The organism is Roseinatronobacter domitianus (genome assembly GCF_023336755.1).
GTDB classification, from domain to species: Bacteria; Pseudomonadota; Alphaproteobacteria; order Rhodobacterales; family Rhodobacteraceae; genus Roseinatronobacter; species Roseinatronobacter domitianus.
This window is the reverse complement of sequence record NZ_JALZWP010000012.1, coordinates 1-54757: the sequence shown is the minus strand read 5'-3', so window position 1 is coordinate 54757 and position 54757 is coordinate 1. Positions and strand designations below refer to the sequence as shown.

The following is a 54757-nucleotide window of genomic DNA, read 5'->3' as shown; positions in this document are numbered from 1 at the left end:
GCTCACACCGGGTAACCTCGTCGCAGGCCAATACCTCGCCTGGTATGCGCAGGACTGGTGGCAGTGGGCCTTCTCCATGCCCACAGATCAGAGCCCGATCCGGGATGATAACGGCCGCCTATGTGGCGTGAATCAGGGCGGACCAGTCTGGTATCTGGCGGGCGGGTTCGGCTCGGCACGGATCCGCCGGGCCTGCGTCGTTCCGGCTGGGCGTTTCATCTTCTTCCCGATCATCAATACCGTCGTCACGACGATGCCAGGGCAGACCCGCACCTGCGAGGAGGTGCGCGCTGAAGCCACACAGAATAATGATCGGTACGTCCATCTCATGGTCGAGGTCGATGGGGTTAGGATCCCCGATCTCAAGCGGACCCGGATCGCGCCAGAGACCTGTTTCGATCTCGCTGGACGGGCGCCGTCGGCCGTGGAGCCGAGGCCGTTCTATCCGAGCGCCACAGATGGATTCTGGGTCATGTTAGCCCCCCTGTCCCCGGGCGATCACCGAATAGAATTTCGGGCATTCTACACCAATCCTGACACTCCCGGAGGGGATGCGGTCCAGAACATTTCTTATGACATTCGTATTCAGGGCGCGCCCTGAACTAAAGCCCCTAGAGCGCATACCCGCGGCGGCGCTTCTCTTTCGCTAAATCCATCAGCGCGTTTACCGCTATGCCCTCATCCGGATAGGTATCGATCATCTGGCGGCCGCGGGTTCCGATCCGGCCCCAGACGCGGATCAATGATGCGCAGCCAAAAAGATCGCGCTGGACGGACATTTTGTAGAAACGGCGGGCATTCCGGACCGGATCAATCCGCCGCAGGTGCAGATCGGTCGGGAAAACCTCAAATTGGCCGCCGCAGTCCGGCATGATGCACCTCATCTCTATTCGTAGATAATATCAGGTGGTTCGCGGTCGATCCAGCACTTCATGAAGGAAGACCTTGCGGTTTCAGACCCCGATGAGCGCGCGCAAGTTGGGCGCACATCCTTCTCACAGGCGAATATCACTGGGCAAAGATCAGGGAGAAGGCCTTATGATACGATCTCGCCCTCCTACCGGTATCCACCTCCATAAGAGCTCTTAGCGAGGCGGATCGTTCGGGTGGGCGCTAATGGACACCGCAGATCGCAAGGTCCGCAACAAACGATCCGCCAACCAATTGGTGGGCTCCTCCCCAAGCCCACCCACTGGTAATCACGAATATGTGATGCAGCCTCTAGAAGTCAAATAAGCCATGTCAGAGCCACGACTGACTTCTGCTTTTTCCATGTGGCAGAAGATCAATCATAGCCCCGCTTCGCCTTCTGCATCTGGATGTTGAACCGCGCAGTCTTCGCGGCGGCTTCGGTGTCGAACCAATCGACCCGAACCTGGCCAGCCTGGCCGCTCCGGCCCCACTCTCGAATGAGCGACCAGTCCCCAAAAAGGCCTGGTACAATTTCCATCCGGTAGAATCGGCGCGCATTGCTGGGTGGGTCGATCCACGTTAGGTCCATCTTTACCCCCACATCCGCGCTGCAATATATTGTTCTTCTTTCCCGACCGCATCCGCATAGATCGCGGTGGTACTGAGCTGTGCATGGCCGAGCCAGCGTTGGAGCATATGCAGCGGGACACCCTGGACAGTGGCGTGAACGCCGAACCCGTGCCTGAGGCCCTTCGGGCTGCGATGCGGCGCATCAGGAAGTCTGGCCTCGATCATAACCCGTTTCACGATCTGCCAAACACGCACGCGGCTCAAGGGCCAGATCGGCAGAGCTGATTTCTTACGAGACGCTTGGGACTCGCGCACGCCATGGGCGGTGTTCAGCGTATCGAGGAACTCGGGCGGGACCGGCACGGACCGGAACACGATCTTGGCGCTGCCAGAGGCATCCTTGCGTTTCTTCAGAGACCTGACCGCAATGGTCCCGCCGGAGAGATCAACCCGGGCTGGTGTGATCTCCAGGAGCTCGGACGGGCGGCACCCGGTCCAGTGAAGCGCTTCACACAGGGTTCGGTCGCGGGCGGGCTGGCGCCGGGCCGCGGCGAGGAAGGCTGCGCGCTCTTCGGCGTTCAGATAGAGCCGGTTTCCGGCGGGGTCATGGAGGCGCATTTCAGACATAGTGAACAGTTTACCCGAATACTGTTAAATAGGGAATCCCGAAACACCCCCCCCTGCCTGTGACCGGCACCGATATTTGGCACGGTTTTGGCAACGTTAGTTGGCCCCGATGACAAGCGTGGATCGAGCGGCGTCGACTACGTCCTCGGTGATGGTGGTCATCTCGTTGACGGTGAGGATGCGTTCAATCTGGCTGAACAGGCGCTGGAGCAGGCGGAAGTTTCCGCCGGTGATGCGGGCGACGACCGCGATGGCGCGATCGTCCGTGAAGTCGTCGGCGTTGAGCGCCAGGCCAAGCCTCTTCCAATGGCGGCGGAGCACGAAGGCCAGTTCCTCGCCCTGAAGAGGCTGGTACTCGTGGGCAAAGCCTACACGGCTATAGAGTTGCGGGTAGCGTGAAAGCCGTTTCTCGATCCCCGGCATCCCGATGATGACAAGCCCTATGGGAGCGCGATCGTAAAAGTCGCGCAGGTATTCGAGCGCGGTAACGTTCAGCCGCTCGGCCTCATCCACGATCAACAGCTCTATGGGGGTAATGCACATAGAATCCACCGACGCGTCTTTCAGCGCAAGGCCGGCACTGATGCAGAAGCCCATGCGGACGGCGAGAAAATTCAGGTCGTCCTTTATCTGCTTGAGACCCCCACCGACAGCAGGCGTGTAGAAGACAGTTCGACTACTCGCCGCCATAGTATGGATACGCGCGCCGGACGCATCCCGCGGGCCCCATTCCAAGAGGAATGGCTCGATCCGATTCCAATGGGAATACCGGCGCGCCGACCATGTCTTTCCTACACCTGCGGGCCCAAAGCACAGACCGATCATGCGTTGACGGCGCACTGCGCCTGCGAACTCGACAAAGCGGCGATGCTCGCGGGTTGCGATGAAGCCGGGCATACGGTCGGGACCGCGCAGCGTGCTTATCCAGTCGAACGCGACGGTGGGCATACTCACTCCTCTCGATAGATCTTGAGACGGGGGTGCCGCTGTTTGCGTGGGGATGGGAGTTCTATATCTGCGCTGCCGCGAGCGTCCGGTTTGGCCGAGACGGCAGCGATGCGTTGGTTAATCCCTGAGATATGCGCAGAAGTTGGTGACGCTTGATCAGGCGGCGGTTTGAAGTTGGCGGAGGCCGTCGCGGAACTCAACCCCTTCAATGATTTCAGGCAGGCGGTTCTGGCCGTCGAGTTTGCGCCATTTCTTCTGCGCCGACATCATCAGCTTGAACGCCATGGCCAGACCGGTCTTTCGGCTGAGGCAGCCCTTGGTGCGTTTCGTTCTATGTCGGACGGTGGCGAAGGTGCTCTCGATCGGATTTGACGTCCGGATGTGTTTCCATTGCTCGGCCGGGAAATCGTAGAAGGTCAGCAGCGCATCCCTGTCCTTGACCAGCTTGGCCACCGCCTTGTCCCATTTCACGCCGTAGGTTTCGACAAAGAAATCGAAGGCGGTGTTGGCTTTGGCCTTTGTCTCGGCCTGCCAGATGTCGTGCAGATGTGCTTTCGCCTTGGCCTGCACGGATTTCGGCAGCGCATTGAGCACGTTCATGGTCTTGTGGAGCCAACACCGTTGTTCCCTGGTCGTGGCGAACACCTCGCGCAGAGCCGTCCAGAACCCGAGCGCGCCGTCGCCGATCGCCAGCTTGGGGTCCTGTTTCAGGCCACGGCGTTTGAGATCGAGCAGCACCTCGCGCCAGCTTTGTGTGCTTTCGCGGAAGCCGTCGGTCATCGCCAGCAACTCCTTGCGGCCGTATTCATCAGCGCCCACTATCACCAGAACACATTGTTTTTCCTCAGCCATCCGCGGCTTGAAGTAGACCCCATCGGCCCAGATGTAGAGAAACCGCCGCGCGCCAAGATCGCGTTTCTGCCAAGCCTCATAATCCGTCCACCAGTCAGCCTTCAGCCGCGTGACGGTCTTGGCGGACAGGCCCTTGGCGTTCGGGCCAAGCAACGCCTCCAAGGCTTCCGTGAAATCGCCGGTCGACACACCCTTGAGATACAGCCACGGCAGCAGCTCCTCGACCGACTTTGCCTTGCGCAGATACCGCGGCAGGATGCTGGGCGTGAACGTGACATTGTTGTCGCCAGCACCCCGATCTCGCACACGCGGCACCGTCACGGCAACAGGGCCGACCCCGGTCAGAATTTCCCGCTCCGGGAGATGACCGTGGCGCACCAGCCGGGCACGGCCGTCTTCCAGCTTATCGTCGGCGAACGCGGTCAGCAGCGTGGCCAGTTCCGCCTCGATCGCCTGCGCGATCAGCTTGCGCGCCCCGTCCCGAATAATCTCGGTCAGCGGATCCGGAGAAAATCCGGATGGATCGGGCAGTGTGGCGATGGTATCGTCTGACATGTGGCATATCCCTTTCTCGGCTGAGAATTGACGGCGCTTCGACACCGCCATGATATGCCGCCCCTCAGGGCATCACCAACTTTCGCGCGTTTCTCTAATCCCTGCCCGCAGAGCTCTCCGATGTGCACGGCGAGCAGCTTGTACATCGCGTAGGGACACGGTCTGATCCGCGTGCTCGGCGTTGATGGCACGACACAGGAAGCGATCGCGGTGGTAGACTTGGATTTCAGCCACGTCGCGCGGATCGTGGCGGATGGTGACGCGTTCTCCCACGAAAGCGGCGAGCGTAGGATCGAGGTAGCGCAGCCCGCCGAAACGGATGCCGTCGCGCCCGACCACGCGGGGGCGCGCGACCAGAACGAGCAGTTCATCAAGATCTTCAAGCCGGTCGGGCATGCGCGGTAGCCAGCCATCCGAAGTCCAGGCGGCGTTTGGGGTCGCGCCGGTCGCAGGGTGGGGCCGTGTGTTGTAGTTCTCAACGATGAACGCGCGAACGGCGGCGTCAAGGTCGCTGAGCGTCAGGCGCGGCGTGGTTACAGGCTTGCCACCCACGAGGCGACCGGGGAGGTCAGTCAGCAGTTCAGTGTTGATGGTTCCGAAGAGGCGCTCGATTTTCCCCCGCCCTTGGGGGCGGGCAACGGTGGAATGTACGAGGCGCATCCGCAGGTCTACAGCCACCTGTACGATATGCGTGCTGGTGAAGTCGGTCCCGTGGTCGACATAGAGCACGTCAGGAATTCCGCAGACCGGCCAGTCCGGATCACCCTTGCGCCAGATGGCTTGCCGCAGCGCAAGCGCGGTGTTTATTGCCGAAGGCGCGTCGGTGAGTAGGCTGTACCCCGCGATGGCGCGGGAATGGTCATCAAGGACCAGTGTCAGCCAAGGGCGCAGTGGTTGCCGACCCGGTGTCACGACAAGAATGTCCAGTTCGGTGTGGTCGCACTGCCAGAGCGCGTTGGGCCGCTTGGCTCGGTGGCGGTGGATCAGCTCGTAGCGGTCCCTGTAGGCGGCCGGTCCATGATGTGCGAGCGTGCGCATCGCCGGATCGAGGGAGGCGATGATCGCACGCACCGTGCGTGGGGCAGGAACTGGCCACCCCCGTTCCGGGGCGATCTCCAACAAGCGCCGGTGGATCGTGGCGGCCGAAGGCGGCGGTCGGGCGAGCGCCATGCCCTCCACCATTCGCACCAGGTCTTCGGGCAATCGGCGCCGGCTTCGGTCGGCTCTCTCCTTCCGGGCAAGGCCCGCCAAGCCGTCTTGCCGGAAGTGTACGAGCCAGCGCCGCGCGGTACGGATAGGTACGCCCGCCGCCTCGGCCGCACGCGCGAGCGGCACGTTGTCCTCCAGATGAGGGCGCAGGACCTCGAAGCGGATTATGGCCTCAGTCCGCCCGTTGGCGGGCAAGGAAACGTCGGTTTGTTTGCCCATGGCGCACCACCTCCCTTCAGATTGAAGAATAACGGATCTGCGAGTAAGAAAACACAGTAAATCAATCTACGTCAGGAAACGATATGAACAAACGAGTTCCTTACCCATCTACTAGGGTCTGTGGACATTCAGGATTCCCAACCTGCCTGATTTCTGATTCAAGCTTCCAAAATGGAGGTTTGAATGAATGAAGAGCGGTTTGTGTTGACAGATGAGGTCTGGGTCCTTCTTGCGCCACACTTGCCTGGCAAGCAGGGCGATGCAGGTGCGACGGGCAAGGATAATCGTCTGTTTCTGGAAGCAGTTCTATGGCGTGTGCGGACTGGGTTACCGTGGCGTGACCTGCCTGCTGATTTCGGCAACTGGAACAGCGTTTTCCGACGGTTTCGCAGATGGGCTGAGAGTGGCGTATTCGAACGAATTTTCAAAGAAATCAGCGGCACTCCCGATTTCGAATACGCAATGATCGACGGCACGATCGTTCAGGCTCACCAAAAGGCGAGCGGCGCAAAAGGGGGACTCAAAATCAAGCCATCGGACGCTCGCGTGGCGGATTGACCACCAAGATTGTTGCTTTGGTCGACGCGCTCGGAAACCTGGCCAACTTCGTTCTTCTGCCCGGTCAGGCTCACGACATGAAGGGCGTGGAACCGCTCATCGATGGCATGGCCTTCGATGCTCTCTTGGCCGACAAAGCGTTCGACACCGATTGGCTCCTCGCAGAACTCGATGCGCGCGGTGCCAGCGCGATTATCCCACCAAAAGCGAACCGCAAGTTCCTACGCGATTATGATAAACATGCCTACAAGTGGCGGCACTTGATCGAAAACTTCTTCGCAAAGATCAAGGAATTCAGAGCCATAGCAACCCGATACGAAAAGACAGCGTCTAGCTATGCTGCCAACTGGCATCTCGCAGCTACCATCATCGCTTCACGATGAATGTCCACAGACCCTAAGTTCCGCCGATGTGAACGGCGCCTCCCATGCTGATCGGATACGCGCGGGTGTCCACACATGACCAGAACCTCGATCTGCAACACGACGCTCTTGAGGCCGCGGGCTGTGAACGGGTAATCGTCGACAGGATGTCCGGTGCGGCCTCCGCCCGTCCGGGCCTCGTGCAACTCAAGGACATCCTCCGTGGAGGCGACACGCTCGTCGTTTGGCGACTTGACCGGCTCGGCCGGTCGCTCAAGGACCTCATTGCCTGGGTCAGCTACCTCGACGAGCACGAGATCGGCCTGCGCTCCCTGCACGAAGCGATCGACACCACGACGCCCACCGGCAAGCTGACCTTCCACATCTTCGGTGCACTAGCAGAGTTTGAGCGCACCCTGATCCGCGATCGGACCCAAGCCGGCCTCGCAGCCGCCCGGGCCCGGGGACGAACGGGTGGACGCCGCCCCGCGCTCAACGCAGACAAGCGCGCCCTCGCCGTACGTCTATACAACGAACGTCAGACGCCCATCAGCCGGATCTGCGCCATGATGGGGATTTCAAAGCCCACCCTCTACAGCTACGTCCGCGCAGCCAACGGTGTCACCGAAGGCCCAACAGCCAAATAGCGGTGCCAATAACGCGTCAGATAGCGATGCCGGTCACACAACATGATCGGGAAACATCAGGTCCCAACGACTCCCAGAGACTTCAGGCACTGCTTTCACGCAGAGAGGCTGCGATGTCGCCGATCGATCGGAATAGGACTATGGGATCGTCTCTAGACACCTCAAACCCGCGCCGCTTCCAAAACGCAGCCGCGTCCCCATCTACGGCGTTAACGATCAGGGCCCTGCCCCCAATCAAGGCGGCCGCCTCAACGCATCGTTGAAGGGCATGCTTCACAAGACCGGTCCCAATCCCCAGCCCCGCCCACCCAGCATCTGTCGCAAGCTGGCCGAGCAGGATGCAGGGAACCGGGTTTGGGGGCTGGCCCGTCCGGATCGCGCGGGGCAGCGCGGCGGGAACTATGGCCATCGGCGCGAGGCCGTAGTAGCCGACCACGCGTTCGGCTTCGTGAACCACGAGAACGGCTGTGAACCCCTTCTGCTGATTGGACAGCGCACGCGCCTTCAGCCAATGATCCAGAACAGGTTTCCCGCAGGAGAATGCCGAAACGTCATGCGCCGCGGTGAGCGGCTCAGGGGCTGACAGGCTCACAGATCATCCCTTGGACGTGTAGCCAGGCTCCCAGGGCGCGGGCCGCTTCAGGTCACGCACCATCTCCGGGACCGGCGCGACAGGGCGCGCCAGCACGTCCATAAACTGAGAGAAGCCTTCCGAGCTCATCCTGATCAACGCCTGCTCCATGACGACCTCCTCGGCCGCTCGCACGGCGGCCTCACGCACGAAGTCGGTCCGGGACCGACCGCGCAGGCCCGCAGCGCGGTCAATCATCGCGACATCCGCCTCGGGCAGACGCATCGAGATCGGGTGGTCCTTACGTTCGGCGGGGCTGATCATGGCGTCTCTCCTTGATAGAGATATGGCCCGCTGTAGCGCAAAACGCAATACAACCTTCTGTGGGCCTCACGCCGCCTTCGGGCTCCGTTTAAAGAACAGAGCCTGCCATCCGGCGACGCTCGCCTCGTCCAGATAGAGAAGACCCGCAACGTCTTCCGTGCTCAGCCCTTCCGCTAGCAGGAGCAGGGCATTCGCCATCCGTGCCTGAATAATCGCTGGATCCTTAGCGGTCAGGGTTTTCAACAGGGTTTCGCGGTCATGTTCAGAGAGGTGCATCTGTGAATCTGGTCGTGGTTGACGGGGCGGCCTATCTGTCACGCCTGTCTATGGGATGCAACGCGCCCGAGGCGGCTGAGCCGGACCGCTGTGGTGAACCGCATCGCCCGAACAGATGCGTTGAGTGAGAGGTTCTCCGGCAGGCGGTTCCGGTTCCGCGTTAGGAACCTTCGCAGCCCTCCGCCCAGATGGGCTGAACCCGGTCCCCGACCGCAATCCCAAGCTCTTCCGCCCGTCCACCGTTGATCTCAAGGGCCGCCCGCGCCGCGATCCCTGTTGGAACCGGAACCTGGGTGAGGTCGTTCGGCTGCGCCTCGTGTTTGATGAACTGGATAACCCCCGCGTCATCGATGAACAGCATGTCGAGCGGGATCAGCGTATTCCTCATCCACAGGGCGATGGCCCGGTTCGGCGGGTAGGCCGGAAAGGATTCGTCGCACATCATCTGCGATCAATGGGTCGATGTCGGAGCGGTCAGGGGACAGACCAAGCGGCTGCTTCACGGCATTGTAGAGCCCCTGCACGTCCTTCTTGGCTGGAAGCGGCTGCCCCAGCTCGATGAGGATCGACCGGCACACGCTCTCGACCGTGCTGCACGCGGCGGTGACGGCATCCTCGGGGTCGGTCTGGCTGCTGGCAAGGGCGCGGTCCAGATCGCGGCTCACCGTGTCGAAGTCGATCACCTCTGACAGCCCGGCCAGCTCCGCCAGGACAAGGACATTCTTGCCCGCCTCGACAAGCCGCATCCGCCCGCCCTGCTGCTGAAGCTCGAAGCCGTCGAAGCGCAGCGAGCGGTTGAGATGGTCGAGCACGGCGGTATGACGTTCGGGCTCTTGGGTGAAGTCGCGGGGGTCTGCGGCTGCCTCGATGATCCTCGGGAGCACCTGCTCGGCCTCGAAGCCGTTGTTGAGATTTATCAGGCACTCCACCAGGGAGGGCACGCGAGAGCCGTTCACCGTGAAAGCGACGTTGCAGGCACGCATGAATTTCTCGATCTTCGGCCCGCTGCGATAGATGCCGATGGGAGGCGTCGTGTCGTTGCCCCCGCCGCCGCTGATGATGTCGGCGATGGCGTCGACGCTCTGGGACGATAGCGGGAAGGGCAAGATTTCTGCCTACCCCTTATACTCAACGAAGCTTGAAGAAAGCTGACTGAATGATTTTGGTTTGTATTTTTCAAAGCTTTCTTCATCAACATAGACGAAATCGAAGTGCACTTCGGATTGCGCAGAGTTGATGTCTTCGCACCATTGCCGCAAGCGCTCCATCTTCAATGGCACATCCAGGTCTTCCTGACCCTTTGTTTCGACGATGAAGACACGGCTATTTTTGAGCTTGACGATGAAATCCGGGTAGTAGTTCGAGATGCTTCCATCAGCGTTCACATAGTCAATCTTGAAGTGAACCGCGAAGTAGTTCTTGGCGTATGCCTGAACCTCGTTACAGCCCTCAAGAAAGCTTGCGAACCGAAGTTCAAGATGACTATCGCCAATCACACGGTTGAAGAGGCTGCGTTTCGGGACGATGTAGCCTTGCTCTTTGACGACAAAGGGACGGGTGTTCCGTAGCTTGATGGTATCGCGGATTTCTGCGTCGCCTCGGTCTTTCACAGTCAGGGCGTTGATGGCCTTCTTGAAGCTCTCCAAGATGGTCTTCGTCGCGGCTAGCTCTGACAAGTTCCGCAGCGTATTGGCACTTTCAAGGTCAATGGTCGTCCCGAACAGATGGTCTTGAACAAAGGACTTCACCTTGCCATAGAGAACGTCATAGCCACTGACCAAGCGCAAATCATCCATAATGGTCTTGGTGAAGTAGCCGATGACACTTCGATAGTCAGCAATGCCCGCGGTATCGAGGACAGTTGTATGCGTCACCACGCCGGTCGTGATGTCCTTGAAGACAATCTCGCGCTGCTCTTCCTCGCTAAAACTTTGGTAGATAACATTCTGATGGCTGAACGAGGACACATCAAGGTCGGCTAGGTTCTTGTATTCTCGGTAAATCCGGGGGGTCAGAACTGGGATTTCGATGTCGAGCGAATCTAGGTCTTTGTCTGGGTCTTCTTTATCCACCTCCACGACAATCGGCGTCTTGGGCTTGGTGCCTGACCCCATGGGTTTGCGTTCAAGCTCGACGCCCTCGGCTTGGATGGACTCGACAAACTCCATAAAGGCGTCGGTGCCGACAACGCTCAAATATTCCTCGACACCGCCGGGGTACATCTTCCGCAGGCCGCGACCCAAGGTCTGCTCGGGCAGGATGTTGCTCTGGGCACTGTATGCGCGCAGCCCGACAATCGTTGTCACATTGCGCACATCCCAGCCCTCTTTGAGCATCAGGACGGATACAACTGCCTTGTAGGGGCTGGTGGGGTCGTCAATTTCATTGGCGTCCTTGCGCAACTCTTCTAGCTCTTCCTTCTTCTTGCCGCTGGCTGCTTTTGAAAGCTCGCCGTTTGCCTTGGTGTGAATGACCAGGACCGAGTCCTTCAAATCAGGGTAGGTGCCTTCGAGATAGGCCGCCACATCGTCGCAGTTCTTGGTATCATCGGTCATCACGAAGAGGATGGCCTTCTTGCCCATCTTCTGGTGCTCTTCGTAAGCTTTGCGCCATTCGATAACGCCAAGGTCAAGATAGTCGGCGTATTTCTCTGTGTATTTCGCGCTCTGGCGCTCGGCCAACTTCGCTCGGCTTGCCGCGTCGGGCAGGACCGGGTGCTTCACCACATTCTGCGAAATCGCCTCGACCAACGGGTAGTCGGCCACGGTCTGGACGAAGATTGCGCCGTTGTTGTGCTTTGGCGTAGCCGTGACATCGACCTGTAGTGAGAGGCCAGAGCCTTTCTGGACCAAGCGATTGTGGATGTCCTCAATCGACTTGAACCAGGCTAGACGTGAATCGTGGATATGGTGCGCCTCATCGTTCAGCACCATCAGCTCGTCGATGTCCCGGACAATCATCCCAAGGTCTACCTTGGAGTCGGTTGTCCCGCCCGTAGGCCGCTTCCCCAGAAAGAAATCCATCGTGTCGTCGTCGTCAGCGGTCGGGGGAATGTCCTCGCCCGCATAGACGCGGTGGATGTTGGTCAGGAAGATGTTGCCGGTCGGCTGGGTGACGCGCACCTCATCTTGAAGGTGAAGCGTCAATTGGAAGTCGTCGTGCCAGTTCCGGCCATCGAACCCATTGTCGGGGATAACCGGGTCTTCGTAGAAGAGTCGTAGTCCCTCAAAATCCTTATAGATGCGGTCGAGCACGATGATATTCGGCGCGATAAGCAGGAAGTTTCGGGCCAGCTCGCTATCCGGCTCGTAAAGCTTGTGGAAATAGCCCCACGCCAGAGCAAGGCTTAACACCTTGGTCTTGCCTGCGCCGGTCGCCATTTTTACGACATAGCGCCGCCAGGTCTCGTCGAACATACTGGCCGATACAGCGCCAGAGCTGTCGAAGCGCATCAGGTCAGACTTGTCCTTCGCGCCCATGACGTCATAGAGATAGATGATGGTTTCCAGCGCCTCACGCTGTGAGAAGAAATACTTGAACTCGGCCATGTTGCCATCGGCCTGCGGCAACAGGTGCGGGGTGTTGAACCACCAATTCAGCAGGCTTTTGCTCGTGTCGGACGCGCCGACATAGCCGCTATCGCGAAACTCCTTCACCTTGACGCGCAGCGCCGCGACCAGCGGCGGCATGAGTTTTTCCATACCGGTGTCGCGCAACGCCTCGTCCGCCGGGAACCAGCGGATGGTCGGGTCAAGAATTTCGTGCGGGGAGTCGGGGAAATCGGGGTGAAGCGCCATCAGTTCGACCCTCCGACATTCACATCCACAATCGTCATCGTGTCGTTCCCGAAGATATCCACGACCTTGACCGCAATCTTGCGCCGTCCTGGCGCGCATTCGTGGAACACGCTTTTCAGTTCAAGCGAACGGTCCTTCTTTGTGCGGAAAGATTGCCACTCGTTTTCAAAGATGTAGTCGCCCGTCCATTGCTCTTCCCATTCCCCGGTATCAGGGTCCTCGACGCGGACGATTTCGCGCTTGCTTTCAAAGTCGAAATCCACGGACCAGTAGTCAATCCAGTCGGTCCAGGTCTCGGTCAGTTGCTCACGGGTCAGGATGCCATCCTTGTCTTTGCTGACCTTGATGATTTGGCCCTTCTCGACGACGATTTTGCTCGCCTTGTTCTTCAAGGTCGCTTCGGCGTGGGCGATGGAGTCCTGCGAGTAGAAGACCGAGAAATCAGTCAGCTCTACCGCTACGGTATTGCCCTTGAAGTGCGGGCGGACCTCGATGAACGACACATCGTGGAAAACCACCTGGTTGCGCTCCACCGCGCGTTTATCGAACACATCGCGAGGGATATACTTCGGCGCGATGTCGATGCCTTTCTCGCGGGCCTCGTCTAGCACATTCGGGAACAACCCCATCTCGAACTCGAAGCCGAGAATATCGACCTTGGTTATACGCTTCTTGCGGCATTCTAGGATTATTTCCTCAACGAACAGCCGCGAGACAGGCATGTTCACCGGGCCAATTGCGACGAGCCGTCCCGCGCGCTTGCCATGAAAGCTGGCAAAACCATCTGTCCTTTCGGCGCGGTAGGCGCGCAAGATAAGGTCTAGAAAAGCCTGCTCTCGCGCTTCAAGTTGCTGCTGGCGCTGCTCTTCGCGCAAATCAGTGTTGACGCCAACATAGTGCTGGCGCTCGTACTTGCCGAGGTTCAGGATTTCGAAAGCGCGATAATCTTTTCCTTCCGCCTTCAAAGCGCGTTGAACAGCGATCATTCGTTTGCGCGTGGTGTGAACGGCGAACTTCCCAAGGTCCGACAGTATCCACTTCCTATCATTCTGCTCGGCTACACTCGCGACTGTCCCTGAGCCTGCGAAGAAATCTGCGACGACATCACCAGGACATGAGGAAGCTAAGATTATTTTTTTGATAAGTGCTTCTGGTTTTTGAGTTGGATATCCTATTCTTTCAGGACTATTGCTCATACTGCCAGTCTCCCAGAGGGAGTTTTCCAAGATTTCTTCCCTTATTTCATAAATTATTTTTCCATTTTCATCCCGCACCATGTCGGCCTTCTTTGTTATGGGATTAAATTTTCGTTTTGCTTGTTTTGCTTGTCCATCTTTTCTCTTTTTAAAGATGTGATTGAACTTGAAGTTTTCACTTTTTGAGAAGCTAAAGATTGTATCGCAAACTTGATGAAATTTTTTTGACCGTGCTTTCAGTCCAGTATTCGCGTAATACCATGTAATTTCATTGCGAAAGTACTGTCCGCCAAAAACTTCATCCAGTAGCAACCTGACATACGCGTTAACGCGCCAGTCGCAGTGAACATATATCGTGCCGTCATCAGCCAGCAGCTCTCTCATTAGAGAAAGTCGCTCATAGAGCATGGCCAAGAATGAATCTGCTCCTTTGCCCCAAGTGTCTCGGTACGCAATTTCTTCAAGAATGTTGGGCCTCTTTGTAAACGTCTCTTCTCCAACCTCGATATCCATTGAAAAATCTGCGCCCACATCAAAGGGCGGGTCAATGTAGATGAGTTTGATACCGCCTTGCCGCTCTATCTCGTCGCGCATCGGGCCACTTTTGAGCGATGATAGGATAAGCTTGTTGTCGCCCCATATCAGTTTGTTGGTCCAGCCTTGAAGCTGGCGACCTCGGTTGTCCATCGCGAATAGGTTGCCTTGCGCCGCCGTGTCCTCGGGCTTCTCGGCGCGTGGCTCATCCACCTGTTCAATCGTTTGGAAAGGCAACACAACATTCGTCACCTCGTTGGTCTTGCCGTTCCAGACAAGCTCGACCTCGCGCTTGTCGTCAAACAGAAGGAAGCGGTACTTGTCAGGCAGGGGCTTTCCTGCCTCGATGAACCGGATGATTTCCTGCTGTTCCTGCTCTGTCAGTCGTGCCATCTATCCCCTGCCCCCTTGTTGTTGTTCGTCGGCGGGCGTGAACGGCTCCACCGTGATCTTGGCCGCCCGTTTCATCACCTGGGCGTAGTCATAATCGAGTTGGCGTTGCATCCAGTCCTTGGCGGGCGTGCCGAAGACCTTCTCAAGCCGCACTGCCATCTCGGGAGACATCCCTGAATGACCGTTGAGGAGATTGCTGAGGGTCTGGCGATCCACATGCAGGATGCGGGCTGCCTTGGTGACTGTCAGCCCGTTCTTTGCAATGCATTCTTTGCGCACCTGAGCGCCCGGATGCCTCATCCTCTTCTGCCCTTCGTTGTTTTGCTGAAAGCATAAGCTGTTCATCGACACTGGTCAATCGAACCGCTGCGCGCGGTGCTGATTAAGGGTTTGAGAAAAAACGCCTCTCCCCCCTGAAAACGAATCACGCTTCCCATAGAGAAGGACAGGATTCGTGATCTCATTCTTCGGAGCCGCCATCGCGATGTCCGACAAGCGACCGGTCTTGGCAGGGGCAACGCCGAAGAGCGCAGCGTGCCTTGCTGCTGGCGAGGCATGGGCGCTAGGACAGCTCTCAGCGAATGGCGCTGTTCGAAGTGCAGAGAGCCGACTCATTCTTTGGTGAGCTTGAGCTCTTGCTTCGGGGCGTTGATAGTGCCGCCGATGGATTTTACCCACCAGGCATCACATGATCGGTAAGTGGCAGGACTTCAGGGCTTTTGGGAAGTTATCCACAGGCTGCGTGTAGTGTTATATATGTGTTAAATATAGTGTTACGGGATTCTGGAAACCTCGCAACGCATTGAAAATAAACGATGAATCGGCTCTATTTTTCGTAATCGGTGGGTAAAACCCCGAATCTTGGTGGGTAAAACCCCGAATCTGGTGGGGCGGTGGGTAAAACCCCGAAACCTGTTGACGGGGGTGTGTGAAACCCCGAATATGATGCCATGGTGTGTGAAACCCCGAACACGAGTCTACCCCTTTTGCCGGATCGGCACCCGCAGCATGACCTGTTCATCTGCGATGTGGCCGATGCGGTGCTCAAGGACGTGATGCAGCACATGGAGCATCCGTTCTACTCGCTGTCGAAGAAGCCCGAGATGGCCGTTCGACGGTATGACCACAACGGCAACTGGGTCGAAATCAAGCCAAGCTACAAGGGCTTGGCGACGATCTACGACAAGGACATCCTGATCTACTGCATCTCTCAGATCATGCACAAACTGAGGGGGGGTGAGGCCGTTTCGCGGCGCGTGCGCATCAACACGCATGACCTTTTGATCTTCACCAACCGAGGAACGGCAGGCAAAGACTATGCGGCGCTTGTCGAAGCGATTGACCGCCTGTCAGGAACTCGGATCAGCACGAACATCCGCACGGGCGATGAAGAGCAATATGACACGTTCGGACTGATCGACGCGGCCTCGATCCGCCGTAAGCATGGGCTGGATGGGCGTCTGCTCTGGTGCGAGGTCGAGCTTTCAAATTGGGTGTTCAACGCGATCCAGGCGCAAGAGGTTCTGACACTTCACAAGGACTATTTTCGTCTGCGCAAGCCGATTGAACGGCGGGTCTATGAGATCGCGCGCAAGCATTGCGGGCGTCAGGCAAGCTGGACGATTGGTCTCGATACGCTGCTGAAGAAGTCTGGCTCGAAGTCGTCTCTCAAGGAGTTCCGCCGTGCCGTGCGACACCTGGTCGATCATGACCACCTGCCCGACTACAACGTCCGCTTCGATGAAGTGTCCGACAACGTAACCTTCACCAATCGGGGCACGCTGCTCGCCTCGGATATTGTCGATGCTGAGCCCCTGCCCCGCGTGCGCCTGAGTGCTGACGTGTATGCCAAGGCGAAGGAAGCCGCGCCAGGCTGGGACGTTTATGTGCTCGAACAAGAATGGCGTGGGTGGATGACCGAAGCCCCGAGAAACCCTGACGCTGCCTTTGTCGGCTTCTGCCGGAAATGGTTTGAGCGGCGCGGCCGCCCCTGATCAGCGGCGCTCGGCTTCGTCCAGAAGGTCTTCCAAACCCTGCCAGAGGGTCAGATTGCGTTCCGCGCAGTAGGCGCGATAGCGGTCGATGATCCGCTTCGGACCAGGAATGGAAACCTTGTCCTGCGGCTCTGTTCTCTTCGGCCCTGGCTTGCGGCGCGTGGATGGCTCGCGGTTCACGAAGCCAAGGTCGTTGCCCGCCTTGAGCGCTTTGCTCAGATCAGGGGCTTCCTGTCTTGGCAGCGATGGTGCCGCTTCTTGTTTGGGAAGCTGAATGCCTCCTCCAAATCCGTATTTGCTGGCCTTTTCGCTCATGCCGCCCTCGCCTTCGTCAGATGGTCGATGACCGTCTGCGCATAGTCTTGGGCGTTCTCGATAGCGGAGATGACCTGCTTGAGCGCCTTGTCAGTGACGGAGGCCGACTTGCCTTCCGTCTCTGCCTCGATGATCGCAGGAAGCTCTGAAAGCAGCACGTTGTCACGAAAGATGCGTGTGTAGGGCGCGCGCTTGGCAATGCGCACGGGCAAGGTGGAGATGTTGTTTTGCTCCATCTCGCTCCGAACATCCCGCTCATCGGTCGTCTGGAAGGCGGCATTCGTTCTGGTGAAGAGAAGTGCGTAGGGAATCCGTGTGCGGATCATGTTGCCAGTCGTCTCGATCAGCCGAACGGCTTGTGCCGCTTGCCGCGCCTCCATCGGAGAGCCGTCCATCGGGATAAGACAGAGATCAGTGCGCGAGAGCGCGTAAGTCACGATCTGATCCTTCGACCCTTCAAGGTCGATGATGAGGTAGTCGGCACTGCCATCGAGGCTGTCGATGAGGGCGACGGTATCCTCAGCTTGCGGACGTGCATGGACGCCGAAAGGCGTAGAGCGCCCTTCAGACTGGCGCGCGTTGAACCAGCCAAGGATGTTGGCATTGGGGTCGAGATCGAGGACGGCGACACGGCCACCTGACAGAGCGATCTGCTCTGCCAGCAACATGGCGGATGTCGTCTTTCCTGACCCGCCCTTCGGATTGGCGAAGGTGATTACGAACATGAGACCAAGCGTGCGCGTATTCGTCTACATTGTCAACTCTAACGTTATCTTTAACTATATCATTAACTCTAACTTTAATGTTATCTTTAACTCTAAAGTTAGAGTTATCGTTCCGGTCCGTCGCGATCCCTATCTCGCTCACGTTCCCTTTTGAGAAACTCCTCAGCCTCTCTTCGCGCCTGGCGTTTCTTGTGCACGCGGATAGCGCGCTCAAGTTTGCGGGCACGTTCAAGCTCCTCTTGGCTTGGTCCTTCGTAATCGGGATCAAGAAAGTGAGGAGACTTTGGTTGCTCAGGCTCGGGGTCATCGGCCCTACGGGCAGTTCTGGCAAACATACCTTTTCCAACGGCGGCATGACACCCGCCCAGAAACTGAAGATGGCCGCGTAAATTCTACGACCGAGCCCCCGTAAAAATGGGGGGATTACCCCGCCGTTTCCGTGCCAACGGTGAATCATGTTCTCGTAACCGCGTCGAGGCAGGACTATTTCAGCGACCTGTTAGAGTTCATCACTCAATATAAAACTCATGTAGTGATCGTAGACACGGGGTAAAGCCCAGTTTGTTGAGGTGCGGCCAAATCCCCAGCCTCTTACGCCACCACCTCTCACAATTTGATGGTGCGGATCGCCCCAAAATGAAGAACGACTTCCTAGCCGTTCAAAAGGAAGATCCTTACAATAGAAGTAGCCATCACTTATAATTAGATCTGGAACAGAGGGATGGGTTGTTCCATTTTTCGAAATAATTCTTTTAATAAGTTGCGGCATGCGTCCAATCGTTCCAGACATTGCATTGAACTTTATCAAGGTCAGCCAAACTATATTTATATCTTGCTTGATGAAGTCATTGTAAAGTTCGAGAGCGTCGCCAACTGTGTAGGTAAAGCAATGGCGTTCGGAAATACCTTGACGGCTAATATATGCCGTGATTAAAAAGTGCGTTCCAGAAAACCGTTTACTTAGATCCAGATTGGGGTGATTTTCGACTATAATATCGCTAATTTTAGTATTGAACTGGTCCCAGAGACTGGCATAGGGCTGCCCCGCTTCAAAGAGGCGGAGCGGATCATCTAAGCCCTCTAAATCAGTGAGCCAGAGGTGAAGGCCTGTTTTTTTATTGGAAGTAAAGTTACTTTCAAGATGCTCGCCGAAACAGTGAGAACTTGGCGCCATTAGCAATATCGGCATTAAGTCATTCCCAGACCCAGGGTACCAATAAATTCGACTGGTGTGTGGAAATGTCATGCTGTTTTTTCCTCTTCTTTTCTTTATTTTATCCGATACGGATTTCAAACATGGCAGTGTGCGACCCCGATATTCTTATCGATTTCTAAGTTTCGATTGATAGCCTTGAGTGATAGTACCCGCATCCGTCAGGTAAGGCGTGATCGCCTCAACCGAGAGGGACAACCCTATTGCGCATCCTCTCGCGGGCCCGAGATCGTCTGATGGCGTGAGTACCAGTCCCTCCCTGCTTGGTCTGACGTCCCAGGTTTCGACGAGGTCCAGCAAATCCTGACAGGACTGACTGGGGTTCGTTGCCGCGAACGCCTCGACCATCAGTTCCCGAAACCCTCTCGCCACCTCTGAATCACCGATTTCTGGTCCCTGTCCGGCATAGGGTCCGAGGTCGTAGAAGGCGTCCTCTCGGATCCATGCGCTCGTGTCGATTTCATCGCCGGTCTCCACATCAAATACACGCCAGTCGACCGCATAACTCGGGCGTGCGCCACCGCAAAAGACATCCTCGACGTCCTCCACCACGATGAACCGGTCTGTTATCCACTCGGGCTGGATCTGGTGCTCCCAGAAGCTTCCCGCCCCAACCTGGAGCGCATCGAGGGTGCAGGCATAATAGGGGGCCTCCTCGGCCGCTTGCGGCAGGGCCTCGGTCAGCCGCGCGTTGATGGCTGCAATCCCGGCCCCGGTGCCGGGAAGACGGAAGGTGGTGACCTCTCCATGCCCGGATGGGTCGATGATACTGACCACCTCATACGGCACCCCATCCATTTCGGCAGGTCTTGTGACAGGATCGGGCAGGAAGATGCGGGGCGCGTTGAAGGCGTCAGAGACGCAAGGCCTGGTGTCAGCCGGCCCGTCTATCGGGGCGAGGGGGACACCTGACCAAAGGTCCGCTGGGGACCTCTCAAGACGGACGGAGCCATCTTCGAGGACGGCTAGGCTGACGATCTGTTCTCGCGCAAGCCTCGGGCTCCATGTCGTGCTGCTCTCTCGGTCCAGAAGTTCGATGTTGTAGTCCTGTGTCGTGTAGATCGCGACGCAGTCGTCGTTGAATGGCTGCCCCGGTTCAGATTGTGCGCACATCCTGATTTCGACGTCACCAACGCGCCCGCCCCAGACACCCCAGACGGCCTCCATGTCCTGCGCCTGGCCCCGTCCAGACCAAGACGTCAAGGCCAGCAGTGTCAGGAGTGCGGTTCCTGCGTGATTTGAATAGCTAAAAATGCTCATGGACGAGGTCTTTCCAAAATGGGCGGTGCGGTCAACGGGGGCTGCGCGGGGGATGTCGCATTGACAGTCGCGGAAGCCGCCGCTCGGGGGAAGGTGTCAAGTCTGGCAGGCGGATCATTTCGCCCCAGGGCGCTGGTTTTTCACCGTCCGTGGTCAGGGCCCACAAAGTCGGGGTTTTGGGCGCGGTGTCAGGCGCGGGACCAAAGCCGTCCGTCAGCACGATCAGGGCCGCCACAGTCTCATCCAACAGGCCGTCAACAAACAGAGGCCGGAAGTCTGTTCCGCCACCGCCCTGACAGTTTTTGAGAATAGCGGGGAGATCATCTGGAGAGGTCAGGTTGGCCCGTGTTCGGATGGCAATATCGAACAGCATCAGGTCTATGCCCGTCACGGAGCTTTGGGACAGGATGCCCATAGCCTCGGCGATGAAGGCGGGCGCGATATCGAACACGCTGCCCGAGACATCGACGGCGATGGCGATGCGCATTTTGTCCCGCCGCCGACTGGGGAGATAAAGACCCGCGTGGACATGGCGGCGCTGCGGTCGTGACCAGTTGAGACGGGTCATCATGGCGTTTTTCACGAAGCGGGACAGGATCGGTCTCCAGTCGGTGCGCGCGCGCTCCAGCTGATCCAACTCGAACGCGACCAGACCGGGCAGGGTGCCATGACGTTTCGTAGCCTCACGTGCGGCCTCGAGGCGCATCCGCGTGGCCTGCGCCTCGCTCGGCGGGGCATCGAAGGGCCGAAAGTCCGTGTCGATCAGCACCGTGTTGTCACCTGATCCCGCGCCGCCCTCTTCTGGCAGCCCCGTAAGGGGCAGGTGAAGGTCAAAGCCTGACGGGAGATCCGCGCCAGAGTTCACGAGGTGATCATAGACTCTTTCCGCATTCACCCCGTCATATTTTTCAAAGTACACGGCATCGTCCGGTCGCGGGAAGCCGTCCTCCTGGAGCAGGCAGTTGACTTCATGATCAACCGCGATGTTCCAGAGGTTGGGAAGACGCCCGGCGGCCCGGGACATGTGCCCAAGAGCGCAGTGCCAGACCTCGTGGGCAAAGACGAACAGACGTTTCTCCTCGGAGCACTCAAAGAAGAACCGGGCATCGAAGTAGATGACGCTCCCATTCGTGGCTGCCGTGCGCAGACGGTCATCGATCACCGCGACCAGATCAAGCCGCATGGCGATCATCGCCAGAAACGGCCGGCGGAGCAGGAACCCGGCGCGGATGCTTTCCAGTGCGTCCTGAGCCTCGCGTTTAAGGCGCTGGAGGGCTTCGATCTCCCCAGCTTCGGGGTCTGTGGCGTCGTGGATCATTGCGCCGCTTTCATAAGGGTATCCAGGTCGAACATGTCCTCCTGCGCTGAGGTGGCGGAAGCCGATCCGGTCGGTCGCGAATAGCCGCCGATGGCAACACCGTGACGTTTTCGCCAGGAGGCCATCTCCGGTGTCGCCATCAGGGCTTCGAGTTCCGGCACGCTCAGAACATCCGTCACGGCATTGACGATCATCGCGGCAAAGTCGGCGCCGAAGGCTTCTGTCACCGCGAGAAGGCGCAAGAGGATGGACGGGTGCCGCTGCCGATGTGTCAGAGCGACATGGATGAGGGCGGAGGCGAGCGCAAAGCGGCGGTCTCCTTGCCGTGGAACCATGGGCTCCTGACCACGCAGCAGGATGTCCTCGGCGGAGGGGCCTTCGAGCGCAATATGACGGAAGGCGAGGAATTCCGTGGCCACCGCTTCGCCAACCAACCCCGCGATCTGGAGTGCGAGGAGGTCCTCCTGTGGCGTGTCGCCTGCCGTGTCGAACAGTTTTACCAGATAGCTGACCCGCTCCCAGGACCGCGGGCTGGCCCATCCGCGCTGGCTGTCACTCTCCATCTTGAACAGCAGATCTGGCCGCCAGGCCAGGAAGCCCAGAACGGTGGGGTGGAGGCCAACCTTGCGTCCCCATCCCAGCCAGGCGCTCGTGTCGGGGGCCATTTCAAGGTGACAGAACCGGTTCGATAGGGCCGAGGACATGGTGGACGCCACGGCCTGGTCTTCGAGGCGGTTGCCGGCTGCCACGATGTACCAGCCATCCGGGACGCGGTAGAGATCACCAAGGCGGCGGTCCAGGATCAATTCATAGGCCGCCGCCTGAAGCGTGCTGTCGGCAGCCGTCAATTCGTCAAAGAAGATGATGCCGCGGCTGTCCGGATCGCGCGGCCATTCCGAGGCCACCAGCCACCGCACGCTGTCCCCGTCCGGGACCGGCAGGCCGCGCATGTCGACCGGTTCCCGCTGTGCGAGGCGGACATCAACCAGCCCCATCTTCCGTTGTTCCGCTAGGCCCCGGACGATGGCGGACTTGCCGATGCCCGGCGGACCCCAGATCATGAGGGGTGGGATCAGACCGGCGTCTTTTGGCTCTGCATGGAGCGCGTCAATCATCGTCTCGAGGATGGTGCTGACCTGGTCCGGTGTCGCGTTAGTCGGCATGTTGGGGGTGTCCTTTCTGAATGGCAGCCAGCAGGTCCGTGCGCGGAGGTTGGAGCGCTGCGGCATGGAACCTCGCGGCCAGATCCGGGTTGTCTTTGAGCAGGTCTCGGGCCTGTGCGAGAAGCTGTGCCCCTGCGCTGCTCAGCCCCATCTGATTGAGGGCCGCCAAAGGAGAGAGGCGGGAGGAAGCCGGTAGGGTTTTTTCGAGGAATGCCGGCAGATCCCAGAATATGGATGCGGCCGTGGGGTGGGTGCGCAGGGGCAGCAATCCCTCGATCAGACGCGCAACCCCGACCAGCGTATGTTGGTGGGGCTCCTGGTGTTTTGCGGGAATGTCCGACCCTGTCGGCATGTTGCTGATCGAGGCCGAGAGACAGGTCAACAAGGCTTGCTGATCTTGTTCTGAGGAGGCGCTGCGTGCGGCGCGCGCCAGAACGGCCATCGGGAGGACCCAGGGAAGGGTGTTCAATGCGGCTTGATAGGCCGTGTCCTCGACGCCCTGTGAGACGCATGCGCGCCACAGGGCGAAGTCCGCCTGTTGGGTCTCGAAGGCGAGGTCCCGGGGGGCTTTCCACAGAGCGCTGCGTCCCGGGCCCAGATGGGAGAGTTTGGCATGCCGCTGGTGCAGGTGACGCCGCATGGCCCAAAGCTCATCAGCATCGCCCTCGGTCTCCAGAAGGGCGTGCAGAATCTTCAGGGCGGGCAGAACAGCCGACGGGGAATGGGTTGTGGTGACCCAACGGTGCAGCGTGGTCCGCCAATAGGGGTCGTGGATTGCGTCTGGGGACGGCAAGGCCGCCAGAGGAGCGGTCGCGTTTGACAGGCTCGCCGTGTCGGAAAAGATGTGGCGACAGTTATGGGCCTGTGTCGACCCGATCAGACCGCTTTTCAAGCGCGCGTTGACGGCCACGAAATGCGCGTGGTCCCAAACCCCCACCAGATCCATCTCGCTCCCACCGCTGCGGTGGATGCGCAGGACCGATCCGCTTGCGGTGAGCGTGCACAATTCCGGACAGCGGTCCATGGACAGGGCTGACATCTCCGGCCCGGCCTTAAGGTGCTTGAGCGATGGCAGGTTGACGATCTGGGCCTGAGTGAGCGCGGGGCCGTTCAGGTCGAGGTCGTCCGTGTTCGTAAGGCCGTGCAGGTGCACGGCCCGGAGGTTGGGCGTGACGATCGGTGCCAGTGTGTGCAGCCCTTCGGGAGGGGCGAGAAGGATGAACAAAGCCGTGTCTTCGATTGGCGTGCGCGGGGCTGCGCCTGGCGGCACGAGCAGAGAGTGGTCATACATCGGCCCGTCCGTCTTGATCTGGCATGTATGCCCATCCGGCTGACAGCTGTCGAATGATGCGAGGCTTCCGCAGATCTGAACTGGGCTGCCCATGTCTCCGAATTCCCAGTGAAGGAACGCCCCCTCCGGGGCCACCGGAAGGAGAACCGTGGCCAGCTTGGGGCAGCCCCGCACCGTCAGGTGCACCGGCGTTGCGCAGGCCGACAGGTCGAGCGTTTCCAGGTGCGGGTTGTCGATCAGATCGACGCAGCGCAGGTGGTGCCCGTCCGCCCGAAGATGGCGGGCGGCATTGTGCATGACAAAAATGCCGTCCCGGTCATCTGGGGCAGTCAGAAGGTGGTACGAAATAGCAGTGTCCTGATACGTCATTCTGTCCCTTGAATATCGTCTTCATCGAGAAGGCGCATATGCAGCGCCAGTTCTTGGATGAGGTCTTCCTGATCCATGTCAAAAGCGGAAAAGTCGGTATCGTCAGAGCGCTCGTAGCGCTCCTCCCAGTCTTCCGCGATAGCAATCACGCTGCGGCGTTTGACGATCCCGTGCTCCGCAAGGGCCTGTTCGACAATTTTCTGGGTTTTGTCAGAGACGCATTTGTTCTTCAGGCCGCGGATATCATCCAGACGGCAGCCAAAGGGGCCATCCGTTGTCAGGCCGACCATGCAGGGCTCATCTCCAGCCAGGAATTCGTAGCACTGCGAGGGGCCACGAATGACATCCTTGATCATGAAAGCCGAGCGCAGGCAGTTGTGGAACTTGAGCCCGGCAGATTTCAGGGCCTTGACTGAGCCGAGGTGACGGAAACGATCATCCCCGGTGATGAAAGGGGGTGGGCAGGGCACTGCATCAACGATCTTAAGCAGTATCTTGAGCGGGCTCTGCCCTGCATAGAGTTGCTCACGGATGTCGTCCCAGATCTCATCCGAGGGAGTACCGCCATGCACCGCCGTCATCGCCGTGACGAAATCGGTCAGGTCGCGCATGTTCTTGAAGCATTTGTAGATGCGCAACCGGCGCAGCGGGGCGGGAAGCTTCATGAGCGCTTCTGTCAGATCCGCACAGATCTCAAGACGCCCTGAAACATACGCGAAGTCCTCCGGAAAATGCGTCAGGTGATCATGCCAGAAGGTGTAGTAGTTGGGATCATGTCCGGTCTCACCGGCACGGCGCAGCAGCCCTTGAAACCCATCCGGGACGCTTCCAAAGGCATCTTCCAGGAGATGCTTGGAGCGCTCCATAAGGAAATTCCGGCGCAAGTAGGCCATATCTCCCTCCGGGTATTCTGCAGCGAGGCAGGCGTTCCAGACCTGGCGGCGCGCGGGATCTGTCAGGATGTAAAGCGGGGCGTGTTCATGGCCGAAGACACGAAGGACCCGCGGTGTGAGCGGCCCGGCAAGATGGCTCAGCAGGGTGTCGTATTTCTTTGACAGTTGGGCGTAGGGGATATCGTTCAACGCGGCAGACTTCACCTGGGAAGGGGAAACCAAGGGGATACGGGACAGGGGGATGACAGATGATGCTTGGGTCATGTGGAGCCTCGGATAAAAACTGTAGCGAGCGGCCGCAGACATTCATGCGCATGACACGTCATGCGGTATGGCAGGCTGCGGTGAGGAGAGGCCGCCCTGATCCCTCAGCCGGGATCAGGGCGGTTGGGTCTGGTGTAACCGTTAACGGTCGTCACGCAGGCGATCACTCCAGCTCGGTTTCATCCCGCGGCGGTCTGTCCGGCTCGACGACACGCGGTTGCTGTGGAGATACATCTCCTTGGTGCTGCGCGACGACATGCGGCGCCCAACACGGCCCGCAAGCATGCGCAGTTCGCGCACCATGTCGTCGGCCCCATCAAGACCCTGCACGTAACGGCGGAAATGATGCACCTGTTCGGCTACGTACTCTTCCGCTTCGCGATAGGCTTCATCACGATTGAACCGCGCGGCCGTCGCGATGATATGTGCGCTCCAGATGCGCGCAACGATTGCCGCGAGGGCGTCATCGCGTGGTTGGGCGTTATTCTCGACTGCGGATGCGGCAGACAGCGTCATGGTTTCGGGTCCGACCGAAACAGCTTCCCCGGTTTCCACGTCTTGACCCAGGGTCATGACGACGAAATCCAGCTGCTGCGAAAAAATATCCGCCATCGGGCAAGTCACCTTGAATACGACCACGCGCTCAACGTCGTTTTGGATGGGACCCAGGGTCACGTCGACGCCGTTCCCATGCGCCACATGCGGCAGGGTGCCCAGAAGATCGACCTGAACGCTGTCAGGGAAGGTCAGGTGCAGTTTTGCGTCCTCGACCACCGTCAACAGAATATCGTCGAGTTCCCCATGCAGAATAGAGGTGATCTCTTCTGTCAGCTCGGCATCATGGAGGCGCCCGCCACCATGTTCGGCCATGCCGCGCAGCAGGTGCTCATCATACCCGTCCCCGATGCCCAGGGTCGACGTCAGGACACCGCGCTGGCGCAACTGGCCGACATGTTCAAACAGTTCGTCCGGATCGGTCAGGCCCTGGTTGGCATGCCCATCGCTTAGCAAAAGCACGCGTGGGATCATTGTCGGATCTTGAGCAGTAATGGATGCCGCACATTCCACGCCCGCAAAGTACCCGCCTGACAGGAAGGTCATACCGCGTGTACGAATGCCTGAAATCTCGGCACGGATTTGCGGGAGCGTCTCAGCTCCAGCCTGCATGCCGTCGATATGCACGACAATATCCTCTGCAAAAGACACCACGCTGATACGGTCGTCAGCAGACAGGCGTTCGACCAGTCCGATCGCCGCCATCTGGGCTGCGGCCAGTTTGCCGCCTCCCATGGAGCCGCTGGCATCAATCACCATGGCGATGTTCAGTGGCTGGCGCGCCGCAACACGCGTGTCATCGGATTTTGCGGCATTGAGTCGTGCCACAAGGTAGCGCACAGAGTCGCCACCCTCCCAAAACAGCTTGCGGTCAACGCCGGCCGTCAGGGTAAAGTTCAGTTCGTTCATCTTGATCCCTTCTTCTTAACAAGGCTCTGAGTTCGCCCGCGAATTGTTCGAAAACGTGCCTCTCACGGGGCGATAGATCGCCGCGTACAGAGAGTTCGAAGCCGAACGTGACGGGTAATCGGATCCATGGTTCCGATCTGACCCGCCTTGGGGGTTTCACTGAGCCTAAAATGCGTTCGAGTTCAGGGATCAGGTCTTCAATTGCGGTGATTTCCTCCTCACGTCGTGCACGGCTGCTCATCCGGGGTTTGTCCGGACGGCCACCCGTCGGCATGTGTTTCCGGCGCAGGTAGTCCTGCTTTTCCGGCGACATCGATGCCGACACATCGGGATCATCCAGATGAACGAAAGATTGCGGCTTGGTGGGCGTGCCGCGCGCCTCCTGTGGAACATTATTCTCTACATAGGAAGCGATCACGTTCGTGTTTGATCGGGGCGCTTGCGCTGCCCAATCCTGGAAGTCCGAAGGGCCGGCCATAATGAACATTTCAGCGATCTCCTTCAGCGACCGCTTCTGCGCCTTCAAGGCCAGAACCGACCATACGCGGTCCACGTTTTCTCGCGGATAGCGGGCGCCACGTCCGGATTTGTCGGGCGGTTCCAGTAGGCCTTCGTCAATCCAGGACCGCAGGGTTCGGATGGAAACGTCGGTCTCTTTGCTGATTTCTTCGAGGGTGAGGTCGTTGTCATGTTCAATCATGATGGCCTTCTGCCATCTGTTTTGTTGAGTGTCAACATAAAATGTGATGTTACGCTAAACTTGACAAATAATAGTTTACATATGGCGCTCGCAGCGCAGTACACAAAAGAAGATGGATCGAGGATAAATATGTTCAATAGCTCGAATGTGATGGTTTCGTGAAGGTTGGTGTTTGCGCTTGGGGGTCTCTGATCTGGGATCCGCGAAACTTGATGGTTCAGAGTGACTTCAGGCTGGCCGGGCCTCACCTTCCTCTCGAGTTTAGCCGCATCTCGGGTCCGGATGGGCGGCGACGGTTGACGCTTGTCATTGATGAGGAGCATGGCGCTCCCTGCCGGACCTTTGTTGCGCAGAGCGCCTTCAGTAATATCGGTGATGCCGTTGATAACCTTGCGGCGCGCGAGGGTCTTTACCACAAAGAAGATGTGGGATGGGCTGTCGCGGTGTCTGGTGCGGCCAGCGGACGTGCCGCGCTTCGGCACCCGTCTGCTGTTCAGGGTATTGAAGAGTTCCTGGGTCAAGCTGACTTTGATGCGGTCATCTGGACCGCACTGCCACCCAACTTCACCGCGCGCCTGTCCGATGGCGCCTCGTTCTCAGTGCGGCGAGCGCTGAGCGTTCTGTCTGATGATTTTTCGCAATCTGAGCGGCAGGCATCCCTTGACTACATGCGGCGCGCACCCGTTGGGGTCGGGACGCCATTAAGGGCGGCTGTAGAGGAATGTGTGTGGAGTTCTGGGAGGTTAACTTAACATGGGGTGTAATGTTAATTCAGGTATTATATTGAAAATTTACACCCAACTTGACAGTAATTGTCGTTCCCCATAAGTGTGTCTCACAGACAGCGAATCGGATGGGGAGCGGGAGGACAGGCCTATGCAGATGCGTCACGGGGAATTTTCGACATCCAAGTCCATGAGAGAGTCTTTCAAGCGAGGACGGGCCCGAGAGGCTTTGACGACAGCATCCAGCCAGCCCCTAGTTCCGGAACGCCTGTTTGATATGATCATGGAAGCACGTCCCAACGCCAAAAGCGTCAAGCGACTTCTGGCGCGGGCAAAACGTCAAACTGGAGTGACCAATGTCTCCGCCTCTTCCTGTGGCAAGCGGTTCTTGCTGGTGGGCCGATACGTTAAAACGATGACGTTTCAGAAGCCGGATGAACTCCTGAAATACAACGATCAGGCGATCACCTACATCGGAGTGCGCTTCCAAGCGCGCCGCGCGGGGATTTCAATCTGGACCGAAGGCGTGAGCTTCGGGAAGCATGCCCTTGAGCGCTTCGTCGAGCGGTCTGAGGTTGATTTCCATGCGCCCATTCTTCCCCACATCGATGCGGAGGCGAAACAGATCTTCCAGTCTTGGGAGAATGAGGAGGTCATCCCTGAGCATGATGGGCAGCATTATCGGGCCATGATGCCTGGGACATGGTCGGGCTGGGTGCAGGACTTCCCTATCGAGTGTGAATGGGGACGATTTGTCTCCGTACTGCCTCGTCTGCCCATGTTCTGCGTTCGTACGTTTCTATCGGATGAAGAAATGCGTCCGACCGTCTGGATGCGCGCTTACGGCGCGCAGAACTGCCAGCTACTTTGAGCGAAATAATGCTTTGAAAATATGAATAAAAGTATCCTAATGCTATGGTTGAAAATTTAAAGAATAGCGCATGTGCCAGTGTCGCACTTCTCAATGAGGGTTTGGGGTCTCTGGATATCCGAATTCCACCGAAACTGTCGGAGCAAAGATTTTGGTCGCCCCAAGCATTCTTCCGAGAGACCTATTTTACTGCGGGGCTGCGCGATCTTATGATTCGTGTTGCTGGTGGGCTCTCGGGTAACTTTCTGCCGAGTATATATGAACTGGACGCGCGCTCGGGCGGCGGGAAAACACACGCTCTCTTGGCGCTATATCATATGGTCGGTGCAGGGGCCTCTTTGAACGTCCCAGAGCTTCGCGGCCTATTTTCCGAGGCTTCGACGGCCCTGCCCGAGAAAATAAATAGGGTTGTGATCACGGGGGGAGTCAGCCATCCGCGCGTGGTGGGTGATGCCTTGGATGATTTTGAAATCAAAACCCTGTGGGGTGAGATCGCCTGGCAGATCGGTGGGCGGGAAGCCTATGAGATCGTTGCGGATCATGATCGTACGGGAACTCCTCCTCCGTCTAATCTCCTCATGAACGTTTTATCCGACCATTCGCCCTGCCTAATCCTTGTGGATGGATGGCTGTCATATCTCAACCATGTTGGTCAGGCCTCGGAACGACCTGATGATGAAGCGCTGTTGGCACACCTGGGTTTTATTTTTTCTTTCAGTGAGGCGGTTCGCCGCGTGCCGGGGGCTGTCCTCGTTGCTTCTGAGCCTGAGGGGGTCGTCTTTTCAGACCGTAGGGCCCGCGAGATCCGAACCGAGCTTCACAAGATTTTCAAGTTCGTAGAGCGCTGGCAGCCGGCCACCCCCGCTGAAAAGCTAGAGATCGCGCGCAAGCGACTGTGCGGCGATGTGGCGAATAATTCTGACCTGGTGAGCCTCAAGCCTGCAGAAGCCGAGGAGTAAAACGTCCCATGCAGTATAACCCGATCACCAAGACACTTTGGGACGATGACGGCAACTTCCTAAAACGGGTTCACTGCCCGAAAGGGGTGAGCCGTGGCCAGTTGGAGGAGGGACGCTGCCGATTGTGTGATTACGCGGTCGTTCAGATTGATCAACTTCCAGAGCAGGATGCGCTGCGCCTGTTTCAGTCGAAACCAGATCTCTGCGTCAGCTTTCGCCTTGAGGCTCCCACCATAAGGATTATCCCACATGACCCCGTTTGAACCGGCCCCTGAGATCCGACGTATCTCTACGGCGCGCAGCCTGAAGGCCATGAATAGGGCTGTGAAGCAGGGGTTTCGCCCGCTTATCAAGAAGATTGAGCCAAACCCTGAAATCCAGACAAAATATCAGGTCGTACAGCACCGAGAGACCGGAGAGGTCCGTTGCGATGGGGATTATCGTGCCACCCAGTTTTTCGGACTTTCGCAAGAGTGGGACGTCATCATTCCATGGACCTTTCGTTATCCATATGCGTGGGATCTGCCTTTCGCCGCTTATCTACTGCCACCTGATCTCGAGGTGGGGGAGGACGTGATCCTAGATGACCTGATTGAAGACCTGCTGGGAACCGTTTGGAACCAGGGTGACACCTATCGGCGTGAGCGGTGTAAGGCCCGTTGGACTGGAACAGATTTCGAACTTTTGCACACGAACGACGAAGATACGCGGATCATCGTCGGGTAGACTGAATAGAGGTTATTTTATGACAGAGTTTTCTGATTTTTCTGAGCTAATCGGTCGAACTGATCCAGTTTTGGTGGGTTTGGGGTTGCTTGGGCTGCTCGTTCTTGTCTTGAGTTTTCGCAGACCAAAAGATGGAAGTGGGCCACTCCGGGACGCTCTGGTTGCGCGAGAGGCTGAACTGCGTGACGCCCTGAATGGCGCGAACCGCGCAGAGGCGCTCGCCGAGGAGCGGAAGACGGAAGTCGACCGTCTTAACGGGGACTTGTCCAAACTCCGTATCAAGCTCGACGAGGACGCGCAGAAAGCGCGCGAGGACGCGTCTCGGATCTCCGCGCTCGATACCGAGCTGCGCGGGGAGCGGGAGGAGGCGGAGGCGGCCCAGGCCCGGTTTGAGATCTCGCTCCGGGACCGGGAGACCCAGGCCGACACGCTCCGGGGCCAGGTCCGGGATCTGACGGCGGCCGGGACGGCGAAATCCGAGGAGATCAGCACGCTGAAATCCCGGATCAGCCAGCTCGAGGCGGACCTTCGCGCGGCCGAGGCGCTGGCGAAGACCACGGCGACCCGGACCTCGGAGACCCTCACGGACCTGCGCGCCCAGATCACGGAGCGGGACGGGCAGGTGCGCGACCTGCGCGGGAAGCTCGACCAGGCCGGCGCGGAGAAGCAGGCCCTCACCGGGCAGGTCAACAAGCTGCAGGCGGAGCTGAAGGCGCAAGGCGAGGCGGCTGCGGAGAAGATCGAGATCCTCTCCCGGGTGCGCGCGGACATGGAGGCGAAGTTCGGCGAGCTGGCGCGCGAGGCGCTCAAGGTGCAGGGGGAGGCCTTCTCCGCAACCAATATCGAACGGCTCAACGCCACCCTGACCCCGCTCAAGGAGCATGTGGGGCATTTTGAGCGGGAGCTGAAGGCGGTCCACCAGGCCACCGTGGACGATCGGGCCGCCCTCAAGGCGGAGATCCGGAACCTCACGCAGCGGTCCGAGGACATCTCGAAGGAGGCGACGGCGCTCACCCGGGCCCTCAAGTCCGACCAGCAGAAACAGGGGGCCTGGGGGGAGATGATCCTCGCCAACATCCTTGAGCGGTCCGGCCTGCGCGAGGGGGAGGAGTACGAGACCCAGGCGCACCGGACCGGGACGGATGGGGAGCGGCTCCGGCCTGACGTGGTCGTCCGGATCCCAGGCGGGAAGTCCCTCGTGGTGGACAGCAAGGTCTCTCTCGTCGCCTACACGGACGCGGTCAACGCGGAGACGGAGGAGGAGGCCGCCGCCGCCCGCAAGCGCCACGTTGCCTCAATCCGGTCCCACATCAACGGGCTCTCAGCGAAAGCGTATCAGGCGGCCGAGGAGTTCACGGTCGACTATGTGATCCTCTTCGTCCCGATCGAGGGGGCGCTTTCCGAAGCGCTGCGGGAGGACGGGGCGCTGACCGAGTACGCGCTAGAACGCCACATCACGATCGCGACCCCGACCACGCTCATGATGGCGCTGCGGACCGTCTCCCACGTCTGGGCGGTGGAGCGGCGCAACCGGAACGCGGAGGAGATCGCGAAACGGGCCGGGTTTCTCTACGACAAAGTGGTTGGCTTCGTCTCCAGTATGGAGGGGGTCGGCACCCGTCTCCGCCAGGCGCAGGACTCCTACGACGTGGCGATTGGGCAGCTCTCGCAGGGGAGCGGGAACCTGCTGCGGCAAACCGAGATGTTGAAGGAGTTGGGCGCCAAAACGACCAAGTCAATCGGGATGGATTTTGATCAGGAAACCGGATCGGAAATGCGCGCTTCGGAAGGAGCGCACGCCCTGGTCGAGGACGTCGTTCAGTAGACCATAATCAATAATCATATCTGTATCGGGGCGAGTTTTATATGTAAGTGACTGCTATGCAGACGCTGATTTACAAAACCGAGCTCGCCGTGGAGCGCGCTCCAGTTTGGCTCGCTCCGAACAGCCCGGTCGAGTTGCATTCGCAAGCTGATGGGACGGTTGCGGCTTTTGCGCAGAGACCGTCGGGCTGGTTAACCCGGTTTGGGCTGTCGCGTCCGGTCCGGATCGGTGTGCTGAACGAAGCCGCGGGAGACCTTCTGCGTCCGATATTGGACGTGCGGACCCCGCTTCGGATCAGGATTGTCGAGTTGCAGCCGGCACATCTGGCTGCCGATCGTCGCGCCCGGATCAGCGTTTCCGTCTGGGGCTCCGTCGTCAAAACAACCCCTCCGAGCGTTTTTTCGAGAGTAGGTCCCGCGTGATGCGGTCTCTGGTTGAGCATCTCCGGGCCGGGTGGCGGAAGCTGATGAGCTGGGTACAGACACGACGTCAGATTGATGACCAGGCAGAGAATGAGTGCCTCGATCAGATCTGGCGGGCGGAATGCAACGAGATGGATGCGATCCTTGAGCGGAAGGATCCGGGGCGGGATCGGAGATGAAGCGCCTGTTGAAAATGAGCCCCTCTAATTCTGTGCGCATTTCAATCTGGAAGGTTGCAGCCCTGCTCGGGGTTCTGGCGTCCCCGGCGCTAGCAGACCGAATCCTGGAGGGCCGCGTCACGGTCGTGCGCGACGTGGACACGATCGTCGTGGCTGGGACCCCCGTCCGGCTCAACGGAGTGGACGGGCCGGAGACCTCAACCCGTGTCGGCCGTGAGGCCCGCACCTTCATGGCGCGCCTTGTTCAGGGCGAAACCGTCGCTTGTGTGTTGGACGGAACCCGGACCTACGACAGGTGGGTCGGGATCTGTTATCTAGATGGGCAGGACATCGCCGCGATCGCCGTCGCGAACGGACACGCGCTCGACTGCCGTCGTTACTCAGGTGGCCGGTATCGTGACCTAGAGACCCCGGCAGCCCGGTCCCGGATCCGGCGCGCCGGGTACTGCTAAAATGGGGGTGATATGAGTTTCCGGTTCTGGCGTCGTGTTCGTCTTGCTCCAGGGGTGACGCTGAACCTGAGCAAGTCGACGGCGTCGTTGTCCTTCGGCCCACCCGGCGCGAAATACACGATCAGCCCGCATGGTAACCGGGCAACAGCCGGAATCCCGGGGACCGGTTTGTTCTATACGGTCCATGACCGGAACAGATCCGGCCGTGGTGCTTCAGCACCCGCCCGAGCGGTGCCCAAAAGGGACCGGCTGAGCCTCGGGTTCTTCCAGCGCCTGATGACGCCCACGGAAGAGCGCCGATTTGTTGATGGGATCTGCGCACTGAATGACGGCGACCAGAATGCGGCTTTGGCTGCCCTGGAGGAGGCGAGCGATCTGCCGGACGCGGCCTGGATGGCGGGGATGATCCGCTTGCGTCGGGAAGAGTTTGATCAGGCTAAGGCGCATTTTCAGGGTGTTCTGGGGCGTCTTTCGGACCTTGGTTCTCTGTTCGCAAAATACGATATCGCAGCACAGGTCAACCTTCCGATCACCGAGGACATCTTCGCCCATGTCTTCCCACGTGAGCGCGGCACACGGCTGGCGCTGATCGAGATCGCGCAGCTTGAGGGGCGATCCGCGGACGCCAGGGCCCATATAGACCGGCTCCTGACGCTTGACCCGACTGACCCAGTCATTCTTTTAGCCTTCGCAGAGCTTGCGCTTGATACGCCGACGGACCGGACGCTGATGGAGCGGGTTGTTGGGCTGACCGCAGGGGTCGCGAACGAAACCCCCGTTGACACAGCGGTGCTGCTTTTCCGGGGGCGGGCCCTGGCCGCGCTTGGGATGCCGGCTGGCGCGATAGACGTCCTGACGTTGGCCAACCGGCGCCGGAAAGATCGACCGGATGAGCTGATGCGCCAGATCCGGTATGACCGGGCGCTCTTATATGAACAGGTGGGCCGGAAGGCGGATTCGCGTCGCGAGATGGAGCGGCTTTATGCAGCAGATCCGGAGTTCGCCGATCTGCGAGAAAGGTTGAATGTATGAACGGGGATATTGGATGATCAGAACAATCGGTGTGGCGGCATTCCTCGCCATGATGGGGATGACGGCGCAGGCGCAGGAAAATCCGCCAGGTAGTGGGACGATGCTTGCGGGCACGGTTCCGTTCTCCCCGGAGGCGGTTAACCGAGCGTTCAGCCAACTTTCGGAGGACGAGCGGTATGTCATTCAACAACGCCTCGAGCGGCGAGGGTATTATGACGGCACAGTTGATGGGCTAATTGGGCCAGGAACTCGTGAGGCGATCCGGCAGCAGGCCGCGGCTGTGCTTGCCGCGGGAGAACAGGTCCGAGTGGACACGGAAGAGGGGGCCAAGGCATTTCTGACGGGCCTGCTGCCGTTGCCGCCTGAGGAACTGCCGGAGTGGGACGCCTTCTTCGGCGTCTGGGATTGCGGTGTCGGGGTATTTTCTTATCGCTACGACGGATACGCGACCAGCCCCGACGCACCCCACCTCCCTTATATGTCGATCGAGGAGTTCACTCCCGGGAATTTTGGGATCACCTACATGGACGGGTATCGGACGGGGCTGATGGATGTCACGTCCACCACCATGATCTGGTCATCACCCGCGTCTGGCGACATTTTTGATTGTCGTAGAGTTTCCGCGCCGCCACCGCGTCCGGGTGCAGGCGCGGCTGAGCAGCCCCCGGTTCGTGAGCCGATCGAGACCGCACGACCCGCTCCAACGGCGGTAGAAACCGCGCAGCCGCCGCAGCCGGAAATCAAGCCCGCCGCTGTTGCGTCGACCCCTGCAGCAACTGTTTGGCCTTTCGAGGGGACGTGGTCGTGTTTCTCCGAGACCTTTGGGAACGGTGCAATGGATTTCAGCTTCGGCTCTGACTCCGTCACAGTCGCGGCACTCGGCAGCACGGTCGGTTATGCTGATGTCGCGATGATCGGCGGGCGTGGGACGGCCTATCTCGTCAATCTGATGGATGGGCAGCAGGCCGGACTGCTGGAGATCGAGCCGGAGCGGATGGTCCTTGTTGCGGCCGGATCCCTTTTCGACTGTTCTCGGGAGACCCAACCATGATCCGCTCGGAACTCATTCAGTGTCTGACAGAACAGTATCCGGACCTCACCCATAAGGATGCGACGCGGGTCGTTGATGTGATTTTTGGTGAAATCACCGCAGCCCTCTCCTGTGGCGGTCGCGTTGAAATTCGGGGCTTTGGGTCCTTCTTTACGGTGGTGCACGACGCCCGTACGGGTCGCAACCCCCGGACCGGCGCATCCGTAGAGATAGCGGAAAAACGCGCCATCCGCTTCAAGACTGGCAAGGGGCTTCGTGACCGGCTTAATCCGGGTGGGGACGACGATGGGCAGGCCTGAAGACCACCTCGAGGTGATGGCGGGACAGCTCGTGGCGCAGAGCATGCTTGTTCAGGTCTTGATGAGCCAGCTGGTTTCTCGGTCAGAAGATCGTGGGGTAGGTGTCCGGCACGCTCTGGAGGAGGGGATCGGGGTCATGCAGCGCAACCCCAACATGAGCAGCCGTGAGAAATTCGGGGCGGTGAAAACTTTGGAGGATGCGCTGGACACCCTTGACCGGGTCCGTGCGACGATGCCGGGTGCATGAGTTCCTCCAGCTTTAGGCCCGCTGTACGTGTGCAACGGGATACCTGAAAGTACCTTTCATTGTTCTTCTTCGTGGCTGCTGAATTATAGAAAAACTATTTCTTATCATGTATTTATTTGGATATCTTTTCGATTCTTCTAGGAGTTTTCACGCGGTCAGGCGACCTTCTCTTTAGAAACAAAAGAGGAGGGACATATGTCCACAGACCCGCCCATCGTCGTCGCTCACCCGATCGACTCTGACATCCGCCTGGTCCAGATCGGGCCCGGCTTTGACCCGGCCGACGAGCCGCTGCTCGCGCACGCGGGTCTCGCCTGCGAGATGAACGGCCCGATCTGGGTCGCCATGACCGGGATGACCGGGGTTTCCGACAAGACCCGGCAGTTCCTGACCACGATCCGGAACGACCTGACCGAGGAGGTGCTCACCCTCCTGGCGGAGGAGATGCGGGACCCGATCCGTCGCGCCTCCACCGTCCCGATCCACCGGCGCCGGATGGACCAGATCAAGTCGGACCTGGACGACATCCCGGTGTTCCCGGAGTCGGTCCGGGACGAGCCCTCCCTTGAGGAGGTCCCGACCCCGGAGCCTGACGACACCCCGGAGCCCTGATCTGATCATCAGAGCCCCCTCATTGGAAATTCGATGGGGGGGCTGGTGCCCGTTCGGTCATGGCGCACGTGACCCGTCCAGTTTGCGAAAATCCATCCTTCCATACTTGAGCGGAGTGAACATGGCACCTTGAAACGGGTGCCCTTTTCTTGCGAAAAACGAAGTGGTTAAGGGGTATCCGGTCGGATCCGGGGCGGTTAACGGCGGATGCGTTCAGATACGGAAAAAGTTAAGAACGGTCAGGGACGAACTCGGTTGACGCGTCTTATACCGTTTTTAACCATTCTTACGAATATGAACAATTACAGGCAGTTGCGGCGGTGAGCGGAAGCGATTCCAACTCATAGGATCAGGTCCACCGGATCGGACCTGCGCGCCGCCACAATCTGCCCGAATTCGCGGCTGACGGCAACGCCGGTGGAGTGGTCATAGAATTGGGTGGCCGTCTGTGCAGAACGATGATTCAACAGGTGCTGCGCCCAGCTCGCTCCATGTTCCAGCTCCTCGATGCACTCAGTCGCCGCGCAGTCCCGGATCCGGTGGATCGGAACCCGGACCCCGATGCGCTCGGCCGTCGTCTCCCCGAAAACTTGCCCAAGGACGTCAGCGACCAAGGCTTCGCCCCGGGCCCGCACGCTCGGCCACAGGGCCGTGCCGCCATCAAAGATGGGGCGGAACCGCTGTCGCCAGACCTGCACAGCGTCCCACACGACCGGACTGGTGAGCTGCGCCTGGTAGCGCCTGTAATTTTTCTCGGCATACCGAAGCTTGAGGTAATGGCCAGATATGTCGATCCGGATAACCGGCCGCTCCTCAAGACGAAAGCTCGTGGCGAGGTCCAGGCTCGCCAGGGCGCGGCGCCGCAAAGGGAGGGCCGCGGCAACCGTCAGCAGAAGCCCGTTCCGGTACAGGGTGGCCGCCCGCATGTCGTGGCTGGAACCGGACTGGGCCTCGGCCATCATCTCCTGACCCGTTCTGTAGAGCAGACTCGCGGGCACGATCTGCGCGGGTGTTTTCCGGCAGGGGCCAGCGGTTTCTGCCCGTCCCTTCAGGTCCCGTAGAACGGCCTGGCAGGCACCAGACCTAAACCCGGGGGTAATGATGTGCGTATAGCACATATAGATTTTCGTGACCGCGGAGCGCACGGCCGACACCCAGACCCCGGATTCTGCCAGATGCGCCGCGTAGTCATTCAGCTCGGCTCCTGTCAGGGGGCGGGAGGTGTCGTCGCGCTGGAAGCGGGCCCAACTTGAGAGCGCCTCCGCCATGCCCTGAAGCGTGAAGGGGCTCAGGGCATCGTCAGGTGGATCGGTTTCACACCGTGTAACGAAATCGTCGAACGGGGCACGCCACGCGGCGGGCAAGTGGGCCACAGCCCCCCGGACGGCGTCCCACTCGGATTTCAGAGTCACTTCGGCTTGGGGCTGGATATCCCGGGCATGACGGGTCACGGTTGCCCCTGCGTCATCCCCCCAGAGGCTCCTCAGCGCATCGCGCAGGTGCATCGCCACAGCGTAGCCCTGGTTCGCGCCTTTTTCCCGGAACAGACGTTTCAGGTACCTCCTTAGGGCTAAATCAGAGACAAGGCAGCTCCCGAATTCCTCACGGTATCCGCGATAGGCGGAGACGATCGCGGCCTTGCGGGATGCCGGATATTCGGGGTGACGTTCGCTCAGCCGATCCCAGAGCCGCGCGGTCTCGGGGTCGAGCTTACGTTTTCTTGCCATCCAGATACTCCAGCCACTTCTTCAGGACCACGCTCTCGTCGATGTCCGCGTAATATTTGATCGTCGTTTCGATGCTCTTGTGCCCAAGAAGCTTCTGCACGGCGGGCAACTTGTCCGGGTCTTCCTTAAGCCAGATCCACCCAAGCAGGTGGCGCCAGAGATGTGGGTGGATGCGCACCCCGACCCGTTCATGGACCTGATCCACAAGTCTATCCGGCAAGCCGACATAGAACCCGCCGAACCGCTGCTTTCCGGCGTGAGGCGGCGAGGGGAAGAGGAACGGGTTCTGGGCATCATCCGGATGGAGCATCTTTGGCCTCAAGCTCTTTAGGTACTGGTCCAGAAGTTTGCTCACCTTGACATCAAGGGGAATGATCAGCGGGGGATCCTGCACCTTGCGTGACTTGACGAACGGTGCCGGGACTTCCAGGGTCGCGCACCCGTCCCGCCACCGGAGCCACTCAAGGCGCAGGCCCGCCAGATTCGAGCGCCGTGGGGCCCGCGTCAGCATGATGTGCGCCGCAAGCGCGAGCATGACCTGCTTGATCAAGGACTGGTCGAACACCGCCACGGGAGGAGGAAGAACCCCATGCTCCTGCCGATACGCTTCGCGACGGCGCACCACCTCCCGGTTCAGATGCGCTGTAATCCTGTCAGGCATATCGATCAGTGCCTGAATACGTGCATCCGTAAACTTTCGTAGTATTTCCTTGTTCTTAAACGCGATACCTTCGTGCTTCTTCCCGTACTTCGTTTTGACCTTTCCGATCTTCTCCAGATCGTCCGGGGGGCGTTGCACGAAATCCTTCGCCAGGGTTGAAATAAACGAGAGGATACCGCTGGTGTAGGACGACTGGGGGTTATCTTTGGGCTTGCGCGCATCCAGCCGTTTCGCGATGGCTTCGACGATTTCGGGGTCCGTCAGCTCTTCGACCGTTTCGATGTGAAACTGTCCCGCCTCGTACATCACCTTCGCGCAGGTTGCGCAGTGGTCACGGCGGCTCCGGACCGTCGCCGGCTTCCATCTGCGGCTCTCCGGCATGAAGCCCTTTGCCGGCGCCCGGGAAACCTGTTCTCCCTTCGCCATGGTATCCTGGTATGCCTGACGGGCCTTCCAGGCCCGCTTCTTGTCAGAGGTCGAGGCTGGTGTCTCGGCCGCATCAAGGCGCGCGATGTACTCAGCCCACGTCTCGCCCTTGTTGGACACCTCGCCCCGTGCCCAGAGGACCACGCGGTTGTCGTATTCCTTGAGGAGGGCGTCGGCGATGTCGCGCGGGACATTATACTTGATCGACCTGTTGGGAAACGTGATCTCCACCGGGCAGAACCCAAACTCTCCGAAGTCCGGGTCGCTCGCCATCAAAGAGATATACTTGGCGGCGTCTTGTGCGCGGCGGCGGGCTCGCTCCTCCGCCAGCTGTTCCACGTCAAGACTGAACTGATAGTACTCCATCAGCGTGTCAACGCTGATATCAGGCGGCGCGATCCCGTGATCGTGGAGATACCAGAGCAGAGGCGAGCAGCGCCACCGGAACGCCTCGGGCATGCCGGAATCCACAGTCCGGTCATGGACCTCGCGGTAAACACCCGTCATCTGGAGGATGTACCGCCCCTTCCGGACCGGTTGGGGTTTCAGAACGGAAAGGACCTCGGAGCGGTAAACCGCGTAGGTGCCGGGCGTCACCCCGAACGTGGCGGGCGTGTGCGTATCAAAAAATTTCGTCACCGCCTGGTGCGAGGCCACGGTCGTCTCAGGAACCCAGTTTGCCTGACGGCACACCCAGAGAATACGGCGGGCGATCCGCGCGCCCTTCTTGGCCTCCGGGGTCCCCGCAGGCCAAGCCGTGGTCAGGCGGTCTGCGACGGCCTGATAGGTCTCCGTCTGGGTGGTCACAACGCGCTTATTCATCGAGGTCCAGTTCTTCCAACACCGGGCGCGGCTTGATCTGGAATTCGAAGAACTCGAGCCAGTCGCGCTTCACGACCCATGATTTTCCCAGCTTTGCGGCCTGGAGCCGGATCGTGCCGTCCGGGGTCTTGCAGCCGTGGTTGATCCAGTCGCGGATCGTACGCGGGTTGCGCTTGAAGCGATCTGCGATCGCCTCGATACTGTGGTATTCAGTCATGTTCCTACTCCGTGTCTCCTTCCTTTAGAGTAGTCTAGGTGGGCGAAAAAATCATCCGAAGATCTGGGGTTTTCCACATATAAGTATCTGTTAGGAAATAGTTTTTCACAAATCCTTCTTCCACGCGTTCAGGGCTGTCTCATAATCCTTGACAAGACTGCCGCCGAACATCGCGCGATCGTAGCCGTGCTCGGCGTCCAGAGCCGCAAAACTGGCCAAAAGTGCAAGTTCGCCAAGCGGTTCGTCCGTCCAGTGGGAAAACTCAACCTCGTAGACTCTGAGCTTCTCAACCTCAGCCTCTCCCTCTTCAGGTATTTCACGCCAGAAGCCATGTGTCGCGACGAAGGTGACGAGGCCATTCTCCGCATTGCGTCTGATAAGCACAGCGTCGTAGTGGGTCGGGTCGTCGAGCCCATCCATAGCAACTCCCGCATAATCCTCGTGGAATTCCTCGCGGGTTGCGTACTCATCGATGTGATCCGCCACGACTTTTTCGATCCTGAGAGCCATATTCCGTTCCGTTTTGTGTTTAAGTTGAAGGTTCACCCCCTCGAGGATGGGTAGCTCAGAACCCAACCGCACCCTCGAATGCTTCGGGTGGTTATTCGGTCCAGTCTTCGTCCCAGCAGTTGAAAACGATGTGGGCCGCGGTGGAAGGGTCGCGGAGAAACTCCTCAGCCTGCGCCCCAGTCGCGATGCGGGTCATACCCAGTTCCAAGGAAGGGCCACGAGTGAATACGGCCTGCCAGACTTCGTCGTGGCACTTCCCCACATGAAAGGCGACAGCGCCACTTTCAGCATCATCATCAGAGGCAAGGAAAGCCTGTGCGGCGTTACTGATGACACCCTTGAGGTCCTGATACTCCTCGCCCCAGTCCTCCTCGTCGTCAGCCCTGAGCGCTTTACGCATCTCGAAGAGAATTTCACACATGGCCTCGGGCCCCTCGCCATGCGACCCGTAGAGAAAGTAAATATTTTCTCTTTCGGCTTCCGCGACATATTCCGCCGCGAGCTGGTTCAACTCCGCATCCGTCGTCTGGGAGGTGACATCATGCCCATAGGAAATGTAATCCTCCGCATCCCAGACGGCCGCGTCAGTGGTCCACCGCTCGGCCTCGAGTTCTTCGAAGAAGGCAGTGATTTCGGTCCACGCAGCCCATGCGTCCTCTTCAAGACGGCCGATCCAGTTCGAGCCGTCCCAGTAGCTGTCCCGCCCAGGCAGAACACGCGCAACGAGCGGCTCGAGCTGCCTGGCCAGGTCAGAGACCTTGTCGATATCGGCGATGACGGCCTGGTCCCGGCAAAGCAGGGTTCCAGCCGTCAAGGTGAGACCGTGTGCTTCGCTGAACGTGCTGAGCTCAGTATGATGCTGGTCTCTCGCAACCAGGGTCACAGTCCCGTCTTCTTCGATGCGAAGCTCAAGCGTCGCACGCATTTCTCCGATCCCGAGAGCACCAGTTTGGTACAAAGTGGTGATGACAGCCATGCTGTCGGCGATAACATTCAAAGGCCTTCTCCTTCTTGTGTCTAGGTGGCTGCATCACAGCGACCCTGCAGGGCGCCGTTGAGCTCTCCAAGTCTATCTTGGATGACTCATCTAAACTTAAATTAGCATTAGATCAAGTATCCATTCTTCCCATCTCTCACTTTTTCTTCACCACGCGAGCCCGCAAACAACGCGCGCCACAAGGTTTTGATTGTCGGGACGTCACCGAAGCTGTATGTGGATAACTCATCCAAAAAAGAGGACTGCACCATGCTGCCAGCACCGCCGGAGCACTCCCTTCGTAACTTAACTCAGGAGCAGGCCAAGAACTGGGTGACAATCGGTCGACTCTTGTTTGAGCTGGAAGCTTACTCCCGGGGCGATGCATCCGGACGGCCCTGGCAAGATGTGCTCCGGGATAAGCTGACGGAACTTGGTGCGCCCATCTCGGCGGGACACCTCTACAAAGTCAGACGCGCATATGCGTTCCTACATACACATGCTCCAGGAGATCTCGAACAGGGCGGCGCAGAAGCGCCGAAAATCTCTTCGATCGAGGTTGCAGAACGACTGTATCGAATTGATGCACAGGAAGGTCTGAAGGCCTTAGCAGACGCTGTAGGACCAAGCCCGGTCCCCTATGTGGATCTGAAAAAACGATACGACGAAGCCCTCGAAAGCCGCCCTGAGATGAAGAGTCCTCGGCAGGTGGCATGGGAGACGCGCAAAAAAACTTCCGGATCACCCAAAGCTCCGGATGATGTTGGGGCCGACGCCCCAGAACAGCCTAGAGACAACGCGTCAGGGCAGGATGAAACATCAGGACCACCTCAAGCTCTCCAGAAGAAGGTCTCAACCTTATTCCATCAGGCATGGAAGGCAGGCTGGGATGCCGCGACAGCACAGCATGAGCCAGAACTTGAGGGCCTACGTAACAGGGTCAGAGAACATCAGGAAGAAATAGAGATCCTCGCGAGGAAGGTTCGCGATCTCAGGGGATATGACCACGACTTCGACGAAGACTTCTAAGCCATGCGTTCAGCCGGCCCGTTCCACGGCCGGACGGCAATCAGCCAAGCCTGACGCCGGAGCGACAACCTCGATTTCGTCCCTGACCGTTCTTAACTTTTTCCGTATCTGTACGCAGCCGTCAAGCCTCGCCGCATAGGTCCTCGACGTCGCGTTTACGGACATGGTACGGTTTCTGATGGAGTACCATCCGCTTGACCGAGCTTGCGAAAAACGGAATGGTACTTCAAAATTAAGGAGTACCAATTGGCTGTACATGACGAGCTCCTCGCCCTTTGCGCCGATATGCACGCCGCCGGCGAACGGCTGACTTACGACGCTATCCTCGACCGCCGTGGCCGTGGCTCAAAACGTGATATCCGGAAAGCACTTCAGACCTGGCATGCGCAACGCGCTCATCTGCTTGCCGAAGTGGCGCTCGATATGCCGGAAGACGTGAAAGAAGAAGCCGGCGCGTTCGGGGTACGCCTCTGGTCCCAAATCGTAGATCGGGTTGCTGAGCGGATACGTGAGATGCAGACCGAGGCGGCTCTCAGCGCGTATTACGCGGACGAGGAAATCGCCCATCTCCACACACTCTTGTCTGACAGCTTGAACAAGATCGATCGGCTTGAGGCTAAACTCGCTCGCCCCAACAGGGGTGTGTCGAAACGTTCATCCAGCCTATAAGGGGCTGACTTATGTGGTGCTTCACGCCCACTAGGGCGTGAAATCCTGCGGCGATCCGAGCCTGGCGGCTAGAAAACCCTGACGGCTCCCGAGCGGTGCTGGGGCGGGTCCGGAAATCGTAATGGTACGGTTTTTCGCATTCGTACCATTTCCTCCACGGATCAGCTTTCTATGTCCAAATCGCGAGATACTGTGCCCCGTGCCGCACGGAAAGCGTCCCCAAAGTCATCGCGCCTGTCTCTCTCAGCGAAGGAATTCAGAAACGCATCGATATGAACAGCCCGCATGCCAGCGCGGATTGGTCCCTCTAGATCAGCGGCTGGAGTGTCGCCGACGAACAGGATGCGGGCCGCTGGTACGCCTGCGGCCTCAAGCACCAGCTCATAGATGCGGCGGTCCGGCTTCATGCAGCCGACAAAACATGAGAGGACCCGGAACGCGGGGCTGATTTCCGGGAACCGGGCCAGCGCGGCGACATAGTCGACGCTCAAATTACTGCATAACGCGTACGGGACGGGTATCCCTGAGAACATCTGTCATTCTGGCATCCGATTGTCCCATTTTCATGTGTCCTACTTGGGCGTTATGAGCTCCCACTCTTCGGTAACCTTCTCGCCCACATAGAGCATCCGTGCGGCTGAGCTTATCTTCTTGAACAGGACCGGTTCCGTGACAACAAACCCCGCCTGCCGACTTCCTCTTCTCGGACGCCAGGCGATCTCACCGCGGCGGTAGAATCCCTCGAGTCTTTCAAGCGCGGCAGGGTCCTTTTTGATCGCCCGGTAGTTCGGAAAACGAGATGGTAATCGGGACCCGGGCAGCAGATACGTCCATCCACCTTGTCGTGAAGCCATACCGTAAGTGTCGCCGTTCGGCGTTCTGAGAGTGTGCGTTGGGGACAGTTTCTTGCGGCGCTCCCACGAGGGCTCGAGCCCTGTAAGGACAGTGCCAGCGATCTTTAAAACGAGATCATCCAGGTCCGGATATATTCCCCCTTTCAGGAATGGGTCTGGGTGTGGCGCGGAAAGATCACGTTCGTTATCCAAATACGCCCAAAAAAACTTCCTCGCACATATCCGAAGAAGTCGTTTTTCAATCACGGTAAGCGTTTCGGGTCGGAGGCCTGGCAGGGGAAACAACAGAAGGTGGGTCGCCCACTGGCGCAGATGAAGCTGTTCGCTGGCACGGGGACCAAGGCGCTCGAAGGACTTTCCGAGGTATAGGTGCGCCCATACCCGGCCTCGCTTAAGAAAGGCGTAGATCCCTGAAACGGTCATAATGTCGTTTTCGTTGATTGGGTCTGGGAGTAGTATTCGTATAGGCAGAATTTTCTTGAGGTGAGCCCGGATTTTTTGCAACTCATCAGCGCCAACGACATATGCAGCCCCCATTGTCAAAGCTTGATCGGTTCTGTGGGCCCAACGGCACCGTCCATGATCATCTCCGCGAGGAACCGCCGATCATGCCGACCGAGCCGATAGAACCGGCTCCAGGTCCGGGCCCACCCCGACTGTGGATCGACTTGGAGGTAGGGTGAAGTGTAGATCCGTGCCCTTTCGCGTAGCAAAGGATGTCCGGTAACCCGGCCGAAAAGCCGCGCGCAGCCGTCACCCCCAACACCAGCAGACCACTCATCCAGAAGAGGGGCATCCCGAAGCTCCTCTGCCCTGGGCTGCGCGGTGCTGAGGTGTTCCAGGTGCGAGATGAGGTCTATGAGCCGGGCCGCTCCCCGGCCTTGGTCGGCCTGGTCCTGCGCATAGCCGGCGAACAACAGACGGAGGCACGGGCTGAGCGTCAGCTTGACCGAACCCCACTCCCCCGGATCCTCCCCGAGCAGCGCGCGGACTGTGATCAGCTCATCCAGAAGTGGGCACCTAGGGTCCATGTTTTCTTCCCACATCACGCGCTCTCCCCGCATGGTTCACCGGATCCGGTGAACAGCGCTGCGATCTCGTCGGCGTCCAGCTCGCGCCGCTCTGAAAGGCTGGTCGCGACGCGCCGAATGAGGTCCTGCTGCCCCTCCAGCAGCCCGTGAACGGTCCGGTTCGCGTCCTGAAGCGCGGCTTCGACCCGCGTCCGGAGGTTTTCCGGGAGCAAAGGAACAGGGGTGTCCGGCGGAATCCAAGCAAGGGTCTCGCCGAATCCGAACCCCGCCTCGAACCTAGTGGCGAGCTCGGTCGCCTGGGCGAGATCACTGCCCATACCCTCACCACCACCTGACGAGATGTCCCCGAAAAAGAGCGCTTCAGCGGCACGCCCCGCGAGTACAGCGCACATCACGTCACGAACGGTCCGGTCCGTCATGTGCGGCAGGTGGGCGCGTAGAACCTCGCCTCCGCGCGGCGTGACTCGGGCCGACGTCGCTGGCGGTAGTCTCAGCAGGTGCCCGGCAACCACATGTCCGGCTTCATGGACGCAAACGCGCCAGAGCAGATCTTGGTCCGGAGTCGGCTGGACCGCGTCAGCTGCGGCCTGGAGGTCCGTGAGCGTCAGCTCACGCTCAGACGCCCGGGCTCGGGTGCGCGCGTCACGGATAACGGCCGCCACCTCCGCCCCGGAGAGGCCGAGGAGTTGGTCCGCCAAACGATCGAGGTCTGTGTCACTCACACTCATCTCAGGGCCGCCTCCAGCATGGCGCGGATTCCGGCCCGATTGGGCGCGCTGACCCGGATGTGACGATCAAATCGTCCAGACCGGATGACCGCCGGATCGACCCTTTTCGGGTCGTTTGTGGCGGCGATCAGAACAACACCCTCCGTCGCTGAAAGCCGGTCGAGCAAGGTGAGCAAACCGTTAACAACCCCTATCACATATCCATTACTCGACATGTCCCGCGCGTAAAAACTGTCGATTTCATCGACGAAAAACGCCGCGGGAGCCCCGGTGATCGCGCGGTCCGCCGCCGCGTTCAGCTCGCGCAGCATGTCGCCTTGGTGGCCCGCCCGCTGGCAATCGCTATACGAGGTTTTCACGAAACCGATACCGGCCGATCCAGCCAGAGCGTGGGCGAGTAGCGTCTTCCCCGTCCCGGGCGGCCCGTACAAGAGGAACGATCTGGTCACCTCGGCCCACCTGATCTTCCCGGCCCGCCAAGCCTCAAGGTCGCGTACGACCTGCCGGAGCACCCCGACAGCTTCGGGCTGGCCATGGACGTCGTCGAGCGTGGGTCCGGTCGTCGTTGCGACAGGGCGCATCCCGAGATGGCGCAGATGGGCGATCGCGTTCTCCACGTCTTCAGAGACGAAAGCTGGCCCGAACGCCAGCGGCGGAAGCCTAGCGATCTGGAGGTCGGTCAGCGGGACCTGAATATCGGCGCCGGGGTACAGATATTCGAGCATCAGGGTAAGCATGCGCGCATTGAGCGGCGGCACGATGACCCGGGCGGTTTCCAGAATAGCCAGCGGCGCGGATAGTCCCTCCGGGGTCGATAGAATCGCGATTGTGCGGCGGCCAAGCTCGAGCATCCCTTCGAGCTTCTTGATGAAGTCGCTGGCGTTGCGGTTCCGGTCCGGTGGTTCTTCTGTAAGGATTGTGACAGCGCTCTGCGCCGACGAGAGCTCCGGGATGACCTTAGCGAGCCGCTTCCGGTCTTCCCAGGTACGCGCGACGATGGTCGTCAGTAGGCCACGCGCAGGGCTCAACGGTTGATCTCCAGTGTCCTCGACGGCGCGACAGAGGCGCAGGATCGCCAGCGCGTCCAGGATCTCGTCCGGATACGGTTTGCGTGGGACGATCCCCGGATCGTCGGACGCGTCAACAAGGTCGTCCTCGTCGAACCCGGTAGGGCGGGGGTCCGGCCTTGTCCGTTTCACGAGATAATCGATCGCCTCGTCGAATCCGGGCTGGCGGGCGTCAGTCATCGCGACCTCCCTCAGCGAGTGGGGACCGGACCGGCGCGCAGGAGGAAACGATCAGGGTCATCGGCGGGTCTTTCGAGCAGCAGGAGGTCGTCCCGATCCGAACCGGATCAGGTCTGAGGTTGAGATGCGGGATCGGGAAGTGGCGACGGGTCAGCCGTCCGGCGCTACCATCTGTTGTGTAGTGTGAATGCCATGTCCGCCTCCCAGAGGCTCCATAAGGCTTCTATCACATCATGGTATCGATATCCATTCATAAAATCGACTAAACCATTGATTTATATTGATTAGTTTTTTCGCAAGGCGTCGTCGGTATTCGCCAATCGCGGACGAGCCTCCCGCACCCCTAGTATGCTGGGTTGCGGCCGAGCAGCGTGTTCTGGGACTCGCGACTTCAGCAACGTTTTTCGCAAATCTGGGGCGCCGGAGCTGGGCTATCTAAGTCCCATGGAGTTCGAGGCCCGCGCTATGCTAGCTTAACCCCCAGTCCACGAAACCGGCAGCAGCTCAGGTGGCGCCCCGGGGGATCTTGGCAGATGGTCCATGAGTTGGAGGGCCTCGGTCAAAGACCGCTGAGGATGCTCTCTATGATCGCAGGATCACCACCCGCGATCAGCCACTCCCGGGGCGACACCCCTTCAAGATCCTCACGGGGGGTTCGGAAGAACCGGTCCATGGCTTGGGCGGAAACCGGACGTCCCGTTGCCTGCAGAACGCGGCCGAGATGCGGGACCTCTCCGGCCTCCGTCAGCTGGAACGCCGGGATGAGCCAGCCGCGCCCGTGAGGGCGATGTACGGCCATCAGGGAGCCGGCGGCGATACGCTGTCGGAGGCGGGCATCGCTCACCCCCATCCGCCGCGCCGCTTCGGCAAGCGGGACGGCATCGGCCGTCATGAGGGCCTGTCGGGTCATGCCCTCCAGCACGGGACCCGACCTGTAGAAATCCGCGTCGGACACGGCATCTGACGCGTCGACGCCCACACGGCCCAGAGCATCCCTCTCAGACGCGCTCAGCGGCACGTCCCCCTCGGCGATCCGAGCCAGATCAGGTCTTTGGTGTAGTGGAGATGCGGGTTTCATCGGTGGTGACGGGTCAGCGCTACCGTCTGGTGTTCTGCGTGAAGATCATGTCCCCCTCCCAGGATTCCATAAGGCCTTCTATCACATCACGGCGTCTGCATCCATCCAGGATATCGTATAAACCATTGATTTATATAGTTAGGTTTTCGCAGACCGTCGCGGGCATTCGTCAACAGTGGCGGGCGCTCCCGCGCCCCTCTGTATGCTGCATGACAGACGGATCAGTATGGGCTGGGGCCGCGACCTCAGGAACATTTTTCGCAAATCGGCGACGACGCCGGTTAGCGTCTGTGCCGGACCGGGGCCATCGCGTTACAAAACAGGTCCTGTTACAGCCCCGTTACGGGGATGTTACAGGCCTTGTAACACCCCTAAACCTATAAGAATAAAGGTATTTTTCTATATGTGTGTATGTTTGTTACAAAGAAAAAGATAAAGGTATATACGCCTACACACACACGCACACGCGCGCGCAGAGAGACATATTCATCCCTGAAACGGTGTAACATTGAAACATCGTTGATTTAATTGATCTTTTCCCGTTACAGGGGGATGTAACGGGCACGGTTTGTAACGCGCTAAGGCGTTTCAAGCCGTCAAAATGACCACTCACACGAGAGTTAACTGCCGCGCCCCCGGCCGGTGATCTAGTTTCTCTTCGATGAAAACGGTCTTGATCAGGGTGGTGACGGACAGGATCACGTGAATCTTTTTCGTTTATTTCTCATATTTCGGATATTTCTGTTGTGATGGTGCGCGTGACGTTCCATATGTGGTGAAAACCGGAGGGAGACCCATGTCCAAGATTGACCATGGTGGGCTGATGGAGCGTCCACCGACACCAGATGAAATCGACAGCGCTGCCCACGCCGCCACCGCCATTGCGGTGGCGATGGAGCTGGATGGCGGGCTGCGGATCACGGGAGAGAACGGATCACCGGTCCGGATCGCGCCGGCCGTGGGGCATCTGATCATCGAGCTACTGGGACATGTCGCCAGCGGCAACATGGTCACGCTCGTACCCGTAGGGACGATGCTGACGACACAGCAGGCGGCCGACATGCTGAACGTCTCCCGGCCACATCTGACGAAGCTGCTTAAGGAGGGTGAGATCGACTTCGAAGAGGTCGGGAAACACAGACGTGTCCCGCTCGACGCCCTGATGGCGTATCGGGACCGCAAGAGGCGCCGCCGAGAAGATGTTCTCGATGACCTCGCCCGTCTCGGACAGGAATTCGATCAGGGATGAGCATCGTCGCGAACCCTTTCGTGGTGCTTCTGGATGCGAACGTCCTGTTCCCCTTCCGGGTCCGGGATGTGCTGCTGACCTTCGCACACGAAGGGCTTTTCCGGGCCCGGTTCACGGACGACATCCTCGATGAATGGACCCGGAACCTGATCCGCCTGAAACCACGCCTGGAGACCAGCGTGCGTCAGCAGGAGGCCATGATCCGAGAGGTGTTCGACGAGTGCTTCGTGACCGGTTACCAGCCGATCATGCCCAGCCTCGAGCTCCCAGACCCCGGGGACCGGCACGTTCTCGCCGCCGCGATCCGGGCATCGGCGCAGGTCATCGTCACGGAGAACCGCCACGATTTCCCCGCGGCCGTCTTAGAAGAATACGGGATCGAGACGCTCGGAGCGGACGACATGCTGGTCAGCACCTACGAGCTGTTCCCGTCTGAGGCTGCGCGGGCGCTTTCCCGGGTCCGAAAGCGATACCGGACCCCGCCGATGACGGCTTCGGAGTTTCTGTTCGATCTGACGAAGTCGGGACTTCCCAAGCTGGCCGCGACTCTGAGGCGTGACATCGAGGCCCTATGAGACCCGCAGAAATCGAAAACGCTATTCAGCTCGCCTACGAGACCCGCTTACGCCAGAACCCAAGCGGTAGGCCGCTTGGCTGGCGTCTGCTGTACAGCCCGTGTCGTGTTCTGGATGGGGCTCGGGTGGCCTTTGTCGGGCTGAACCCCGGCGGGACGACCATCGATCCTGATCACGGCGTGTTTTCGAGCGAACGGGGCTCAGCTTACCGGAAAGAGGTCGAGAACTGGGGAGCCAGCAGCCAGCTCCAGGATCAGGTCCTGGAGCTGTTCCGGCGCCTCAACGTACCCCCCGAGGAGGTTCTGGCAGGGAATCTGGTCCCCTTTCGTTCACCAAGTGAGGACACCCTCGAAAACGCACCCGGTGCAATCGAGTTCGGAAGAACACTGTGGGCGGAAATCCTGAAGACAGCCCGCCCCTCCCTTGTTGTGTCCATGGGGGCAACCGCCAACCGGGAGGTTGCACAGCTTCTCGGCGTGAACGATGTCAAATCATATCCTGTTGGATGGGGTAATTATACGGCGTCTAGGGGGAGGTTTTCAGACGGAACCTGGATCGGGCTCCCCCATCTTTCGCGGTTCGCGATCATGAAACGTGCACCGAGCCAGGCGGCGTTGGCCGAGCTGTTTCGGGGACTGGATACGGTATAATCTCATTAGGTCCCAAAACGGTCGTTTCGGGCTGGACCGGTCATCAGGGTATCCGGCGCAGATCTGGCCGCCTCCAGAGATTGGACATGGGGTGTGATGCCGTGGTGGAGAGCTGAGCGTGGCCGAGCCAGCGCCGTAACAGGGGTCTGATCTCGGACGGAGAGTGCAGCTCCCCTTTAGACGGATACTGCGCGCCACCGACTCGGAGGGTGTCAGATCTGCCCCTTCGGATGCGTGCGAAGAGAAGGTTTGACACCCTAGGTTAAGCCGCTGTTTAACAGATACATTTCAACGCTACATATGCGTTCGAAATGCGCCAGAGGCGCAAATGAGGGGGTCGGGTATGCCGAACAAGGATCAAAATTCTGATCGCCTGGATCGTCCTCACGCCTTGTGGCGAGTGGAACAAGACCTCCAGGCGGCAAATCCGGACCTCGATTTCTATCTGGTCGGGCAGGCGCACTATGGGCAGGCCGGTTTCGCCTTCATCGAGGTCTACGGCATCGACGATCAGGCTTCCCGGCGCCGCATCCGCAAGGAGGCCGGTGAACGCCTTGCGAGATTGGGGTTTGCTGTCGAGCTGATCGACAACAAGGATGTGTTTCACGTCACGGCGATCCCGCCGGACGAAGGGACCACATGATGACGCCGCACCGCCTGACCTTTGACGATCTTCTTGCGGAGCAGCGTGAGTTCATCGGGCCGCCCGCCCCACCGCAAATCCCGAAATTCACGCCCAAGGCCGAACGTGAGGCCGTCCAGGCGATGCCGGATGATCGGGCTGCCCGGTTCGCGGCAGGGGTCTCGGCCCATAAGCGATGATCATAGCGAGTAGATTTTGTCACGCGAGATGGCGGGCCGGATCCATCCGGCCGTGCAGGACGCGTAGCACGAGAATACCTGTTTGAGTGGAACGATAGTACACGGCGTGGGACACAGCCTCGTACCGACGAACACCACTGATGACGAAACCGTAATCCGCTCCGAAATCCGGGTGCTCTCCCGCCATCTCGATCTTGGCGTTGAGCGTCTTCGCGTACCTCTCGGCCTGAACCGGGCCGAAATGTTCGATCCCGTAGAGGAAGATGTTGATCAGGTCCCGCTCGGCGTCGTGCGTGAACTCAATTTTCGTCACGAAGCAGGCCCTTTTGCCGGGCCTCCCGGCGCGCCGCCTCCAGGATATCCGGGAACGTGCGATCGGAGACACCGCTCGCTTCCGCGCGCTCAAGCACAGTCCGGAGCTCGGCCATGGCCGCTTCCTTGCGCTCTTGGTCGCGCCGCACCAGGTCCCGGAAGTATTCGCTAACGTTACCGTAGCGGCCCGCGGCGATTTGGGACTCGACCCACTCGTTCATCTGGTCGGGCATCGAGATGGTCAGTCTGGACATGAAGAGTCCTCCTTCATATCTAATCATAACAGATCATACCTGCTTTACTCAACAACACTCACCCAGCCAACCCTTCCCGAGCCCAACATTTCCGCCTCGAGGGCTGTCTTATGGTCGCAAGCTCTTGGGTTAGAAGGGAGCCACTGCCCCTCCTGGAATCTACCTAATTTTTGGGGGGCTGCTGCGCCCCCCGCTTCCATAAAAACCATGTCTTCATTCTGGAAGATGAATGATGCCAAATTTTACCAGCTCGTCCCGGGTCGGGTACCATATATCAGAGAAATTAACATAGGCCGCGCGGGTGATGAACTGAACATCCACACCTCGTGACACAAGGAATTCCAGCGACTTGTTGAAGGCCCGCAAGCCTTCTTCGTAAGCCCATGAGGCAAAGGCAAACTCATCAAGCCAGCCACTCGATTCACGCATGTCCTCGTAAAACTCTTTCATGCTGTCGGGCGCCCAGCTCCCACTGTGGAACCCAAGACGCGCGCCACGCGTGAGCGTTCTAGTTTCGCCGGCCAGGAAAACCAACGTGCAGGCGCTCTCACAGCGTTCGGTCACAACAGTATTCAGACCAAAATCTGTGACAGCGACAGTCATTTCGAGCGCTGCAAGCCTCACACCACCATCAGAATCGAGCTCCAGTGTTGTAATTTCGGGGTTGTCTCGCAGGATTTGGCGCAGGTCGCGCGCATCACCATATTCAATTCCGACATACCCGTCTTCTCTCGCTACGCGGCCGTTGAACATCAGACGTTCCCCCACGACCTCAAAGCGGAGTTCAGTGGAGATATTCTCCTCTTCAGCCAAGGCGGGTCCTACAAGAAAGAGAGGACTGAGGAACGCGAGAACACAGGCGATACGCAGGTTCTTCTTGGGGGTGTCTGAAGTGGCAAGAAGGGGTGTCTTCTGTCGGCTTGAAAGGAATGGTGTCGGTACCGTCATTTTTAGCTCCTGTAGGGGATTTTCAGTCTGATCAGGTCTGCGTTACCCCATAAACGGAATAACGCAGGCCGTCATGTGCCGCAGTTCAGTTTCACTGACAGGTCATGGTGTTCCCGAAGGTCCGACAAGTGACGGGTGGGCGTCGCGGCGGCGGGGACATCAAATTCGCCCCGGTCTGAACCATGGTCATGGACTGGGCCTGCGCCTGCCCCGAGCGCATGTCACATGTCATTCGTGACTGGCGGCGAAGAGTGCGCGCCCGACCTTCTCGATTTTCTCCGTGCCGACGAGCTCCTGCCGCCAGCCCGCCGGGATGGCGCCCAAACCGTAGCGCGCGCCAGCGAGTTGGCCGGCCACCGCGCCGACGCTGTCGGCGTCATCGCCGAGGTTGACGGCCCGCAGGACGGCCTCCTCGAAACTCGAGGTGTTGTCCACTGCCCAGAGGGCGGCTTCCAGCGTGTGGATCACGAACCCGGACGAGCTGATGCTGTCACGGGGCCGCGCCTGCCAGTCCGTAGCGGGATCGAGACCCTTCACGATGTCGGGCCAGCTCGGGTCCTGCGGCACCACCAGGGCCTCGCGCCATGTCCGGCCCGAGATCAGGCCGGCGAGGATCACGGCGGTCAGCTCGCACGCACCCGCTGATATGTCCGAATAATGCGTGGTCCGGCTCTGCTCTCCGGCCACGCGCCGGACGACCCCGAGGTCGCGCCAATGCCTCACCGGGACAGGCGCCAAGCGCATGAGCGCACCGTTACCGTCGGACTTCTGGCGGGTCTCGGGGGCACGCAGAGCCCCGGTCCGATGATAGTTCCCCAGGACGCGTAGGGTGTTCTGGCCAATGCCGACGCACACGCCGGTGCTCGTGTTGGCTCCGTTCGCGGCCCAGTCGCAAAACCGGTCGAGGAGGTCCTGATGGTCCAGCTCAGGCGCAGCGAGCAGGCTGTCTGCGAGGCAGAGCGCCATCGCCGTGTCGTCGGTCCACGCCCCGGCCGGCAGCTTGAAGACGCCGCCGGATCGCATTCCGGTGACGAGCTCAAAGGAGCCCCGGCT

Annotated in this window: 63 protein-coding genes (1 of these 63 cut by a window edge); 24 read left to right on the top strand and 39 right to left on the bottom strand. The window is 59.3% G+C overall.

All coding sequences use genetic code 11. The features are described from left to right. On the top strand, positions 1–601 hold the 3' portion of the coding sequence (locus M3N55_RS12335; RefSeq protein WP_249059506.1) for a hypothetical protein. 173 nt of this gene lie to the left of the window's left edge; the window shows 601 of its 774 coding nt (coding positions 174–774); its start codon lies beyond the left edge, outside the window; its stop codon occupies positions 599–601. A gap of 10 nt (positions 602–611) precedes the next feature. Here M3N55_RS12335 and M3N55_RS12330 read toward each other — a convergent pair whose 3' ends face one another. The 6 genes from M3N55_RS12330 to M3N55_RS12305 form a co-directional block, all read right to left on the bottom strand. Further along, positions 612–872, bottom strand: a complete 261-nt coding sequence (locus tag M3N55_RS12330; protein WP_249059505.1) for a WGR domain-containing protein — start codon at positions 870–872, stop codon at positions 612–614. A gap of 413 nt (positions 873–1285) precedes the next feature. After that, a complete protein-coding gene (locus M3N55_RS12325) occupies positions 1286–1501 on the bottom strand; it encodes a WGR domain-containing protein (protein WP_283163960.1) in 216 nt (71 codons plus the stop codon). Between the two features lie 2 nt (positions 1502–1503). Continuing rightward, positions 1504–2109: a tyrosine-type recombinase/integrase gene (locus M3N55_RS12320; RefSeq protein ID WP_249059503.1), complete on the bottom strand. Its 606-nt coding sequence runs from the start codon at positions 2107–2109 to the stop codon at positions 1504–1506. A 96-nt stretch (positions 2110–2205) separates the two neighbouring features. Continuing rightward, on the bottom strand, positions 2206–3057 hold the full coding sequence (locus M3N55_RS12315) for an AAA family ATPase (RefSeq protein ID WP_249059501.1): 852 nt from the start codon (positions 3055–3057) through the stop codon (positions 2206–2208). Positions 3058–3213: 156 nt separating this feature from the next. Continuing rightward, entirely contained in the window at positions 3214–4464 is a 1251-nt protein-coding gene (locus M3N55_RS12310) for an IS256 family transposase (protein WP_249059492.1), read from the bottom strand. Positions 4465–4536: 72 nt separating this feature from the next. Next, positions 4537–5892: a Mu transposase C-terminal domain-containing protein gene (locus tag M3N55_RS12305; protein ID WP_249059490.1), complete on the bottom strand. Its 1356-nt coding sequence runs from the start codon at positions 5890–5892 to the stop codon at positions 4537–4539. Positions 5893–6075: 183 nt separating this feature from the next. Between M3N55_RS12305 and M3N55_RS12300 the strand changes: the two genes are divergently transcribed. Together M3N55_RS12300 and M3N55_RS12295 are read left to right on the top strand one after the other, a co-directional pair. Next, a protein-coding gene (locus tag M3N55_RS12300; protein ID WP_249059488.1) for an IS5 family transposase occupies positions 6076–6833 on the top strand; the annotation gives its coding sequence in 2 pieces (ribosomal slippage) (positions 6076–6412 and positions 6412–6833; 759 coding nt in all). Between the two features lie 44 nt (positions 6834–6877). Then, on the top strand, positions 6878–7459 hold the full coding sequence (locus tag M3N55_RS12295) for a recombinase family protein (protein ID WP_249059485.1): 582 nt from the start codon (positions 6878–6880) through the stop codon (positions 7457–7459). 82 nt (positions 7460–7541) lie between these two features. Here M3N55_RS12295 and M3N55_RS12290 read toward each other — a convergent pair whose 3' ends face one another. The 8 genes from M3N55_RS12290 to M3N55_RS12255 all read right to left on the bottom strand — a co-directional run bounded on the left by M3N55_RS12290 (position 7542) and on the right by M3N55_RS12255 (position 14850). Then, positions 7542–8051 (bottom strand): GNAT family N-acetyltransferase, encoded by a 510-nt coding sequence (locus M3N55_RS12290; protein WP_249059483.1) that lies wholly within the window; start codon positions 8049–8051, stop codon positions 7542–7544. Positions 8052–8054: 3 nt separating this feature from the next. Continuing rightward, the gene (locus M3N55_RS12285) at positions 8055–8354 is read right to left on the bottom strand and encodes a type II toxin-antitoxin system TacA family antitoxin (protein WP_249059482.1); all 300 of its coding nucleotides are present in this window, start codon (positions 8352–8354) and stop codon (positions 8055–8057) included. Positions 8355–8420: 66 nt separating this feature from the next. Then, positions 8421–8630, bottom strand: coding sequence for a hypothetical protein (locus M3N55_RS12280; protein WP_249059481.1), 210 nt, complete (start codon positions 8628–8630; stop codon positions 8421–8423). A gap of 160 nt (positions 8631–8790) precedes the next feature. Then, complete coding sequence (locus M3N55_RS12275) at positions 8791–8991, bottom strand: DUF192 domain-containing protein (protein WP_249059480.1); 201 nt, start codon at positions 8989–8991, stop codon at positions 8791–8793. Then, positions 8975–9736, bottom strand: coding sequence for an abortive infection family protein (locus tag M3N55_RS12270; RefSeq protein ID WP_249059479.1), 762 nt, complete (start codon positions 9734–9736; stop codon positions 8975–8977). Before M3N55_RS12270 ends, M3N55_RS12275 begins: the two co-directional genes overlap by 17 nt. A gap of 9 nt (positions 9737–9745) precedes the next feature. Then, complete coding sequence (locus M3N55_RS12265) at positions 9746–12427, bottom strand: DEAD/DEAH box helicase (protein ID WP_249059478.1); 2682 nt, start codon at positions 12425–12427, stop codon at positions 9746–9748. Beyond that, positions 12427–14550 carry a DNA methyltransferase gene (locus tag M3N55_RS12260; RefSeq protein ID WP_249059477.1) on the bottom strand — a complete coding sequence of 708 codons (2124 nt, stop codon included), beginning with the start codon at positions 14548–14550 and terminating at the stop codon, positions 12427–12429. The genes M3N55_RS12265 and M3N55_RS12260 overlap by 1 nt, the downstream gene beginning before the upstream one ends. After that, complete coding sequence (locus M3N55_RS12255) at positions 14551–14850, bottom strand: HigA family addiction module antitoxin (RefSeq protein WP_249059476.1); 300 nt, start codon at positions 14848–14850, stop codon at positions 14551–14553. Positions 14851–15536: 686 nt separating this feature from the next. Here M3N55_RS12255 and M3N55_RS12250 point away from each other — a divergent pair. Next, positions 15537–16544: a replication initiator protein A gene (locus tag M3N55_RS12250; protein ID WP_249059474.1), complete on the top strand. Its 1008-nt coding sequence runs from the start codon at positions 15537–15539 to the stop codon at positions 16542–16544. Here M3N55_RS12250 and M3N55_RS12245 read toward each other — a convergent pair whose 3' ends face one another. The 10 genes from M3N55_RS12245 to M3N55_RS12200 all read right to left on the bottom strand — a co-directional run bounded on the left by M3N55_RS12245 (position 16545) and on the right by M3N55_RS12200 (position 27519). Continuing rightward, positions 16545–16859 carry a hypothetical protein gene (locus M3N55_RS12245; protein WP_249059472.1) on the bottom strand — a complete coding sequence of 105 codons (315 nt, stop codon included), beginning with the start codon at positions 16857–16859 and terminating at the stop codon, positions 16545–16547. Further along, a complete protein-coding gene (locus M3N55_RS12240) occupies positions 16856–17584 on the bottom strand; it encodes a ParA family protein (RefSeq protein WP_249059470.1) in 729 nt (242 codons plus the stop codon). The genes M3N55_RS12245 and M3N55_RS12240 overlap by 4 nt, the downstream gene beginning before the upstream one ends. 499 nt (positions 17585–18083) lie before the next feature. Beyond that, positions 18084–18830 (bottom strand): hypothetical protein, encoded by a 747-nt coding sequence (locus tag M3N55_RS12235; RefSeq protein WP_249059469.1) that lies wholly within the window; start codon positions 18828–18830, stop codon positions 18084–18086. 75 nt (positions 18831–18905) lie between these two features. Next, entirely contained in the window at positions 18906–19964 is a 1059-nt protein-coding gene (locus M3N55_RS12230; protein ID WP_249059468.1) for a hypothetical protein, read from the bottom strand. 124 nt (positions 19965–20088) lie between these two features. Continuing rightward, positions 20089–21375 (bottom strand): vWA domain-containing protein, encoded by a 1287-nt coding sequence (locus M3N55_RS12225; protein WP_249059466.1) that lies wholly within the window; start codon positions 21373–21375, stop codon positions 20089–20091. Then, positions 21372–22538, bottom strand: a complete 1167-nt coding sequence (locus tag M3N55_RS12220) for an ATP-binding protein (protein ID WP_249059464.1) — start codon at positions 22536–22538, stop codon at positions 21372–21374. The genes M3N55_RS12225 and M3N55_RS12220 overlap by 4 nt, the downstream gene beginning before the upstream one ends. Further along, on the bottom strand, positions 22528–24198 hold the full coding sequence (locus M3N55_RS12215; RefSeq protein WP_249059461.1) for a hypothetical protein: 1671 nt from the start codon (positions 24196–24198) through the stop codon (positions 22528–22530). Before M3N55_RS12215 ends, M3N55_RS12220 begins: the two co-directional genes overlap by 11 nt. Further along, positions 24195–25355, bottom strand: a complete 1161-nt coding sequence (locus M3N55_RS12210) for a hypothetical protein (RefSeq protein ID WP_249059459.1) — start codon at positions 25353–25355, stop codon at positions 24195–24197. The genes M3N55_RS12215 and M3N55_RS12210 overlap by 4 nt, the downstream gene beginning before the upstream one ends. 141 nt (positions 25356–25496) lie before the next feature. Beyond that, positions 25497–26819 (bottom strand): vWA domain-containing protein, encoded by a 1323-nt coding sequence (locus M3N55_RS12205; protein WP_249059457.1) that lies wholly within the window; start codon positions 26817–26819, stop codon positions 25497–25499. Beyond that, positions 26782–27519, bottom strand: a complete 738-nt coding sequence (locus tag M3N55_RS12200) for a helix-turn-helix domain-containing protein (protein WP_249059446.1) — start codon at positions 27517–27519, stop codon at positions 26782–26784. Before M3N55_RS12200 ends, M3N55_RS12205 begins: the two co-directional genes overlap by 38 nt. Before the next feature lie 296 nt (positions 27520–27815). Here M3N55_RS12200 and M3N55_RS12195 point away from each other — a divergent pair, with 296 nt between their 5' ends. The 13 genes from M3N55_RS12195 (at position 27816) to M3N55_RS12135 (ending at position 36919) form a co-directional block, all read left to right on the top strand. Then, positions 27816–28271: a hypothetical protein gene (locus tag M3N55_RS12195; RefSeq protein ID WP_249059444.1), complete on the top strand. Its 456-nt coding sequence runs from the start codon at positions 27816–27818 to the stop codon at positions 28269–28271. Positions 28272–28395: 124 nt separating this feature from the next. Continuing rightward, entirely contained in the window at positions 28396–29115 is a 720-nt protein-coding gene (locus M3N55_RS12190; RefSeq protein ID WP_249059443.1) for a hypothetical protein, read from the top strand. Positions 29116–29159: 44 nt separating this feature from the next. Then, positions 29160–30074: a DUF499 family protein gene (locus M3N55_RS12185; protein ID WP_249059441.1), complete on the top strand. Its 915-nt coding sequence runs from the start codon at positions 29160–29162 to the stop codon at positions 30072–30074. A gap of 8 nt (positions 30075–30082) precedes the next feature. After that, positions 30083–30337 carry a hypothetical protein gene (locus M3N55_RS12180; protein ID WP_249059440.1) on the top strand — a complete coding sequence of 85 codons (255 nt, stop codon included), beginning with the start codon at positions 30083–30085 and terminating at the stop codon, positions 30335–30337. Next, positions 30324–30800, top strand: a complete 477-nt coding sequence (locus tag M3N55_RS12175; protein ID WP_249059438.1) for a hypothetical protein — start codon at positions 30324–30326, stop codon at positions 30798–30800. Before M3N55_RS12180 ends, M3N55_RS12175 begins: the two co-directional genes overlap by 14 nt. Before the next feature lie 19 nt (positions 30801–30819). Continuing rightward, a complete protein-coding gene (locus tag M3N55_RS12170; RefSeq protein WP_249059436.1) occupies positions 30820–32625 on the top strand; it encodes a DNA recombination protein RmuC in 1806 nt (601 codons plus the stop codon). Positions 32626–32681: 56 nt separating this feature from the next. Beyond that, positions 32682–33047: a hypothetical protein gene (locus M3N55_RS12165; RefSeq protein WP_249059435.1), complete on the top strand. Its 366-nt coding sequence runs from the start codon at positions 32682–32684 to the stop codon at positions 33045–33047. 175 nt (positions 33048–33222) lie between these two features. Then, a complete protein-coding gene (locus tag M3N55_RS12160) occupies positions 33223–33678 on the top strand; it encodes a thermonuclease family protein (RefSeq protein ID WP_249059432.1) in 456 nt (151 codons plus the stop codon). Positions 33679–33690: 12 nt separating this feature from the next. Then, the gene (locus M3N55_RS12155; RefSeq protein ID WP_249059429.1) at positions 33691–34710 is read left to right on the top strand and encodes a DUF4236 domain-containing protein; all 1020 of its coding nucleotides are present in this window, start codon (positions 33691–33693) and stop codon (positions 34708–34710) included. A gap of 13 nt (positions 34711–34723) precedes the next feature. Then, complete coding sequence (locus M3N55_RS12150; RefSeq protein WP_249059427.1) at positions 34724–35761, top strand: peptidoglycan-binding domain-containing protein; 1038 nt, start codon at positions 34724–34726, stop codon at positions 35759–35761. Beyond that, complete coding sequence (locus M3N55_RS12145; protein WP_249059423.1) at positions 35758–36060, top strand: HU family DNA-binding protein; 303 nt, start codon at positions 35758–35760, stop codon at positions 36058–36060. The genes M3N55_RS12150 and M3N55_RS12145 overlap by 4 nt, the downstream gene beginning before the upstream one ends. Before the next feature lie 61 nt (positions 36061–36121). Continuing rightward, positions 36122–36307, top strand: coding sequence for a hypothetical protein (locus tag M3N55_RS12140; protein ID WP_249059421.1), 186 nt, complete (start codon positions 36122–36124; stop codon positions 36305–36307). Positions 36308–36502: 195 nt separating this feature from the next. Beyond that, positions 36503–36919, top strand: a complete 417-nt coding sequence (locus M3N55_RS12135; RefSeq protein WP_249059420.1) for a hypothetical protein — start codon at positions 36503–36505, stop codon at positions 36917–36919. 341 nt (positions 36920–37260) lie between these two features. Here M3N55_RS12135 and M3N55_RS12130 read toward each other — a convergent pair whose 3' ends face one another. The 5 genes from M3N55_RS12130 to M3N55_RS12110 all read right to left on the bottom strand — a co-directional run bounded on the left by M3N55_RS12130 (position 37261) and on the right by M3N55_RS12110 (position 42279). Then, the gene (locus M3N55_RS12130) at positions 37261–38646 is read right to left on the bottom strand and encodes a hypothetical protein (protein WP_249059418.1); all 1386 of its coding nucleotides are present in this window, start codon (positions 38644–38646) and stop codon (positions 37261–37263) included. Beyond that, positions 38630–40555 (bottom strand): site-specific integrase, encoded by a 1926-nt coding sequence (locus M3N55_RS12125; protein WP_249059416.1) that lies wholly within the window; start codon positions 40553–40555, stop codon positions 38630–38632. Before M3N55_RS12125 ends, M3N55_RS12130 begins: the two co-directional genes overlap by 17 nt. Further along, a complete protein-coding gene (locus tag M3N55_RS12120) occupies positions 40548–40772 on the bottom strand; it encodes a helix-turn-helix domain-containing protein (protein WP_249059413.1) in 225 nt (74 codons plus the stop codon). The genes M3N55_RS12125 and M3N55_RS12120 overlap by 8 nt, the downstream gene beginning before the upstream one ends. A 105-nt stretch (positions 40773–40877) precedes the next feature. Then, positions 40878–41282, bottom strand: a complete 405-nt coding sequence (locus M3N55_RS12115; protein ID WP_249059410.1) for a hypothetical protein — start codon at positions 41280–41282, stop codon at positions 40878–40880. A 91-nt stretch (positions 41283–41373) separates the two neighbouring features. Next, a complete protein-coding gene (locus M3N55_RS12110) occupies positions 41374–42279 on the bottom strand; it encodes a hypothetical protein (protein WP_249059409.1) in 906 nt (301 codons plus the stop codon). Between the two features lie 249 nt (positions 42280–42528). Here M3N55_RS12110 and M3N55_RS12105 point away from each other — a divergent pair, with 249 nt between their 5' ends. Together M3N55_RS12105 and M3N55_RS12100 are read left to right on the top strand one after the other, a co-directional pair. Continuing rightward, positions 42529–43287: a hypothetical protein gene (locus M3N55_RS12105; RefSeq protein ID WP_249059407.1), complete on the top strand. Its 759-nt coding sequence runs from the start codon at positions 42529–42531 to the stop codon at positions 43285–43287. Positions 43288–43533: 246 nt separating this feature from the next. Further along, positions 43534–43956, top strand: coding sequence for a DNA-binding protein (locus M3N55_RS12100; protein ID WP_249059405.1), 423 nt, complete (start codon positions 43534–43536; stop codon positions 43954–43956). A 161-nt stretch (positions 43957–44117) separates the two neighbouring features. On the opposite strand, the gene M3N55_RS12095 is transcribed toward M3N55_RS12100, so the two are convergent. From M3N55_RS12095 to M3N55_RS12075, 6 genes are all read right to left on the bottom strand, one after another. Next, on the bottom strand, positions 44118–44489 hold the full coding sequence (locus M3N55_RS12095; protein WP_346429270.1) for an HAD family hydrolase: 372 nt from the start codon (positions 44487–44489) through the stop codon (positions 44118–44120). 39 nt (positions 44490–44528) lie between these two features. Continuing rightward, entirely contained in the window at positions 44529–45347 is an 819-nt protein-coding gene (locus M3N55_RS12090; RefSeq protein ID WP_249059402.1) for a hypothetical protein, read from the bottom strand. 2 nt (positions 45348–45349) lie between these two features. Then, the gene (locus tag M3N55_RS16860; RefSeq protein ID WP_428982650.1) at positions 45350–45841 is read right to left on the bottom strand and encodes a DUF6634 family protein; all 492 of its coding nucleotides are present in this window, start codon (positions 45839–45841) and stop codon (positions 45350–45352) included. Between the two features lie 14 nt (positions 45842–45855). Continuing rightward, on the bottom strand, positions 45856–46563 hold the full coding sequence (locus tag M3N55_RS12085; protein ID WP_249059401.1) for an ATP-dependent metallopeptidase FtsH/Yme1/Tma family protein: 708 nt from the start codon (positions 46561–46563) through the stop codon (positions 45856–45858). Between the two features lie 2 nt (positions 46564–46565). Then, positions 46566–47816, bottom strand: a complete 1251-nt coding sequence (locus M3N55_RS12080) for an AAA family ATPase (protein WP_249059400.1) — start codon at positions 47814–47816, stop codon at positions 46566–46568. Between the two features lie 559 nt (positions 47817–48375). After that, positions 48376–48795, bottom strand: coding sequence for a hypothetical protein (locus tag M3N55_RS12075; RefSeq protein ID WP_249059390.1), 420 nt, complete (start codon positions 48793–48795; stop codon positions 48376–48378). A gap of 895 nt (positions 48796–49690) precedes the next feature. On the opposite strand from M3N55_RS12075, the gene M3N55_RS12070 reads away from it, so the two are divergent. The 5 genes from M3N55_RS12070 to M3N55_RS12050 all read left to right on the top strand — a co-directional run bounded on the left by M3N55_RS12070 (position 49691) and on the right by M3N55_RS12050 (position 52190). Continuing rightward, complete coding sequence (locus M3N55_RS12070; RefSeq protein ID WP_249059388.1) at positions 49691–50143, top strand: helix-turn-helix domain-containing protein; 453 nt, start codon at positions 49691–49693, stop codon at positions 50141–50143. After that, positions 50140–50718 carry a PIN domain-containing protein gene (locus M3N55_RS12065; protein ID WP_249059386.1) on the top strand — a complete coding sequence of 193 codons (579 nt, stop codon included), beginning with the start codon at positions 50140–50142 and terminating at the stop codon, positions 50716–50718. The genes M3N55_RS12070 and M3N55_RS12065 overlap by 4 nt, the downstream gene beginning before the upstream one ends. Next, positions 50715–51368, top strand: coding sequence for a uracil-DNA glycosylase family protein (locus tag M3N55_RS12060; protein WP_249059383.1), 654 nt, complete (start codon positions 50715–50717; stop codon positions 51366–51368). The genes M3N55_RS12065 and M3N55_RS12060 overlap by 4 nt, the downstream gene beginning before the upstream one ends. Before the next feature lie 343 nt (positions 51369–51711). Further along, entirely contained in the window at positions 51712–52011 is a 300-nt protein-coding gene (locus tag M3N55_RS12055; RefSeq protein ID WP_249059382.1) for a hypothetical protein, read from the top strand. Continuing rightward, complete coding sequence (locus M3N55_RS12050; RefSeq protein ID WP_249059381.1) at positions 52008–52190, top strand: hypothetical protein; 183 nt, start codon at positions 52008–52010, stop codon at positions 52188–52190. The genes M3N55_RS12055 and M3N55_RS12050 overlap by 4 nt, the downstream gene beginning before the upstream one ends. 19 nt (positions 52191–52209) lie before the next feature. Here M3N55_RS12050 and M3N55_RS12045 read toward each other — a convergent pair whose 3' ends face one another. The 4 genes from M3N55_RS12045 to M3N55_RS12030 all read right to left on the bottom strand — a co-directional run. Next, on the bottom strand, positions 52210–52503 hold the full coding sequence (locus tag M3N55_RS12045) for a type II toxin-antitoxin system RelE/ParE family toxin (protein ID WP_249059380.1): 294 nt from the start codon (positions 52501–52503) through the stop codon (positions 52210–52212). Continuing rightward, entirely contained in the window at positions 52490–52756 is a 267-nt protein-coding gene (locus M3N55_RS12040; RefSeq protein ID WP_249059379.1) for a type II toxin-antitoxin system ParD family antitoxin, read from the bottom strand. The genes M3N55_RS12045 and M3N55_RS12040 overlap by 14 nt, the downstream gene beginning before the upstream one ends. A 213-nt stretch (positions 52757–52969) precedes the next feature. Beyond that, positions 52970–53704: a COG3904 family protein gene (locus M3N55_RS12035; RefSeq protein ID WP_249059378.1), complete on the bottom strand. Its 735-nt coding sequence runs from the start codon at positions 53702–53704 to the stop codon at positions 52970–52972. A gap of 228 nt (positions 53705–53932) precedes the next feature. Further along, on the bottom strand, positions 53933–54757 hold an 825-nt coding region (locus M3N55_RS12030), incomplete at its 5' end, for an ADP-ribosylglycohydrolase family protein (protein WP_249059377.1).

Bases quoted from the DNA above. Each gene is read 5' to 3' on its own strand.
- M3N55_RS12330 (WP_249059505.1), bottom strand. From the start codon at position 872: ATGCCGGACTGCGGCGGCCAATTTGAGGTTTTCCCGACCGATCTGCAC.
- M3N55_RS12325 (WP_283163960.1), bottom strand. From the start codon at position 1,501: ATGGACCTAACGTGGATCGACCCACCCAGCAATGCGCGCCGATTCTAC.
- M3N55_RS12320 (WP_249059503.1), bottom strand. From the start codon at position 2,109: ATGTCTGAAATGCGCCTCCATGACCCCGCCGGAAACCGGCTCTATCTG.
- M3N55_RS12315 (WP_249059501.1), bottom strand. From the start codon at position 3,057: ATGCCCACCGTCGCGTTCGACTGGATAAGCACGCTGCGCGGTCCCGAC.
- M3N55_RS12310 (WP_249059492.1), bottom strand. From the start codon at position 4,464: ATGTCAGACGATACCATCGCCACACTGCCCGATCCATCCGGATTTTCT.
- M3N55_RS12305 (WP_249059490.1), bottom strand. From the start codon at position 5,892: ATGGGCAAACAAACCGACGTTTCCTTGCCCGCCAACGGGCGGACTGAG.
- M3N55_RS12295 (WP_249059485.1), top strand. From the start codon at position 6,878: ATGCTGATCGGATACGCGCGGGTGTCCACACATGACCAGAACCTCGAT.
- M3N55_RS12285 (WP_249059482.1), bottom strand. From the start codon at position 8,354: ATGATCAGCCCCGCCGAACGTAAGGACCACCCGATCTCGATGCGTCTG.
- M3N55_RS12280 (WP_249059481.1), bottom strand. From the start codon at position 8,630: ATGCACCTCTCTGAACATGACCGCGAAACCCTGTTGAAAACCCTGACC.
- M3N55_RS12275 (WP_249059480.1), bottom strand. From the start codon at position 8,991: ATGCTGTTCATCGATGACGCGGGGGTTATCCAGTTCATCAAACACGAG.
- M3N55_RS12265 (WP_249059478.1), bottom strand. From the start codon at position 12,427: ATGGCGCTTCACCCCGATTTCCCCGACTCCCCGCACGAAATTCTTGAC.
- M3N55_RS12260 (WP_249059477.1), bottom strand. From the start codon at position 14,550: ATGGCACGACTGACAGAGCAGGAACAGCAGGAAATCATCCGGTTCATC.
- M3N55_RS12255 (WP_249059476.1), bottom strand. From the start codon at position 14,850: ATGAGGCATCCGGGCGCTCAGGTGCGCAAAGAATGCATTGCAAAGAAC.
- M3N55_RS12245 (WP_249059472.1), bottom strand. From the start codon at position 16,859: ATGAGCGAAAAGGCCAGCAAATACGGATTTGGAGGAGGCATTCAGCTT.
- M3N55_RS12240 (WP_249059470.1), bottom strand. From the start codon at position 17,584: ATGTTCGTAATCACCTTCGCCAATCCGAAGGGCGGGTCAGGAAAGACG.
- M3N55_RS12235 (WP_249059469.1), bottom strand. From the start codon at position 18,830: ATGACATTTCCACACACCAGTCGAATTTATTGGTACCCTGGGTCTGGG.
- M3N55_RS12230 (WP_249059468.1), bottom strand. From the start codon at position 19,964: ATGGAGGCCGTCTGGGGTGTCTGGGGCGGGCGCGTTGGTGACGTCGAA.
- M3N55_RS12225 (WP_249059466.1), bottom strand. From the start codon at position 21,375: ATGATCCACGACGCCACAGACCCCGAAGCTGGGGAGATCGAAGCCCTC.
- M3N55_RS12220 (WP_249059464.1), bottom strand. From the start codon at position 22,538: ATGCCGACTAACGCGACACCGGACCAGGTCAGCACCATCCTCGAGACG.
- M3N55_RS12215 (WP_249059461.1), bottom strand. From the start codon at position 24,198: ATGACGTATCAGGACACTGCTATTTCGTACCACCTTCTGACTGCCCCA.
- M3N55_RS12210 (WP_249059459.1), bottom strand. From the start codon at position 25,355: ATGACCCAAGCATCATCTGTCATCCCCCTGTCCCGTATCCCCTTGGTT.
- M3N55_RS12205 (WP_249059457.1), bottom strand. From the start codon at position 26,819: ATGAACGAACTGAACTTTACCCTGACGGCCGGCGTTGACCGCAAGCTG.
- M3N55_RS12200 (WP_249059446.1), bottom strand. From the start codon at position 27,519: ATGATTGAACATGACAACGACCTCACCCTCGAAGAAATCAGCAAAGAG.
- M3N55_RS12190 (WP_249059443.1), top strand. From the start codon at position 28,396: ATGCAGATGCGTCACGGGGAATTTTCGACATCCAAGTCCATGAGAGAG.
- M3N55_RS12185 (WP_249059441.1), top strand. From the start codon at position 29,160: ATGGTTGAAAATTTAAAGAATAGCGCATGTGCCAGTGTCGCACTTCTC.
- M3N55_RS12180 (WP_249059440.1), top strand. From the start codon at position 30,083: ATGCAGTATAACCCGATCACCAAGACACTTTGGGACGATGACGGCAAC.
- M3N55_RS12175 (WP_249059438.1), top strand. From the start codon at position 30,324: ATGACCCCGTTTGAACCGGCCCCTGAGATCCGACGTATCTCTACGGCG.
- M3N55_RS12170 (WP_249059436.1), top strand. From the start codon at position 30,820: ATGACAGAGTTTTCTGATTTTTCTGAGCTAATCGGTCGAACTGATCCA.
- M3N55_RS12165 (WP_249059435.1), top strand. From the start codon at position 32,682: ATGCAGACGCTGATTTACAAAACCGAGCTCGCCGTGGAGCGCGCTCCA.
- M3N55_RS12160 (WP_249059432.1), top strand. From the start codon at position 33,223: ATGAAGCGCCTGTTGAAAATGAGCCCCTCTAATTCTGTGCGCATTTCA.
- M3N55_RS12155 (WP_249059429.1), top strand. From the start codon at position 33,691: ATGAGTTTCCGGTTCTGGCGTCGTGTTCGTCTTGCTCCAGGGGTGACG.
- M3N55_RS12150 (WP_249059427.1), top strand. From the start codon at position 34,724: ATGATCAGAACAATCGGTGTGGCGGCATTCCTCGCCATGATGGGGATG.
- M3N55_RS12145 (WP_249059423.1), top strand. From the start codon at position 35,758: ATGATCCGCTCGGAACTCATTCAGTGTCTGACAGAACAGTATCCGGAC.
- M3N55_RS12140 (WP_249059421.1), top strand. From the start codon at position 36,122: ATGAGCCAGCTGGTTTCTCGGTCAGAAGATCGTGGGGTAGGTGTCCGG.
- M3N55_RS12135 (WP_249059420.1), top strand. From the start codon at position 36,503: ATGTCCACAGACCCGCCCATCGTCGTCGCTCACCCGATCGACTCTGAC.
- M3N55_RS12130 (WP_249059418.1), bottom strand. From the start codon at position 38,646: ATGGCAAGAAAACGTAAGCTCGACCCCGAGACCGCGCGGCTCTGGGAT.
- M3N55_RS12125 (WP_249059416.1), bottom strand. From the start codon at position 40,555: ATGAATAAGCGCGTTGTGACCACCCAGACGGAGACCTATCAGGCCGTC.
- M3N55_RS12120 (WP_249059413.1), bottom strand. From the start codon at position 40,772: ATGACTGAATACCACAGTATCGAGGCGATCGCAGATCGCTTCAAGCGC.
- M3N55_RS12115 (WP_249059410.1), bottom strand. From the start codon at position 41,282: ATGGCTCTCAGGATCGAAAAAGTCGTGGCGGATCACATCGATGAGTAC.
- M3N55_RS12105 (WP_249059407.1), top strand. From the start codon at position 42,529: ATGCTGCCAGCACCGCCGGAGCACTCCCTTCGTAACTTAACTCAGGAG.
- M3N55_RS12095 (WP_346429270.1), bottom strand. From the start codon at position 44,489: ATGTTCTCAGGGATACCCGTCCCGTACGCGTTATGCAGTAATTTGAGC.
- M3N55_RS12090 (WP_249059402.1), bottom strand. From the start codon at position 45,347: ATGGGGGCTGCATATGTCGTTGGCGCTGATGAGTTGCAAAAAATCCGG.
- M3N55_RS16860 (WP_428982650.1), bottom strand. From the start codon at position 45,841: ATGGACCCTAGGTGCCCACTTCTGGATGAGCTGATCACAGTCCGCGCG.
- M3N55_RS12080 (WP_249059400.1), bottom strand. From the start codon at position 47,816: ATGACTGACGCCCGCCAGCCCGGATTCGACGAGGCGATCGATTATCTC.
- M3N55_RS12070 (WP_249059388.1), top strand. From the start codon at position 49,691: ATGTCCAAGATTGACCATGGTGGGCTGATGGAGCGTCCACCGACACCA.
- M3N55_RS12065 (WP_249059386.1), top strand. From the start codon at position 50,140: ATGAGCATCGTCGCGAACCCTTTCGTGGTGCTTCTGGATGCGAACGTC.
- M3N55_RS12060 (WP_249059383.1), top strand. From the start codon at position 50,715: ATGAGACCCGCAGAAATCGAAAACGCTATTCAGCTCGCCTACGAGACC.
- M3N55_RS12055 (WP_249059382.1), top strand. From the start codon at position 51,712: ATGCCGAACAAGGATCAAAATTCTGATCGCCTGGATCGTCCTCACGCC.
- M3N55_RS12050 (WP_249059381.1), top strand. From the start codon at position 52,008: ATGATGACGCCGCACCGCCTGACCTTTGACGATCTTCTTGCGGAGCAG.
- M3N55_RS12040 (WP_249059379.1), bottom strand. From the start codon at position 52,756: ATGTCCAGACTGACCATCTCGATGCCCGACCAGATGAACGAGTGGGTC.
- M3N55_RS12035 (WP_249059378.1), bottom strand. From the start codon at position 53,704: ATGACGGTACCGACACCATTCCTTTCAAGCCGACAGAAGACACCCCTT.